48 protein-coding genes and 3 tRNA genes (2 of these 51 cut by a window edge) are annotated in these 57,671 nt (G+C 63.7%); 42 read left to right on the top strand and 9 right to left on the bottom strand.

The window, feature by feature from the left end:
• Positions 1-2,138, top strand: partial view of a FimV/HubP family polar landmark protein gene (locus tag CWE01_RS23755; protein ID WP_100942984.1) — the 3' portion only. Its footprint begins 454 nt before the window's first position; the window shows 2,138 of its 2,592 coding nt (coding positions 455-2,592); its start codon lies beyond the left edge, outside the window; its stop codon occupies positions 2,136-2,138.
• A gap of 59 nt (positions 2,139-2,197) precedes the next feature.
• Here the strand turns inward: CWE01_RS23755 and CWE01_RS23750 are convergent, their stop codons facing one another.
• Complete coding sequence (locus tag CWE01_RS23750) at positions 2,198-2,857, bottom strand: M24 family metallopeptidase (protein WP_100942983.1); 660 nt, start codon at positions 2,855-2,857, stop codon at positions 2,198-2,200.
• A gap of 200 nt (positions 2,858-3,057) precedes the next feature.
• Between CWE01_RS23750 and truA the strand changes: the two genes are divergently transcribed.
• From truA to CWE01_RS23610, 27 genes are all read left to right on the top strand, one after another.
• Complete coding sequence (gene truA / locus CWE01_RS23745; protein WP_100942982.1) at positions 3,058-3,882, top strand: tRNA pseudouridine(38-40) synthase TruA; 825 nt, start codon at positions 3,058-3,060, stop codon at positions 3,880-3,882.
• A 63-nt stretch (positions 3,883-3,945) separates the two neighbouring features.
• Entirely contained in the window at positions 3,946-4,566 is a 621-nt protein-coding gene (locus CWE01_RS23740; protein WP_100942981.1) for a phosphoribosylanthranilate isomerase, read from the top strand.
• A gap of 106 nt (positions 4,567-4,672) precedes the next feature.
• Positions 4,673-5,593 carry an acetyl-CoA carboxylase, carboxyltransferase subunit beta gene (gene accD / locus CWE01_RS23735; protein WP_100942980.1) on the top strand — a complete coding sequence of 307 codons (921 nt, stop codon included), beginning with the start codon at positions 4,673-4,675 and terminating at the stop codon, positions 5,591-5,593.
• On the top strand, positions 5,590-6,897 hold the full coding sequence (folC, locus tag CWE01_RS23730) for a bifunctional tetrahydrofolate synthase/dihydrofolate synthase (protein WP_100942979.1): 1,308 nt from the start codon (positions 5,590-5,592) through the stop codon (positions 6,895-6,897). Before accD ends, folC begins: the two co-directional genes overlap by 4 nt.
• On the top strand, positions 6,881-7,540 hold the full coding sequence (locus CWE01_RS23725; protein WP_100942978.1) for an SPOR domain-containing protein: 660 nt from the start codon (positions 6,881-6,883) through the stop codon (positions 7,538-7,540). Before folC ends, CWE01_RS23725 begins: the two co-directional genes overlap by 17 nt.
• Before the next feature lie 96 nt (positions 7,541-7,636).
• The gene (locus tag CWE01_RS23720) at positions 7,637-8,194 is read left to right on the top strand and encodes a CvpA family protein (RefSeq protein ID WP_100942977.1); all 558 of its coding nucleotides are present in this window, start codon (positions 7,637-7,639) and stop codon (positions 8,192-8,194) included.
• Between the two features lie 41 nt (positions 8,195-8,235).
• Positions 8,236-9,741 carry an amidophosphoribosyltransferase gene (gene purF, locus CWE01_RS23715; protein WP_100942976.1) on the top strand — a complete coding sequence of 502 codons (1,506 nt, stop codon included), beginning with the start codon at positions 8,236-8,238 and terminating at the stop codon, positions 9,739-9,741.
• Between the two features lie 185 nt (positions 9,742-9,926).
• Positions 9,927-11,138, top strand: coding sequence for an O-succinylhomoserine sulfhydrylase (locus CWE01_RS23705; protein ID WP_100942974.1), 1,212 nt, complete (start codon positions 9,927-9,929; stop codon positions 11,136-11,138).
• Between the two features lie 11 nt (positions 11,139-11,149).
• Entirely contained in the window at positions 11,150-11,914 is a 765-nt protein-coding gene (locus CWE01_RS23700; protein WP_218177015.1) for an SDR family oxidoreductase, read from the top strand.
• Positions 11,915-12,046: 132 nt separating this feature from the next.
• A tRNA-Val gene (locus tag CWE01_RS23695) sits at positions 12,047-12,122 on the top strand.
• Positions 12,123-12,178: 56 nt separating this feature from the next.
• Positions 12,179-12,255, top strand: a tRNA-Asp gene (locus CWE01_RS23690).
• 100 nt (positions 12,256-12,355) lie between these two features.
• Positions 12,356-12,432, top strand: a tRNA-Asp gene (locus tag CWE01_RS23685).
• A 414-nt stretch (positions 12,433-12,846) separates the two neighbouring features.
• Positions 12,847-13,863 carry a type VI secretion system protein TssA gene (gene tssA / locus CWE01_RS23680; RefSeq protein WP_100942972.1) on the top strand — a complete coding sequence of 339 codons (1,017 nt, stop codon included), beginning with the start codon at positions 12,847-12,849 and terminating at the stop codon, positions 13,861-13,863.
• A 29-nt stretch (positions 13,864-13,892) separates the two neighbouring features.
• On the top strand, positions 13,893-14,408 hold the full coding sequence (tssB, locus tag CWE01_RS23675) for a type VI secretion system contractile sheath small subunit (protein WP_100942971.1): 516 nt from the start codon (positions 13,893-13,895) through the stop codon (positions 14,406-14,408).
• Between the two features lie 38 nt (positions 14,409-14,446).
• Positions 14,447-15,937 (top strand): type VI secretion system contractile sheath large subunit, encoded by a 1,491-nt coding sequence (gene tssC / locus CWE01_RS23670; RefSeq protein WP_100942970.1) that lies wholly within the window; start codon positions 14,447-14,449, stop codon positions 15,935-15,937.
• Positions 15,938-16,012: 75 nt separating this feature from the next.
• A complete protein-coding gene (locus CWE01_RS23665) occupies positions 16,013-16,489 on the top strand; it encodes a type VI secretion system tube protein Hcp (protein WP_100942969.1) in 477 nt (158 codons plus the stop codon).
• Positions 16,490-16,560: 71 nt separating this feature from the next.
• Positions 16,561-17,055 carry a type VI secretion system baseplate subunit TssE gene (locus CWE01_RS23660; protein ID WP_100942968.1) on the top strand — a complete coding sequence of 165 codons (495 nt, stop codon included), beginning with the start codon at positions 16,561-16,563 and terminating at the stop codon, positions 17,053-17,055.
• The gene (gene tssF, locus CWE01_RS23655; protein ID WP_256346869.1) at positions 17,030-18,913 is read left to right on the top strand and encodes a type VI secretion system baseplate subunit TssF; all 1,884 of its coding nucleotides are present in this window, start codon (positions 17,030-17,032) and stop codon (positions 18,911-18,913) included. The genes CWE01_RS23660 and tssF overlap by 26 nt, the downstream gene beginning before the upstream one ends.
• Entirely contained in the window at positions 18,898-19,899 is a 1,002-nt protein-coding gene (tssG, locus tag CWE01_RS23650; protein WP_100942967.1) for a type VI secretion system baseplate subunit TssG, read from the top strand. The genes tssF and tssG overlap by 16 nt, the downstream gene beginning before the upstream one ends.
• An 81-nt stretch (positions 19,900-19,980) precedes the next feature.
• Positions 19,981-20,370 carry a DUF4280 domain-containing protein gene (locus CWE01_RS23645; RefSeq protein WP_100942966.1) on the top strand — a complete coding sequence of 130 codons (390 nt, stop codon included), beginning with the start codon at positions 19,981-19,983 and terminating at the stop codon, positions 20,368-20,370.
• A 16-nt stretch (positions 20,371-20,386) separates the two neighbouring features.
• A complete protein-coding gene (locus tag CWE01_RS23640; protein WP_100942965.1) occupies positions 20,387-22,318 on the top strand; it encodes a type VI secretion system Vgr family protein in 1,932 nt (643 codons plus the stop codon).
• Positions 22,305-22,805 carry a type VI secretion system lipoprotein TssJ gene (gene tssJ, locus CWE01_RS23635; protein WP_157815265.1) on the top strand — a complete coding sequence of 167 codons (501 nt, stop codon included), beginning with the start codon at positions 22,305-22,307 and terminating at the stop codon, positions 22,803-22,805. The genes CWE01_RS23640 and tssJ overlap by 14 nt, the downstream gene beginning before the upstream one ends.
• On the top strand, positions 22,798-24,135 hold the full coding sequence (tssK, locus tag CWE01_RS23630; RefSeq protein ID WP_100942963.1) for a type VI secretion system baseplate subunit TssK: 1,338 nt from the start codon (positions 22,798-22,800) through the stop codon (positions 24,133-24,135). The genes tssJ and tssK overlap by 8 nt, the downstream gene beginning before the upstream one ends.
• A complete protein-coding gene (gene icmH / locus CWE01_RS23625) occupies positions 24,135-25,316 on the top strand; it encodes a type IVB secretion system protein IcmH/DotU (protein WP_100942962.1) in 1,182 nt (393 codons plus the stop codon). Before tssK ends, icmH begins: the two co-directional genes overlap by 1 nt.
• 58 nt (positions 25,317-25,374) lie before the next feature.
• Entirely contained in the window at positions 25,375-28,638 is a 3,264-nt protein-coding gene (gene tssM / locus CWE01_RS23620) for a type VI secretion system membrane subunit TssM (RefSeq protein WP_177410506.1), read from the top strand.
• A gap of 316 nt (positions 28,639-28,954) precedes the next feature.
• Complete coding sequence (locus CWE01_RS23615) at positions 28,955-29,650, top strand: response regulator transcription factor (RefSeq protein WP_100942960.1); 696 nt, start codon at positions 28,955-28,957, stop codon at positions 29,648-29,650.
• A gap of 105 nt (positions 29,651-29,755) precedes the next feature.
• Complete coding sequence (locus CWE01_RS23610) at positions 29,756-30,646, top strand: DUF2242 domain-containing protein (protein ID WP_100942959.1); 891 nt, start codon at positions 29,756-29,758, stop codon at positions 30,644-30,646.
• A 361-nt stretch (positions 30,647-31,007) separates the two neighbouring features.
• On the opposite strand, the gene CWE01_RS23605 is transcribed toward CWE01_RS23610, so the two are convergent.
• Entirely contained in the window at positions 31,008-32,048 is a 1,041-nt protein-coding gene (locus CWE01_RS23605; protein WP_100942958.1) for an AraC family transcriptional regulator, read from the bottom strand.
• Positions 32,045-33,184, bottom strand: a complete 1,140-nt coding sequence (locus CWE01_RS23600) for a carbon-nitrogen hydrolase family protein (protein WP_100942957.1) — start codon at positions 33,182-33,184, stop codon at positions 32,045-32,047. The genes CWE01_RS23605 and CWE01_RS23600 overlap by 4 nt, the downstream gene beginning before the upstream one ends.
• A gap of 212 nt (positions 33,185-33,396) precedes the next feature.
• On the opposite strand from CWE01_RS23600, the gene CWE01_RS23595 reads away from it, so the two are divergent.
• Positions 33,397-35,433, top strand: a complete 2,037-nt coding sequence (locus tag CWE01_RS23595; RefSeq protein WP_100942956.1) for an NADPH-dependent 2,4-dienoyl-CoA reductase — start codon at positions 33,397-33,399, stop codon at positions 35,431-35,433.
• Positions 35,434-35,644: 211 nt separating this feature from the next.
• Positions 35,645-36,562 (top strand): 1-aminocyclopropane-1-carboxylate deaminase/D-cysteine desulfhydrase, encoded by a 918-nt coding sequence (locus tag CWE01_RS23590; protein WP_100942955.1) that lies wholly within the window; start codon positions 35,645-35,647, stop codon positions 36,560-36,562.
• 10 nt (positions 36,563-36,572) lie between these two features.
• Here CWE01_RS23590 and CWE01_RS23585 read toward each other — a convergent pair whose 3' ends face one another.
• Positions 36,573-37,124 (bottom strand): cytochrome b, encoded by a 552-nt coding sequence (locus tag CWE01_RS23585; RefSeq protein ID WP_100942954.1) that lies wholly within the window; start codon positions 37,122-37,124, stop codon positions 36,573-36,575.
• 189 nt (positions 37,125-37,313) lie between these two features.
• Between CWE01_RS23585 and CWE01_RS23580 the strand changes: the two genes are divergently transcribed.
• Together CWE01_RS23580 and CWE01_RS23575 are read left to right on the top strand one after the other, a co-directional pair.
• Positions 37,314-37,661: a metalloregulator ArsR/SmtB family transcription factor gene (locus tag CWE01_RS23580; protein WP_100942953.1), complete on the top strand. Its 348-nt coding sequence runs from the start codon at positions 37,314-37,316 to the stop codon at positions 37,659-37,661.
• 41 nt (positions 37,662-37,702) lie between these two features.
• Positions 37,703-38,989, top strand: coding sequence for an arsenic transporter (locus tag CWE01_RS23575; protein WP_100942952.1), 1,287 nt, complete (start codon positions 37,703-37,705; stop codon positions 38,987-38,989).
• Between the two features lie 23 nt (positions 38,990-39,012).
• On the opposite strand, the gene CWE01_RS23570 is transcribed toward CWE01_RS23575, so the two are convergent.
• Positions 39,013-39,963 (bottom strand): DUF1853 family protein, encoded by a 951-nt coding sequence (locus CWE01_RS23570; RefSeq protein WP_100942951.1) that lies wholly within the window; start codon positions 39,961-39,963, stop codon positions 39,013-39,015.
• 88 nt (positions 39,964-40,051) lie between these two features.
• Here CWE01_RS23570 and CWE01_RS23565 point away from each other — a divergent pair, with 88 nt between their 5' ends.
• The 10 genes from CWE01_RS23565 (at position 40,052) to CWE01_RS23515 (ending at position 51,180) form a co-directional block, all read left to right on the top strand.
• Positions 40,052-40,942 (top strand): NAD(+) kinase, encoded by an 891-nt coding sequence (locus CWE01_RS23565; protein ID WP_100942950.1) that lies wholly within the window; start codon positions 40,052-40,054, stop codon positions 40,940-40,942.
• Entirely contained in the window at positions 40,939-41,913 is a 975-nt protein-coding gene (locus CWE01_RS23560; protein ID WP_177144819.1) for a metallophosphoesterase, read from the top strand. The genes CWE01_RS23565 and CWE01_RS23560 overlap by 4 nt, the downstream gene beginning before the upstream one ends.
• On the top strand, positions 41,910-42,782 hold the full coding sequence (locus CWE01_RS23555; RefSeq protein WP_100942948.1) for a rhomboid family intramembrane serine protease: 873 nt from the start codon (positions 41,910-41,912) through the stop codon (positions 42,780-42,782). Before CWE01_RS23560 ends, CWE01_RS23555 begins: the two co-directional genes overlap by 4 nt.
• 27 nt (positions 42,783-42,809) lie before the next feature.
• Positions 42,810-43,070, top strand: coding sequence for a YeaC family protein (locus CWE01_RS23550; RefSeq protein ID WP_100942947.1), 261 nt, complete (start codon positions 42,810-42,812; stop codon positions 43,068-43,070).
• On the top strand, positions 43,067-43,897 hold the full coding sequence (locus CWE01_RS23545) for a DUF2797 domain-containing protein (RefSeq protein ID WP_100942946.1): 831 nt from the start codon (positions 43,067-43,069) through the stop codon (positions 43,895-43,897). Before CWE01_RS23550 ends, CWE01_RS23545 begins: the two co-directional genes overlap by 4 nt.
• Positions 43,898-43,909: 12 nt before the next feature.
• Positions 43,910-46,567, top strand: coding sequence for an aminopeptidase N (gene pepN, locus CWE01_RS23540; RefSeq protein ID WP_100942945.1), 2,658 nt, complete (start codon positions 43,910-43,912; stop codon positions 46,565-46,567).
• Between the two features lie 395 nt (positions 46,568-46,962).
• Positions 46,963-48,015 (top strand): YCF48-related protein, encoded by a 1,053-nt coding sequence (locus CWE01_RS23530; protein ID WP_100942943.1) that lies wholly within the window; start codon positions 46,963-46,965, stop codon positions 48,013-48,015.
• Positions 48,016-48,033: 18 nt separating this feature from the next.
• Positions 48,034-50,418, top strand: coding sequence for an RND family transporter (locus tag CWE01_RS23525; protein WP_100942942.1), 2,385 nt, complete (start codon positions 48,034-48,036; stop codon positions 50,416-50,418).
• Between the two features lie 94 nt (positions 50,419-50,512).
• Complete coding sequence (locus CWE01_RS23520; protein WP_100942941.1) at positions 50,513-50,788, top strand: DUF5629 family protein; 276 nt, start codon at positions 50,513-50,515, stop codon at positions 50,786-50,788.
• Positions 50,789-51,000: 212 nt separating this feature from the next.
• Entirely contained in the window at positions 51,001-51,180 is a 180-nt protein-coding gene (locus CWE01_RS23515; protein WP_100942940.1) for a hypothetical protein, read from the top strand.
• Between the two features lie 176 nt (positions 51,181-51,356).
• Here the strand turns inward: CWE01_RS23515 and CWE01_RS23510 are convergent, their stop codons facing one another.
• The 4 genes in view from CWE01_RS23510 to CWE01_RS23495 are tightly spaced (at most 20 nt apart) and all read right to left on the bottom strand, a layout consistent with a single transcriptional unit that may run on beyond the window.
• Positions 51,357-51,965: a glutathione S-transferase gene (locus tag CWE01_RS23510; RefSeq protein ID WP_100942939.1), complete on the bottom strand. Its 609-nt coding sequence runs from the start codon at positions 51,963-51,965 to the stop codon at positions 51,357-51,359.
• Complete coding sequence (locus tag CWE01_RS23505; RefSeq protein ID WP_100942938.1) at positions 51,962-55,603, bottom strand: AAA family ATPase; 3,642 nt, start codon at positions 55,601-55,603, stop codon at positions 51,962-51,964. The genes CWE01_RS23510 and CWE01_RS23505 overlap by 4 nt, the downstream gene beginning before the upstream one ends.
• Positions 55,600-56,844, bottom strand: coding sequence for an exonuclease SbcCD subunit D C-terminal domain-containing protein (locus tag CWE01_RS23500; RefSeq protein ID WP_100942937.1), 1,245 nt, complete (start codon positions 56,842-56,844; stop codon positions 55,600-55,602). The genes CWE01_RS23505 and CWE01_RS23500 overlap by 4 nt, the downstream gene beginning before the upstream one ends.
• A 20-nt stretch (positions 56,845-56,864) precedes the next feature.
• A protein-coding gene (locus tag CWE01_RS23495) for a BatD family protein (RefSeq protein ID WP_100942936.1) crosses the window boundary here: on the bottom strand, positions 56,865-57,671 show its 3' portion. 843 nt of this gene lie beyond the right edge of the window; the window shows 807 of its 1,650 coding nt (coding positions 844-1,650); its start codon lies off the right edge, out of view — the gene reads right to left on this strand; it ends in the stop codon at positions 56,865-56,867.

Below are 57,671 nucleotides of genomic sequence, written 5' to 3'. Positions count from 1 at the left end.
CGACGGCCGCGGCCGCGCCTGTCGCGCCGGTCACCGCGCCGACCAAGGCCAAGCAATACACCACGGGTCCCAAAGACACCTTGTGGGATATCGCCCTGAAGGAGAGCAATGGCGCTTCCGTGCAGCAGACCATGCTGGCGATCCAGGCGTTGAACCCGGGGGCGTTCCTCGACGGCAACATCAACCGCTTGAAGACCGGCCAGGTGCTGCGCCTGCCTGATCGCGTGGAAAGCCGCGCGCTGGCGCAACCCAAGGCCATCGCTGAAGTGGCGGCACAGAATGCCGCCTGGCGTTCGGGGCGGCGCTCGCCCCATGCTGGCAAGCAACAGATCGATGCCACCCGGCACAAAGGGACCGAGGGCGCGCCGACCAAGACTGCTGCCAAGGACAACCTGAGCCTGATCTCCGCCGAGTCCGGCAAGAAGCACGGCAAAGGCGCCGCCAGTGACAGCAAGTCCCTGAACAACAAACTGGCGGTGACCCAGGAAAGCCTGGACACCACCCGTCGCGACAATGCCGAGCTGAAGAGCCGGATGGAAGACCTGCAAAGCCAGCTGGACAAGTTGCAGCGCCTGATTCAACTGAAGAACGACCAGTTGGCCAAGTTGCAGGCTGAAGGTTCGACTGCCGCGCCAGCGGCCGCCCCTGCAGCCGGGCAACCGGCCAATGCCATGTCGGCCCAGTTGGCCGCCAAGCCGGAAGCGGCCCCGGTGGCGCCTGCGCCGATCGTTCCAGCGACAGACGTGGCCAAGCCGGCAGCGGTGGTACCGCCGATCCAGCCTGACGCCGCCGTACCGCAAGAGCGCAAGCTCGACGACCTGCTGGCCAGTCCGATCCTGATGGGGTTGTTGGCCGGTTCCGTGGTGCTGGTGTTCCTCTTGCTCCTGCTGTTCCTGGCGCGTCGTCGCAAGGCCAAGCAGGAAGCGGAAAAGCACTTGCGCATGGCTCGGGCATTAAACGAGGAAAGTGGTTTTTCCGAAGAGGTGGATCTGCCTGAAAGCAGTTTCGAGGGTCTGGAGGTCCCTCCGCCGAGCGTAAAGCTGGCACCCGCTCCGGCCCCGGTCCCGGCCGCTGAGCGTCCTACCGATGTAGTGGACCAGGCTAACCTGCATATCCAGCGCGGTCACCTGAACCAGGCGGCCGGCTTGCTCGAAGAAGCGGTGAAGTACGAACCACAGCGTACCGACGTGCGCCTGAAGCTGATGGAAGTCTACGGTCAGCAGGGCGATCGTGATGCGTTTATCGCCCAGGAGCGGCAGTTGCCTGCCGGTCAGCACGTGGCCGAGGTCGAGCAGCTCAAGAGCCGCTTCCCGTCGATGATCGCGGTTGCTGCGGTAGCGGGTCTCGGTGCGGCTGCGGTGGCGGCTGAGCTGAGCGAGGATTACGTCAAGGAGTTGCTGGCCGACGAGCCTCCAGCGCCCGTGCCGGCTCCGGTGGCAGCTCCGGCCCCGGCCCCGGTGGCAGCGGCGGATGATCTTTTTGATAGCGATTTCGACCTGAGCCTGGACGATCTCGAGGCCGCCTCGCCAGCGGTGGTTCCATCGCCTGCGGTGGATCTGGACGACCTGCAACTGGACGACGACTTGAGTTTCGAGTCGGTCCTGGAGCAGCAGACCCAGGCCAAGCCGGCCCTCGACGACCTGGCGGATTTCGATCTCGACCTGGGTGGGGAGGCGCCGCTGTCGACGTCGGCGGATGACGACTTCCTGCTGAGCCTGACCGAAGACCTGAAGGACTCCGATGCCGAGGTTCCGACCCTGGGCGCGGGCGGTCTGGATGATCTGGATCTGCCGGCGGATTTCGATCTGTCGCTGGCGGATGAACTGGAGGCGCACGCCGGTCCGAATGCGTTCACTGACGAGCTGGACGACGTCAATGCCGAGCTGGATCGCCTGTCCCAGAGCCTGGAGCAGCCACCCCTGGCGACACCCAGCCTGGCGGCTGACGAATTGCCCGAGGACGAGTCGTTCGACTTCCTTTCCGGTACTGACGAGGCGGCCACCAAGCTCGACCTGGCCCAGGCCTACATGGATATGGACGACAGCGATGGGGCGCGGGATATCCTCGCCGAAGTGCTGAACGAAGGCAGTGAAGCTCAGAAGACCGAAGCCCGGGAGATGCTCAAGCGCCTGGCTTGATCGGCGCTTTAAAAAAACGGCAGCCCTTGGGCTGCCGTTTTTGTTTGTGGGGGGAGGGATCAGGCCAGGAGGTCTTCGTAAAAGGCGCCGAATGGCCGCGTCGGATGGGCGATCTGGATTTCCAGGATCCACAGGCCGACATTCGGGCAGGCCTCGAAGTTGCCCAGGTCGCCGGCCCGGTAGATGGCATGGGGGAAATCGCTGACCCGATGGCCCTTGATCTCCAGGTTCAGCACCCAGCCCATGGCCTCGGCCTGTTCTTCGGCATACCGATACAGTTCGGGGCCGGCCACCTGGTGTTCGCGCCAGTGCGCTTCAACCCGCTCGAACAGGGTCTTGGCCGCCGCCGCGCAGGCCATCATCTCGGGATCGTTGCCGGTGGTGAAGGTGGCACCGCTGTCACCTTCCTGGCCCTTCCAGACCACGCCCAGGTCGATCAGGAAAATATCGTTCTCGCCCAGCAGCGGGTCGCCGTCGGAAGGCTGCTTGAAAGTTTTCAGGGTGTTGGCGCCGAAGCGCACTTTGGTCGGATGCCAGATCCGATCCATGCCCAGTTCCTTCATCACTTCCAGTCCCATGGCCAGGGCCTCGGATTCGCGCATGCCGGGCTTGATACGGCGGGCCATTTCCTCGACGGTCCGCCAGGTCATGTCCCGCGCGTGCAGCATGCCTTCCAGGCTATAGGCCTGGCCGACGGCTTCCTTGTGGATCGCGTTCATTCATCAGGTCTCGGTAGAGATGCGGTCGTTATTTACTTTTTTATATAGCGATAGCCGGTCAATCAGAGAATATCCGCCCGAGGGGCGAACTAAAAGTCCCTCGCGCATGGCGTCTCGGCCGGCTGGCCTTATAATGCCCGCCTTTGCGTCAACCAGCAGGCTGTGAGTTCTTGGCAAATATAGATAACCCGGCCGCCGAAATGGCGGCCGACGGCTTTTTCAGGATCGCCCTCGGCGTCGAGTACAAAGGTTCGCGCTATTGCGGCTGGCAGCGTCAGGCGTCCGGCGTGTTGACGGTGCAGCAGACCCTGGAAGAAGCCTTGTCGAAAGTGGCGGATTCGCCGGTGTCGCTGATGTGCGCCGGACGTACCGACGCCGGTGTGCATGCCTGTGGCCAGGTGGTGCACTTCGATACCCAGGCCGAACGCTCGCTGAAGGCCTGGGTCATGGGCGCCAATATCAATCTGCCCCATGACGTCAGCGTCAGTTGGGCGCAGGTGATGCCGGCGCACTTCCATGCGCGCTTCAAGGCGATCGCCCGGCGTTATCGCTACGTGATCTACAACGACCAGATCCGCCCGGCCCACTTGAACCAGGAGATCACCTGGAACCACCGGCCACTGGATGTCGAGCGCATGGCCGAGGCCGCCCGCCACCTGATCGGTACCCATGACTTCAGCGCCTTCCGTGCCGGCCAGTGCCAGGCCAAGTCGCCGATCAAGGAAGTCCATCACCTGCGGGTCACCCGTCACGGCAAGATGATTGTCATCGATATCCGCGCCGGGGCCTTCCTGCACCACATGGTGCGCAATATCGCCGGGGTGCTGATGACCATCGGTGCCGGCGAGCGGCCGGTGGAATGGGCCAGGGAAGTCCTGGAAAGTCGGGTCAGGCGTACCGGCGGCGTCACCGCGCATCCATTCGGCCTGTACCTGGTGCAGGTGGAGTATCGCGACGAGTTTGCCCTGCCGCAGCGTTACATCGGGCCGCACTTTCTCACCGGCTTCTCGGAACTTGACGGCTGACGCCCGGAAAAGCATTTGTTACCATCCGGGACTTTCTCGGAAAAGCACTCGGGGTTTTACGACATGTCCGCCGTTCGCAGCAAAATTTGCGGGATTACCCGCATTGAAGATGCGTTGGCCGCCGTCGATGCCGGGGCCGATGCCATAGGTTTTGTGTTCTACGCCAAAAGCCCGCGGGCAGTGACGTTCCAGCAGGCGCGGGCGATTATCGCCGCCTTGCCGCCGTTCGTGACCACCGTCGGCCTGTTCGTCAATGCCAGCCGTTGCGAACTGGGGGAAATCCTCGATGCGGTGCCGCTGGACCTGTTGCAGTTCCATGGCGATGAAACCCGCGAGCAGTGCGAAGGTTATCACCGTCCGTATATCAAGGCGTTGCGGGTCAAGGCCGGTGACGACATCGCCGCGGCCTGTGACGCTTACCCGAGTGCCAGCGGGATTCTTCTCGATACCTACGTGGAAGGCGTGCCCGGGGGAACCGGCGCGGCGTTCGACTGGTCCCTGATACCAGCGGGCCTGAGCAAGCCGATCATTCTCGCCGGCGGACTGACCGTCGACAACGTGGCCGAGGCCATCGCCCGGGTCAAACCCTATGCCGTGGATGTCAGTGGCGGGGTGGAGCAGGGCAAGGGCATCAAGGATCGTACAAAGATCGAAGCGTTCATACGCGCCGTACGCGGTTGCTGAGCGCCAATGTGACGGCTGGCAGCCTGCCGCCGTCCATGCATACCGCCGCAGAAAACAGGCGGGCCCGGTTGTCCGACGGGCCGAAAACGAATTGGAGAAAGACAGCATGAGCAACTGGTTAGTAGACAAACTGATCCCTTCGATCATGCGTTCCGAGGTGAAGAAAAGCTCGGTGCCTGAAGGTCTGTGGCACAAGTGCCCATCGTGCGATGCGGTGCTCTACCGTCCGGAACTGGAAAAGACCCTGGACGTCTGCCCCAAGTGCAATCACCACATGCGCATTGGCGCCCGCGCCCGCATCGATATCTTCCTCGACGCCGAAGGCCGTGTTGAGCTGGGTGCCGACCTGGAGCCGGTGGACCGTCTGAAATTCCGTGACGGCAAGAAGTACAAGGACCGCCTGACCGCGGCCCAGAAGCAGACCGGCGAAAAAGACGCGCTGGTGTCCATGAGCGGCACCCTGCTGGGCATGCCGGTGGTGGTTTCCGCCTTCGAATTCTCGTTCATGGGCGGCTCCATGGGTGCCATCGTCGGCGAGCGTTTCGTACGTGCCGCCAACTACGCCCTGGAAAACCGTTGCCCGATGATCTGCTTTGCCGCTTCCGGCGGTGCGCGGATGCAGGAAGCGCTGATTTCCCTGATGCAGATGGCCAAGACTTCGGCTGTCCTGGCGCGCTTGCGTGAAGAAGGCCTGCCGTTTATCTCGGTATTGACCGACCCTGTCTACGGCGGTGTTTCCGCCAGCCTGGCCATGCTCGGCGATGTGATCGTCGGCGAACCCAAGGCACTGATCGGCTTCGCCGGCCCGCGCGTGATCGAGCAGACCGTGCGCGAGAAGCTGCCTGAAGGCTTCCAGCGCAGCGAGTTCCTGCTGGAGCACGGCGCGATCGACATGATCATCGCCCGCCAGGAACTGCGTCCACGCCTGGGCAACCTGCTGGCGCAGATGATGGGCCTGCCGACTCCCGAATACATCGCCTTGCCTGTTGAACCTGTCATTGTCCCGCCGGTGCCTGCAAGCCTATGACCGAACGTACCCTGGGCGAGTGGCTCGCCTACCTGGAGCAATTGCACCCATCGGCCATCGACATGGGGCTGGAGCGCTCGCAAGAGGTAGCGAACCGCATGGGGCTGGGCAAGCCGGCGCCTCGGGTAGTCACCGTGACCGGCACCAACGGCAAGGGTTCGACCTGCGCCTTTGTCGCCTCGTTGCTGCAAGCGCAGGGGCTCAAGGTCGGCGTCTATAGTTCGCCGCACCTGCTGCGCTACAACGAGCGTGTGCAGATCAACGGGGTCGAGGCGACGGACGCACAGTTGTGCGAAGCCTTCGCGGCCCTCGAAGCCGGGCGTGGCGAGACCTCCCTGACCTATTTCGAGATGGGCACCCTGGCCGCGCTCTGGCTGTTCGAGCGCGCCGGCCTGGATGTCGTGGTCCTGGAAGTCGGTCTTGGCGGACGCCTGGACACGGTCAACGTGGTGGATGCCGACCTGGCGCTGGTGACCAGCATCGGTGTCGATCATGCCGAATACCTGGGTAACACCCGTGAATCGGTGGCGTTCGAAAAGGCCGGGATCTTCCGTCCGGGCGCACCGGCACTCTGTGGTGACCTGAACCCGCCGCAGCCGCTGCTGGACAAGGCTCGCGAGCTGGGCAGCCCGTTCTTCCTCCGCGGTCGGGACTTCGATCTCGGTCTCACCGAGGCGAACTGGCAGTGGCGTGGCATCGATCGTCAGGGCCAGGTGGTCGAGCTGCGTGATTTGCCGCTGCTTGGCCTGCCCATGGAAAACGCCGCCCTGGCCCTGCAGGCCTATCTGCTGATGGATCTGCCATGGCAGCCTGAGCGCATTGCCCAGGCGCTGCTGGACACCCGTATTGTCGGCCGGCTGGATCGGCGCAAGCTGACCTGGCAAGGCAAGTCCCTCAACCTGATGCTGGACGTCGGGCACAATCCCCATGCCGCCGAATACCTGGCCGAGCGCCTGGCACGCAGCCCCTTGAAAGGGCGGCGCCTGGCGGTGTTCGGGTTGTTGTCGGACAAGGACCTCGACGGTGTGATTGCACCGCTTGAGCGTCATGTCCAGCACTGGGCGGTCACGCCCTTGCAGACGCCGCGCAGTCGCCCGGCCGCTGACCTGCAAGCCGCCCTGGCCGCACGTAATGCTTCGGCAAGTGTCTATGACAGTGTCGCCGCAGCGCTGGAAGGGCAATGTGCCCAGGCTACGGCGGATGACGAGATTCTGTTGTTCGGATCGTTTTTTTGTGTTGCCGAGGCGCTGGAGTGGCTGACCCGGCGCGCCACGGAGGAGGCTGCCAATGGCAATGCTGGATAAAGCGTACAAGCAACGGATGGTCGGTGCCCTGGTGCTGGTGGCCTTGGCGGTGATCTTCCTGCCGATGCTGTTTTCCCGCCAGGACGAGCAGCGCCAGGTTCGGGTCGAGGCGCCGACCGCGCCCCAGGCCTCGGCGCTGCCCCAGGTCAAGGTCGAGCCGGTGCCGGTTCCCGAACCGCAGGCATTGCCCCCGGATTCGGTCCCGGCTGATGAGGAAGTCGAGGAAACGCCGGTGCCTGTCGCACCCGCGCCGGCACCCAAGCCCGTGGCTCCGGTCGCGGCGACCAAGCCCGCAGCCCCTGCGCCTGCCGCGAAACCGGCACCGGCACAGACGCCGGCCCAGGTGGTTGCGGTGGCGCCGGCCAAGCTCGATACCACGCAGAATCGCGTAGACACCAACGGTCTGCCGATCAGCTGGTCGGTGCAACTGGCCAGCCTGTCCAGCCGTGACAGTGCCGAAAGCCTGCAAAAGACCCTGCGCAGCCAGGGTTACAACGCCTACATCCGTTCTTCCGATGGCAAGAACCGGGTCTTTGTCGGCCCGCTGATCGAGCGTGCCGAAGCCGATCGGCTGCGTGACCTGCTGGGTCGCCAGCAGAATCTGAAGGGCTTTGTCGTGCGTTTCCAACCAGAACGCGGTTAAGCCCGCGGCTTTGTATCGAAATGCTCTGACAATCGCCTTACCAGTGGGGCGGCGCTCTGCTAAAATGCGCCGCCTTATCCGTCTGTAGGCTGCACTGTGCCATTTACCTGGGTTGACTGGGCGATTATTGCGGTAATCGTCGTTTCTGCGTTGATCAGCTTGAGCCGTGGTTTCGTCAAGGAAGCCCTGTCCCTGCTCACCTGGATCATTGCCGGCGCGGTCGCCTGGATGTTCGGTGGCTCGTTGTCCGTGTACCTGACCGACTATATCCAGACACCTTCGGCACGCGTGATCGCGGGCTGTGCAATCATGTTCGTCGCCACCCTGCTGGTGGGCGCCATGGTCAACTATCTTATCGGCGAACTGGTTCGCGTCACCGGCCTGTCCGGGACCGACCGCTTTCTGGGCATGGCCTTCGGCGCCGCGCGTGGCGCGTTGCTGGTGGTGGTGGCCGTCGGGCTGTTGAGCCTGGGGCCGGTCCAGCAGGATTCGTGGTGGCAGGGCTCCCAGCTCGTGCCAAAATTTCTATTGGTCGCCGACTGGTCCAAGAACCTCATCCTGGGGTGGAGCAGTCAGTGGCTAGCCAGCGGAATCAGCGTACCCGCTGACCTTCCGTTCAAGGAACATCTCTTGCCGGCCAAAACGCCTCAGTAAGAGCTGTTCAGTTCAGATTCATTAAGTAGGGGTTGCGTCGCATGTGTGGCATCGTCGGTATCGTCGGTAAGTCGAACGTCAATCAGGCGCTGTATGACGCGCTAACCGTGCTCCAGCACCGCGGCCAGGACGCTGCCGGTATCGTGACCAGCCATGACGGCCGGTTATTCCTGCGCAAGGACAACGGCCTGGTCCGCGATGTATTCCATCAGCGGCACATGCAGCGCCTGGTCGGACACATGGGTATCGGCCATGTGCGCTACCCGACCGCCGGCAGTTCGACCTCGGCTGAAGCCCAGCCGTTCTACGTCAACTCGCCGTACGGCATCACCCTGGCCCACAACGGTAACCTGACCAACGTCGAACAGTTGGCCAAGGAAATCTACGAGTCGGATCTGCGCCACGTCAACACCAACTCCGACTCGGAAGTGTTGCTCAACGTGTTCGCCCACGAGCTGGCCCAGCGCGGCAAGCTGCAACCGACCGAAGAAGATGTGTTCGCCGCGGTAACCGACGTGCACAACCGTTGTGTCGGCGGTTACGCGGTGGTGGCGATGGTGACCGGATACGGCATCGTCGGTTTCCGCGATCCCCACGGTATCCGTCCGATCGTGTTCGGCCAGCGTCACACCGACGAAGGCGTCGAGTACATGATCGCTTCCGAGAGCGTGTCCCTGGACGTGCTCGGTTTCACCCTGATCCGCGACCTGGCACCGGGCGAAGCGGTGTACATCACCGAAGACGGCAAGCTGCACACCCGTCAGTGCGCGACCAACCCGTCGCTGACCCCGTGCATCTTCGAACACGTCTACCTGGCGCGTCCGGACTCGATCATCGACGGCGTGTCGGTGTACAAGGCGCGTCTGCGCATGGGCGAGAAGCTGGCGGAGAAGATCCTGCGCGAGCGTCCACAGCACGACATCGACGTGGTCATCCCGATCCCGGACACCAGCCGTACCTCGGCCCTGGAGCTGGCGAACCACCTTGGCGTGAAATTCCGCGAAGGCTTTGTGAAGAACCGCTATATCGGCCGGACTTTCATCATGCCCGGCCAGGCGGCCCGCAAGAAATCCGTGCGCCAGAAGCTCAACGCCATCGAGCTGGAATTCCGCGGCAAGAACGTCATGCTGGTGGATGACTCCATCGTCCGTGGCACCACCTGCAAGCAGATCATCCAGATGGCCCGCGAAGCCGGCGCGAAGAACGTCTACTTCTGCTCGGCGGCCCCGGCGGTGCGTTACCCGAACGTCTACGGCATCGACATGCCGAGCGCCCACGAACTGATCGCCCACAACCGCACGACCCAGGACGTGGCGGATCTGATCGGCGCCGACTGGCTGATCTATCAGGACCTGCCGGACCTGATCGAGGCCGTCGGTGGTGGCAAGATCAAGATCGAAAACTTCGATTGCGCGGTGTTCGACGGCAAGTACGTCACCGGCGACATCGACGAGCACTACCTGGCCAAGATCGAGCAGGCGCGTAACGATGCGTCCAAGGTCAAGACCCAGGCGGTCAGCGCGATCATCGACCTGTACAACAACTGAGTAAAGCCGGCTCTCGGGTTTGGCCGCGGTCCTGAAAACACCGCAACCCTGTAGGAGGCGGGCTTGCCCGCGAAGCTTTTGGCGGTCTCAAGGCCCCCTTCGCGGGCAAGCCCGGCTCCTACAAGGTTTGTGCCCACCCTGCGAGCGGTTTTAATCTTCAAGAGAATCGAACAAGGAGTGGCAGCATGAGTCAGGAATGGGATGCCGGTCGGTTGGACAGCGATCTCGAGGGCGTAGCCTTCGACACCCTGGCCGTCCGTGCCGGTCAGCACCGCACGCCCGAAGGCGAGCATGGCGACCCGATGTTCTTCACCTCCAGCTACGTATTCCGCACCGCGGCCGATGCGGCGGCGCGTTTTGCCGGGGAAGTGCCGGGTAACGTCTACTCGCGCTACACCAACCCCACCGTGCGTTCCTTCGAAGAGCGCATCGCGGCCCTGGAAGGGGCTGAGCAGGCAGTTGCCACCGCCACCGGCATGGCCGCGATCATGGCGGTGGTCATGAGCCTGTGCAGCGCCGGCGACCACGTGCTGGTCTCGCGCAGTGTGTTCGGCTCCACCATCAGTCTGTTCGAAAAGTACTTCAAGCGCTTCGGCGTTGAAGTCGACTATGTGCCCCTGGCCGAGCTGTCGGGCTGGGACGCGGCGATCCGACCGAATACCAAGCTGCTGTTCGTCGAATCGCCGTCCAATCCGCTGGCCGAACTGGTGGATATCGCCGCCTTGGCCGAAATCGCCCACGCCAAGGGTGCGATGCTGGTCGTCGACAACTGCTTCTGCACGCCGGCCCTGCAACAGCCATTGAAGCTGGGCGCGGACATCGTCGTGCATTCGGCGACCAAGTTCATCGACGGCCAGGGCCGTTGCATGGGCGGTGTGGTCGCCGGACGTGGCGAGCAGATGAAGGAAGTCGTCGGTTTCCTGCGCACTGCCGGGCCGACCCTCAGCCCGTTCAACGCCTGGATCTTCCTCAAGGGCCTGGAAACCCTGAACCTGCGCATGCGCGCCCACTGCGCCACCGCCCAGGCCCTGGCCGAATGGCTGGAGCAGCAGGACGGCATCGAGAAGGTCCATTACGCCGGTCTCAAGAGCCACCCGCAACACGAACTGGCCCAGCGTCAGCAGCGCGGCTTCGGTGCGGTGGTGAGCTTCGAGGTCAAGGGCGGCAAAGAGGGCGCCTGGCGCTTTATCGACGCCACCCGACTGATCTCGATCACTGCCAACCTGGGTGACAGCAAGACCACCATCACCCACCCGAGCACCACCTCCCACGGCCGTCTGGCGCCGCAGGAACGTGAGGCTGCGGGGATTCGCGACAGCCTGATCCGTGTCGCCGTCGGCCTTGAAGACGTTGCCGACCTGCAAGCCGACCTGGCCCGCGGGTTGGCGGCCTTGTGATCGAGTGGTCCCTGGACACGGCCGTTGCCAATAACGGCCGTGTCGCCCTGGTGACGGGCGCGGCCCGTGGTATAGGCCTGGGGATTGCGGCCTGGTTGATCAGCGAAGGCTGGCAGGTGGTGCTCACCGATCTCGATCGTGGCCGTGGCGCCAAGGTGGCTCGGGTCCTGGGTGAGAATGCCTGTTTCATCGGCATGGATGTGGCCGATGAAGCCCAGGTGGCCCAGGGCGTTGCCGAGGTCTTGGGGCGTTTTGGCCGGATCGATGCCCTGGTGTGCAACGCGGCGATTGCCGATCCGCACAACATCACCCTCGAAAGCCTCGATCTGGCGCACTGGAACCGTGTGCTGGCGGTCAATCTCGGCGGGCCGATGCTGCTGGCCAAGCACTGTGCGCCTTATCTGCGTGCCCACTGCGGCGCGATCGTCAACCTGGCCTCTACCCGTGCGGCGCAGTCGGAACCCGACAGCGAGGCCTATGCGGCGAGCAAGGGTGGCCTGTTGGCCCTGACCCACGCCCTGGCGATCAGCCTCGGGCCGGAGATCCGGGTCAATGCGGTCAGCCCGGGCTGGATCGATGCGCGCGATCCCTCGGCGCGTCGGGCCGAGCCCTTGAGCGACGCCGACCATGCCCAGCATCCGGCGGGACGGGTAGGTACGGTCGAAGACGTGGCGGCCTTGGTGGCCTGGTTGCTGTCGAGGAATGCGGGGTTTGTCACCGGCCAGGAATTCGTGGTCGACGGTGGCATGAGCCGCAAGATGATCTACCGCGACTAGCCGGGTTCCGGCGGCGGCGGGGCCTTCACCGCCGCGGGCGTGACACGAATCTGTCTTTTTCTGAAAAACTTCAAGCAGGCTATTGACTTAGATCCGCTACCTGCGTAAATTTCGCGGCCTCAACGAAGCAAAGGGTGATTAGCTCAGCTGGGAGAGCATCTGCCTTACAAGCAGAGGGTCGGCGGTTCGATCCCGTCATCACCCACCATCGTTGAGTTTCTCGCAAGAGAATCGGATGTTCCGCAAGGAGCTTCCAACCGACGCGCAGCGGTAGTTCAGTCGGTTAGAATACCGGCCTGTCACGCCGGGGGTCGCGGGTTCGAGTCCCGTCCGCTGCGCCATATTTGTACAGATCGCCTCGTGCGTTCTGCGATTGAAAAGCACCGAAGCTTTTCGATCACGGGTTTCAAGATTTCAAACGGACGCAAGTCCGAGCGATACGCAGCGGTAGTTCAGTCGGTTAGAATACCGGCCTGTCACGCCGGGGGTCGCGGGTTCGAGTCCCGTCCGCTGCGCCATACACCGCTTCAAGGCCCTTGAACTCCTTGAAGCAAAGAAAATGCCCCGGCTTGCCGGGGCTTTTTTTTGCCTGTTTTTTACCCGCGACTGCCTGGGCTTCCTGCGCTGACTTGAAGTCGTCCCTCCTTGACCCTCTTGTTGCGTTTTTAAACGTTCTGCGGATGTTTAAAAAAGTGTCATGAAAGTTTCCTCTTTGCTCTTTCTTTCAATGTTGCAAACTTTCGTTGTTTATCCCCTTTGACACGGAACTTCGCGGTTATCCGATCTAGGACTATTCCTATGTTTTCGGCCCCCCCCTTTGACTAGAGTGAATCCACGCAGTGCCTGGCTTGCCGTGTGCACAAGGCGCCGGGGTTTAACGGCTTTCATTGTGGTTGAACGTGCCTGAAGGGCATTTTTCATGGGGCTGGAATATGTCGATAAAAGAACTGATTCCTTATATTAATACCCTGCCTGACAGACCCTGCGGTTCTAACTTGGAGTACCGCGCGGACTTTATTCAACTGTTACAAGAAATAGACGGCGGTAACGAAGTTCAATACGGCGATCATGTGTATCCCGCGACGCCGGTGGACTGGCAGCGCGTACGCTCGTTGTGCCTGGCGCTGCTGGAAGATGCCCTCGACCTGCGGGTGGCGGTTTGCCTGGCGCGGGCCTTGCTGGAACTGCACGGGCTGCCCGGCTTTGTCGATGGGTTGCGGCTGATCGACAGCCTGCTGCGTGAGCGCTGGGAGGATGTTCACCCGCAGCTCCTGGCCGAAGACGATCACGATCCGCTGATACGGCTCAATACCCTTGCCGAGTTGGCGGTGCCCACCAGTGTGGTCCAGGTGCTCAAGCGTCAGCCGATGGGCAACGCCATGGGCCTTGAGCCGCTGCGTCTGGCCGATCTGGCCTGCATCGCCGAGTCCGCCGAGGAGGAGGACCGGACACAAGGGCTGGCGCGCCTGGGCGCGCTGATCGAGTCCCAGGCCCGTGATGAGCTGGTCGAGAACCTGAGCCTGTTGAGGGCTCTGGTCGAACTGATCGCGCAGATCGGTGCTTGTCTGGAGGAAAAAGTCGCGGCGCCCGGTATTTCGCCGCTGGACGGCCTCGGACGGGCCCTGGACAAGTGGTGCCGGATCGCCGAAGAGCGTTGCGATGTCGTCTTGCCGACGCCAGACGATGACTTGCCACAGGCACTGGCCGCCGATGCGCCAAGTCGCGCTCCAGCCGCCTGGAGCGGTGTCTGCCAGTCCCGTGAGGACGTAGTCCGCGCCCTGGATGCCATTTGCGCCTACTACGCCCACCACGAACCCTCGAGCCCGGTGCCCTTGCTGGCGGCCAGGACGCGCCGGCTCGCCAGCATGAGTTTTCTCGAAGCGATCGCCGAACTGGTGCCAGGCAGCCTTGCCGACCTGCATGCCCTGGGCGGTATCGCCCATGACTGACCTTTCCCTCCCTGCTCAGGTTTATCTGTATGTCCAGTAACAACAGCCAGAAGTTCATTGGGCGCAACCGTGCGCCACGGGTCCAGATCGAATATGACGTCGAGTTGTACGGCGCCGAAAAGACCATCGAGATCCCCTTTGTCAACGGCGTGTTCGCCGACCTCTCGGGGGCCAACCGGGCCAACCTGCCGCCGGTGGCCGAGCGCAAATTCCTGGAAATCGATATCGACAACTTTGACGAGCGCATGGCCGCCATCGAGCCCCAGGTACGCATCAGTGTGCCCAACCAACTGACGGGGGAAGGGCAGATGGCGGTGTCGCTCGCCTTCAAGAGCATGGACGACTTCTCGCCTGGCGCCGTCGCCCGCAATGTCGAGCCGCTGCGCGAACTGCTGGAGGCGCGCAATCAGCTGGCCAACCTGCTGACCTATATGGACGGCAAGAGTGGCGCCGAGCAACTGATGGCCAAGTTGCTGGAAAACCCGGCCCTGATGCAGTCGCTGCTGGCCCACGCCAAGCCGGCGGTTACCGAGTCCGAAGACTGATGCCTTCGATGATCGCTCCCTGAAACAGGTAAATATCCGTGTCCGCCACTTCTCAGAATCAGTCCGGTATCGACCCGACGGTCGAACTCTCACCCAGTGAATTCAACGACCTGCTGCAACGCGAGTTCAAACCGCGCGGCGAGCCGGTGCGCGAAGCCATTGAAAATGCGGTGCAGACCCTGGCCCAGCAGGCGCTGCGCACGACCCACCTGATTGCCCACGACACCCTGGGCACTATCCAGGCGCTGATCGGTGAAATCGACGCGAGGCTGTCCGCCCAGGTCAACGACATCCTCCACCACCCGGACTTCCAGGCTGTCGAATCAGCCTGGCGCGGCCTTGACTACCTGGTGAGCAATACCGAGACCGACGAGAAACTCAAGATCCGTTTCCTCAACGTCGCCAAGGACGAAGTCGCCCGCGAACTGAAGAAGTTCAAGGGCGCGGCCTGGGACCAGAGCCCGCTGTTCAAGAAAATCTACGAGCATGAGTACGGCCAACTGGGCGGTGAGCCGTTCGGTGTACTGATCGCCGATTTCTATTTCGACAACAGTCCACCGGATGTCGAACTGCTGGCGTCACTGGCCAAGATCGCCGCCGCGGCCCATGCACCCCTGATCAGCGCGGCGTCGCCGGCGGTGATGTTGATGGACTCCTGGCGCGAGGTCGCCAACCCCCGCGACCTGAGCAAGTTGTTCCTCACTCCCGAGCACGCCGCCTGGCGCAATCTGCGGCGCTCCGAGGATTCGCGTTATATCGGCCTGACCATGCCGCGTTTCCTCGGGCGTATTCCCTACGGCGCGCGCACCGCGCCGGTGGAGGAGTTCGCCTTCGAGGAGGTCACCGAAGGCCAGGCGCAGAACTACCTGTGGGCCAATGCGGCCTATGCCATGGGGATCAATATCAACCGCTCCTTCAAGGAGTACGGCTGGTGCTCGCGGATTCGCGGCATCGAGTCCGGCGGCGCCATCAGCGGGCTGCCGGTCCACACCTATCCGACCGAGGAGGGCGGCGTCGACATGACCTGTCCGACCGAGGTCGCCATCAGTGACCGGCGCGAAGTGGAGTTGGCCAAGAACGGCTTCATGCCCCTGGTGCATTGCAAGAACAGCTCGCTGGCGGCGTTTATCGGCGCGCAGTCCTTGCATTGTCCCCAGGAATACGACGACCCCGACGCCACCGCCAATGCGCAGTTGGCGGCGCGGTTGCCGTATCTGTTCGCCACCTGCCGTTTTGCCCATTACCTCAAGTGCATCGTGCGCGACAAGATCGGCTCCTTCAGTGAGCGCGAAGACATGGAGATCTGGCTCAACAATTGGATTGTCAAGTACGTCGAGCATAACCCGGCGACCGCCAGCGACGCCGACAAGGCGCGCAAGCCGCTGGCGGGTGCCGAAGTGGTGGTGCAGGAAGTGGAGGGCAGCCCGGGCTTTTACCAGGCCAAGTTCTTCCTGCGTCCCCACTATCAATTGGAAGGCCTGAGCGTATCGCTGCGACTGGTCTCCCAACTGCCCTCGGTCAAAGGCTGAGGGGTTCATGCCCGACCGGGGCCTGGTCCCGGGAAAGGTACTTAACCATTCAAATAAACAGATGTTGGAGTCCACATGATTGTATTGAAATTCAAGACCGAGATTAAGGGGAACTGCCAGGAGAAGGATCACAAGGACTGGATCGTCATCGACACCTGGGGGTTCGGCGGTTTTCGCTCCGTCTCCGTTGGCAATGACCGCGAGCCAAGCGTCGGGAATGTCACCGAGCTCACCTTGACCAAGAGCACCGACATCGCCTCGCCCAACCTGTTTATCGAGTCGGTTACCGGCAAGTCCCTGGACGAGGCGACCTTGCGCATCATCCAGACCAGCGGCAGTTCGACGGGCAAGAACGAACCCTACATCGAGCTCACGCTGGAGGCCCCGATGATCAGCAGCTACAGCGTCAGCGGTAACGGCGATAGCCGCCCGACCGAGACCTTCCAGATCAGCTTCACCAAGATCCGATACAAGTACACGCACTTCATTGACGGTAAAGCTGGCGCGCCTACTGACAAGACTTACAACATGCTGAGCCATACCACCGAGTAATCAAGTGCCGCCGGGTTCCGTACCACGTTGCGGAATCTGGCGGTGCCCGGGGTTTTTTGGGGAAGATTTTCATGAGCACTTCCATGACACCGCTGCTCGAACGTCTGCTGCGTCCCGCCAATCCTGGCGACGAGATGACCCGGCGCCGGACGGGGGCGGGTGCGCAGCAAGAGCTGGAACACCTGTGCCGGGATCTCACGCTGCTGTTCAATGCCACTGGCCTCGGGGCGATCTACCCGCTGGGCAGGCAGCCCCATGTCACCCGCTCGGTGCTCAACTACGGCCTGGGCAACCTGGCTGGGGTGGTGCTGTCGAGCATCGATACGCAGAAGCTCGAGAGCCGCATCCGTGAAATCGTCCTGGATTTCGAACCGCGTATTTTGCGTTACAGCGTCGCGGTGCAACTGCTGCCGGTGACGTCCTGCAGTGCCAGCCTGAATTTTCTGATCGAGGGCGAGATCCGCGGCCTCGATGCGTTGCACGCCTTTCGCCTGGAGTCGGCCTGGAACACCGAGAGTGGTGAGGTGCGGGTGCGGCCCTATGGTCGTCCGTCGGCCCATGGATGAGCGGCTGCTGCGGCATTACGAGCGTGAACTGAGTTTCCTGCGTGAAGCCGGTGCCGAGTTTGCCGAGGACTACCCGAAAATCGCCGCCACCCTGGGGTTGCGCCCCGATGAGGTGACCGACCCGTCGGTGGAGCGTTTGCTGGAAGGGCTGAGTTTTCTCACCGCCCGCGTGCAACTGCAAATGGAAGCCGAGTTCCCGCGTTTCACCGAGAGCCTGCTGGAACTGGTACAGCCGCAGCAGTTGCTGCCGGTGCCGTCCATGGCGGTATTACAGCTTTCCCCGGACTTGCAGGAGGGCTCGCTGGCCTCGGGGTTCACCTTGCCGGCCGATAGCGTGGTGCGTTCGCTGGGCGAGGCGGGCGGGCAAGACCCGCGTTGCGAGTTCCGCAGCTTGCGCCCGGTGACGCTCTGGCCCCTGGCCCTGGAGTCGGCCGATTACCTGCCCAGCGCCGGGCTGCTCAAGGGCTTGCCCGCCAGCGTGCTCAAGCAGGACGGTGGCGCCTTGCGCCTGCGCCTGCGGACCACCGCCGGGCTGTCCTTCGATCAATTGGCGCTGCAGGAGTTGACGCTGTTCCTGCGCGGCGACGGTTCGCTGCCGCTGGCGGTCCAGGAGGCCCTGTTGACCCGGGCTGAAGGTCTGTTCGTGCGTTGTGGCGAAGGCGAGGGTACGTGGAGCACGTGGATCGACCCCGAGCATATCTGCCAACCGTCGCCGCATCCGGCTTCCAGCCAGTATGCCCGGTCGTTGAACAGTGACGCGGTGTGCGCGCAGCTCAAGACCTTTCTCGCCTTCGCCGAGGGTGAGCGCTTTGTCAGCCTGGGTGGCCTGGGACCGGCGTTGCGCAACTGTCCGGCGCATAGCGTGGAGTTGGTGGTGGTGTTCGCACCCCTCTCACAACCCTTGTCGGCGCTGCTCAATGCCAGCCACTTCGGTTTGTTCTGCGTGCCGGTAATCAACCTGTTCAGCAAGCGGGTCGAGCGTATCGTCGTCGACCCTTATCGGCATGACTTGCCATTGGTGGTCGACAAGGCCCGGCCACTCGCCTACGAGATCCACGAGGTGCTGGCGGTCCATGGCTATGCCGCCGGCTCCAAGGAACGCCAGGTCATCCTGCCGTTGTATGCCCCGCAACGGCTGGATGGAGACGAACGTCGCCTGGCGGGTTTCTACCAGATGCAGCGCACGCTCAGCCGCGCTCCACAGCGTTTTGTCGACGGCCAGCGGCGTTATCGCGGCTGTGACGCCAGTCTGGTCGTTGCGCTGGAGGCGGACGCCGAGTTGCAGCGCCTGGCGGTGGACGTGCTGTGTTCCAACCGCGATCTGCCGTTGCGTCTGCCCCTGGGGGCGGGCAACACCGACTTTGTCCTTGACCTGGCTGCTCCGGTGTTGGCGATCCGCTGCGTGGCCGGGCCTTCACGACCGCTACCCGCGCCGTCCCAGGGCGACCGGCAATGGCAGGTGGTGCGGCAGTTGTCGCGCAACTACCTGCCCCTGGCTCACCACGACGGGGCGGCCGGGGCCCGGGCCTTGCGCGAGTTGCTGGCGCATTACCTGCCCGAGGGCGACAGCAGCGGGCACAAGTTGCTGCAAGGCATCGTCTCGTTGCGCGCGCAGGCCGTCACCCGGCGTTTGCCCGGGGCCGGGCCGGTGGCGTTCGGTCGCGGCCTGACCCTGACCCTGGTCCTCGATGACGCCGCCTGCGAAGGCACCGGAACCTATCTGTTCGGCGCCGCGCTGGAGCGTTTTTTTGTTCGTTATGCCGCGCTCAATGCCTTTATGCAGACTGAGTTGCACAGTGTGAGCCGAGGTCATATCAAGACCTGGCGGGCGAGGGCGGGTCAATGCATGATCTGGTAGCGCCACCGCCGGAATTGGTCGCACAGCCTTGGCGTTATGATTTTTTCGCCGCGATGCGTTTGCTCGAACGCACCTACCCTGATGCGCCGCGCTGGGGGACGGCGCAGCGCCTGGGCGACGATCCGTTGCGCCTGGCGCAGCACGTCTCGCTGGCGTTCGAGCCGGCGATGATCGCCCGACTGCGCTTGCGCGAGGGGCGTGCCGCGCTGCTGGCGGTGAACTTCTTCGGCCTGACGGGGGCGAACGGGCCGATGCCCCTGCATTTCAGCGAGGATGTGCTGTCGCGCCAGATCAACCATGGCGACAGTACCCTGGCGCATTTTCTCGATGTGTTTCACCACCGTCTGCTGAGCCTGCTTTATCGGAGCTGGGCGCGGGTGCGGCCGGTGGTCTGGGCCGATCGCCCGGCCGACGACCGTTTTGCCGACTATGTGTCGGCGTTCTCGCCGGGCGAGTCCCGTGCATTGCCCAGCGCCCCGCGCTTCTACGCGCCGCAATTCATCGATCAACGTCGCAGTGCCGCCGGTTTGCTGGCCCTGGTCCGGGATCTGCTGCGCCTGCCGGTCGCGGTGAGCACCCTGGGTCGGCATCGGACCGTTCTGGCATCCGATGAGCGCTTGCAACTGGGCCGGCGGCGCGAGTCGGCGCGGCTGGGCGGGGCCGCGTTGCTGGGGCGTCGGCTGTGGAATGTCCAGCACAGTTTCTGCCTGCACCTGGGGCCGTTGTCCTGGGCGGACTATCAGCGCCTGCTGCCCGGAGGGTGCTACTTCGAACCCTTGGGCCAACTGGTCGAATGTTATGTCGGTCCGACTTTGCAATGGGATCTTGATCTGCGCCTGCAAGCGGCACAGCGGCCAAGCCTGCAATTGGGTGCGCCGCAAGGCCTGGGGCGCGCCTGCTGGTTGGGGCACAAGTGCGCGTCGGCACCGGGGTGGCGCTTCGAACCCGCGCGTTTTCAGCGGCCCGCACCGACCCGCGTCGGCTGATTTAGGAGTTATCCGATACCCCGCAGGGCACCCTTCACTGACACTGCGCGGGCTTTCCACGGATGTCTGTCTGGAGCACGCATGAATCAGCAAGTTGTAATGGGTGCCTTGCTCTCCTGTTCGTTTGGCGCCGCACCGGCCCGCCTGAATGTCCTGCCGCTGGGGCGGGTCACGGTCGAAGGTCAGCCGGCGGCGAACATTCTCGATCATAAACCCATGGTCAATATTCCGGCCTTCGGCCTCTGCCGCAGCCCGGCCAACCCCCAGGTCGCGGCGGCGACGGCCGCCGCCATGGGTGTGCTGACGCCGATGCCCTGCGTGCCTGTCACGCTCACGCCCTGGCAGCCCGGTGCGATGCGAGCACGGATTGCCAGGCTGCCGGCGCTGGACCACTGCTGTACCTGCCAGTGCAACTGGGGTGGTCAGATCAGCGTCAACGCCAGCGCCACCCTCAAGACCACGATTGCCTGAGCGAGCCCTTGTCACCATGTCCGAAAACACCTACCACCGTGTCCAGGTGCCTGGCGTCGATGCCAAGCTGTCGCTGCTCGAACTCAGCGGTCGCGAGGGGTTGAGCCAGCTCGTTGAATACGAGCTGACCTTCTCCAGCAGCGACGACGAGTTGCAGGTCGATGATCTACTGGGGCAACCATTGGCGTTGAGTCTCGGTGTCGTGGGTGAACGGGCACGCTCCATTCACGGCTATATCACCGCCTTCAGTGCCATCGGCCGCGCCAGCGACCGCCAGGCGTGCTACCGGCTTTCGCTCAGACCCTGGCTGTGGTTTCTGACGCAGTCCCGGCGCCAGCGGATTTTCCAGAACCTGACCCTCAAGCAAGTGCTTGATGAGGTCTTCAGCGACTACCCCGCGAGCATCGACTGGCAGGCCGAATGCCCGGAGTCGATGGAGTATTGCGTGCAGTTCGGCGAAAGCGACTTTGCCTTTTTCAGCCGCTTGCTGGAGGACGCGGGACTCTACTATTTCTTCGTTCATCAACCCGACGATCATCTGCTGGTGATCGCCGATTCGATGAGCGCACACAAGCCGGTGCAGCACCTGCGGGAAATGACCTACCGGCCCAACCAGGACAGGGTCCCGGGTAGCATGCTGAGCTGGGAGTCCCACGGCGAACTGCGGCCCGGGGCGTTCAGCCTGGTGGATTTCGATTTCACCAAGGCCAGCAACCGCGAGGCCAGCGTCCTTTCGGCGAGCCATGGGGCGGCGGCGACAGCGCGCCACGGCAACTATCGACAAGAAGATTTTCCGGGGCGATTCAGCCGTCGCGAGTCTGGCGAAACTCTGGCGCGAATCCAGCTTGAAGCGGCGCACGCCCGCCAGCAGTGGCGCCGGGGCGTCAGCCAGTCGCCGTACCTGGCGGCCGGGCAGTGCTTCACGCTGGTCGATCACCCGCGAGCCGAGCAGAACAGCGATTATCTGATCGTGGCCGCGACCTTGCAGTTCGAGGCCTCGACCGAGTTGCGCTGCGAGGTTGAGGCGATCCCGACCACCCAGGTGTTTCGTGCGCCCATACAGACCGCGCGGCCGCTGATCGCCGGACCACAGACGGCCTTTGTGGTCGGCAAGGAAGGCGATCCGATCTGGGTCGATGAGTACGGCCGGATCAAGGTGCAGTTTCACTGGGACAGCAGCGGGCGGCGCAACGAGGCGTGTTCCTGCTGGGTCCGGGTCGCCCAGCCGATGGCCGGCAAGCGCTGGGGCGCGCTGTTCTTGCCGAGGGTCGGGCAGGAGGTGGTGGTGGAATTCCTCGGCGGCGACCCCGACCGGCCCCTGGTCACCGCCGGGCTCTATAACGCCGGCCAGCGGCCACCCTGGGAGCTGCCGGTGCAGGCGGCCCGCAGTGGTCTCAAATCGCAGTCGCTGGGCGAGCCGGATGTCTACAACGAGTTGCGCTTCGACGACAAGAAGGGCCGCGAGCAATTGCTGATCCATGCCGGACGCAACCAGGATCTGACGGTGCGCAACGATGCGTTCGCCAGCATTGGCAACGACTGGCACCTGACGGTCGGTGCCAACCAGTTTCTCAAGGTCGAGGATGACCTTCATGAGTCTGTGGGCGGCCAGCGCAACACTCGGGTCGACGCCGATCAATCGCTGGATATCGGTGGCGACAGCCATTGCAGGATTGCTGGCCAATGGCTGTCAACCGCCGCCGACATGGACTTCAAGGCCAACGGCAAGCTTGTGCTGGAAGCGGGCAAGAGCCTGACCCTCAAGGTCGGTTCCAGCACCCTGGTGCTCAGCGCCGCGGGTGTGGCGATCAACGGCAAGACCGTGACCCTCGATGGCTCCGCCTCGGTCGACATCAATGGCGGTGCCGCGGCTGCCAGCACCTCGGCCAAGGCGGCTGCACCTGCGAAGGCCAAGCCGCCCAAGGAGGCCGATGATGGTCGCGATTAAGCGGATATTTCGACGCGCCCTGTGCCTGCTGCTGGTGCTGGCGTTCCCGGGCTGTACCTGGTTCTGGTCGGACGAACCGCCACCTGAACCGCGTATCGCGTTGTCCCTCGAGGCGGCACTGGACAGCAATCCCGACCTGCATGGGCGGCCGTCGCCGGTGATCGTCAGGCTCCTGCAACTGGCGGACAGCAAGCGTCTGGAGCAGGTCGAGCTGTTCCAGTCCGAAGCCGCGGCCGAACAGGCGCTGGGGCGCGATCTGCTGCGCCAGGAGTCGTTGCTGCTGCGCCCGGGCCAGCAGCAGGAGCAGAACTTTCTTCCCGTGCCCGGCACCCGCTTTATCGCGCTGGTGGTCGAGTACCGCAATATCGACCATGCCCAGTGGTGGGCCTGGGCCGAAATCGACCCGACGCGTCCCTCGCGGCTGACGGCCCAGATCGCTCGCCAGCGCGTGGCGTTGACGTCGGCGCAGGAGAAGGCCGATGAGTAGCCATGACGGCGTTGTCTGGTCCGAAGGCATGTTTCTGTTGCCGCAGCACTTCCAGCAACAGGAGCGCCATCATCGGGCCCGGCTGGCGCAGGTCCTGCGCGCGGTGCAACCCCATGGCTGGGGCTTTGCCGCGCTGAGAATCGATGCCGCGCAGTTGGCGCTGGGCAGCGTGGCCTTGAGCGCCTGCGAAGGGATCATGCCCGATGGCAGCCCCTTCGCCCTGACGGACGAGGAACTGGCCCGGCTGCGTTATCCGGTGGCCGACAGTGAGCGTGACGTGCAATTGGTGTTGGCCCTGGCGCTCAATCGCCCTGGGGCGGCGGACACCGAAAGCGCCCCCGGGGACGACAGCCTGGCCCGTTACCGGATCAGCGAAGTCCTGGTCGCCGACGCCAATAGCGAGGGCGACGAGCCGGCCTGTTTGCAGGTCCGTCGTCTGAACCTGAAGCTGGCGCGGGAGGCGGACGTGGCCGCCTCCCATGTCTTTTTGCGGGTGGCGCGGGTGGTGGAGCGCACGGCCGCCGGTCTGGTGGTGCTCGACCGGCAACAGGTGGCACCGTTGCTGGCCTGGCGTTGTTCGCCGGTGTTGGCGCGTTCCGTCGACGAACTGATCGCCCGCGCCCGCCAGCGCGGTGTGGCCCTGGCCGGTGGGCTGGGCCAGGGCGGGCTCGGCGGGATGACGGAGATCCAGCAGTACGTGATGCTGCAAAGCGTCAATCGCGCCGAAAGCTTGCTGATGCACCTGGCCAGCCAGCCGGCGCTGCACCCCGAACTGCTGTACCGCGAGTTGGTGCGGCTGGCCGGCGAGCTGGCGATTTTCGGCCAGGAACGCAAGCGCCCCAGGGCCTATCCGCCGTACCGCCATGACCGCCTGGGCGAGAGTTTTGTGCCGTTGATCCAGGACCTGTTGCAGGCGTTGAGTGCGGTGGCCAGTGCCGACGTGGTGGCCCTGGCGCTCAAGAGCGGTGCCTTTGGTTTTCGTTTTGCCCAGGTGGCGGATATCAACCTGTACCAATCGGCGCGCTTCATTCTCGCGGTGCGTGCGCAGGTGCCTGACGAGGAGCTGCGCAAAAATTTCCCCAGCCGCTTGAAGATCGGTCCGGCCGAGCGCCTGCATGACCTGGTGAATCTGCAATTGCCGGGGCTGGCGATCCAGGTGCTGCCGACGGCGCCCAGGGAGCTGCCTTACTATCCCGGTTTCAGCTATTTCCAGCTGTCGAACGACCATCCCTTGTGGGCCGATCTGGTGGACACCAGTGGTTTCGGTTTGCATGTGGCCGGTTCGTTTCCGGGGTTGCAATTGGCGTTCTGGGCCATCAGGGAGGCGTGATGGCGTTTGCCCGGAGGGCCTTCGGATCACGCAAACACGCCCGCGAGCGTGTCCGGGCCGGGCCGGCGGCTGCCGACGAAAACCTCTGTGCGCTGGCGGACGACCTGCTGCATGAGGTGGTGGTGTTCCAGCGCCTGAAGCGCCAGCCCGACTTGCCAGCCCTGCGTTTGCGCCTGATCGCCCGGGTGCGGACCTTCCAGCAGCAGGCCCTGGCTTGCGGTATCGAGACACATATCGTGTTGCGCGCCCGTTATGCCCTGTGCACTTTGCTCGATGAAATCATCGCCAGCAGCGAATGGGCCCGGGGCGCCTGGTCACGGCATAGCCTGCTGATGACCTTTCACCAGGAGGCCGAGGGCGGCGAAGGCTTCTTCGCCTATCTGGACGCGGCGCAGCTCAAACCGGTGGAGCATCTGGCGCTGTTAGAACTGATGTACCTGTGCCTGGCGCTGGGCCTGGAGGGGCGTTATCGAATCCAGCGCGAAGGCCGTTCGATCCTGGTCCTCAAGCGTGCCCAGCTCTACGAAACCCTGCGGGTGCACCGCGAGCGTTATCCGCGTGCGTCGCCGAAAACCGCGCCGCCGGGCCGGTGGCCACGGCGGGCGCTGCACTGGAGCTTGGGCGGTCTGCTGGTCTTGTTGATCGGCCTCGCGGTCGCGGCTGCCTACGACTTGCAGGTGCGTTCCGCCCAGCAGGGGCTTGGATTGTCGCGGCTGTCGTCCGTCGGGGCAGTGCCCCCTTCCGTGCAGGCGGCCTTGCCTACCCTGGCTGAGCGTCTGGCCGAGGATATCCAGGCCGGGCGCCTGACGTTGCACGATGAGGCCGGCGTCGTACGACTGTTGCTGGGTACCACGCAGTTGTTTGCCCCTGGCGGCAGCGTGATCGAGCCGGAGAGTCGCGCGACCTTGCAGCGTACCGCCACGGTGCTGGCGGATTGGCCGGGGCGTATCCGGATCGTCGGACACAGTGATGACACTCCGGTCGGCAAGGGCCTGGTCTCCAACCAGCAGCTCTCGCTGCGGCGCGCCCGCGCGGTGTTGTTCGAGATGTTTGGCGCGGCGGCCGACTCCGGGCGTGCCCAGGCCCTGGGGCGTGGCGCCAGTGAGCCACGGGTGCCGAATGACAGCGCGGACAACCGGGCGCGCAATCGTCGGGTGGAGATTGTGCTCGAACCGCTGTGACCGCCATTGCCCTGCCATGGGCGCTTGACCTATTTGCCCTCGCCGGATGACTGCCGCCATGCTCCTGAGATTGCTGAAAAACCTGTTGCGGGCTTTGCCGCTGGTGGTGGGACTTTATCTGTTGACCTGGCTGGTCCGCGATCATGGTCCGCGCTTGTCCGTCGACGGTGTTGCGCCACTGGCGCATGACTGGCAGCAGTGGCTGTTGCTGGTCCCCTTGTACCTGGGAGGGCTGATCTTTTTCGGGTGGGCGCGGCGGCGGCGCAAGCGCCGGGAGTTGCTCGGCGTCGAGGCGGCGCAGTCGGCGTTGCAGGAGCTGAATCCGCCTTGTACCCGGGAACGGCGCTTGCGCGAGCGGCTGGAGCGTTGGCGTCTGGAAAGCCAGGCCAACGCCAGCGGTCCGGTGTTCCTGCTGTTGGGCGCGACGGGCGCCGGCAAGCGCGGTCTGATGGGAGAGAAGGGCCGTCGCGCACGCCCGGGCGACGAGTCGCCGCCCGATGATTTGTACCTGGGGCGTATCGGCGCTTTTTCCGTCATGACGGTGAGCGCTGCGTTGCTGACCCAGGCCGACCCCGGCTGCACGGGGTTATGGCGTTGCCTGCTCGATGAACTGAAACGCTCGCGCCGCCACGGCTTGGGGGTTGCCGGGGCAGTGCTGGTGCTCAATGCGGTGCATCTGCTGCGCCTGGCGCCCGCTGCCCGCGATGCCCAGGCCCTGATCCTGCGGGCGCGCCTGGAAGAACTGGCCGCCGAGTTCGGTCAGGGCCTGCCGGTGCAGGTGATGGTCACCCACTGTGATCGCCTGCCAGGATTCGAAGCGTCGCTGCAGGCGTTGCCGGTCGAGGCGCGAGACCTGGCGCTGGGCTTTGTCCAGGGACGCAACCGGCAGAACCTGGCGGGGTTGGCCGGGCGCCTTGTCGGCCTCTTCGCGACAGTGCAAGACGGACTCCCCGAGCGTTTGCAGAGGGAAGCGCAGACCTCGGCGCGGGTTCAACTCTACGGTTTCCCGCGCTTGTGGCGACAGTTCGGCGAGGTCTTGCAGCCCTATCTGCAAACGGCGTTTTTCGAACAGCCACGGGTTGCGCAGGTCCATCTGCAATCGCTGCGTTGCAGCGGCCACTTGCGGGTCGAACCGGGTATCCGGGCCGCCAGCCAGCGACTGGTCCGCTGCCTGCAACAGAGTCGACGTCACGCACGCTGGCGGGGATTCTTGCCGTCTGTTGCGGGCGGGGGGCGCTGGTTGCCGGCACTCGGCGCGGGGACCTTGGTCATTCTGCTGGCAACGCTGTTCGGCAACAGTTACTGGCAGCAGACCCGGCAGTTGCAGTGGCTGGCCGAGCAACAAGTGTTGCTCGAGCAGGTGCCCGCCAGCGCTACCGGAACGAGTGTGACATCAGCGCTACTCGAACGCCTGGAGCGCTTCAGGAACCTGGCCTATCCACCCTCGGGCGGTGGGTGGGTGCCCGGATTCTGGCTGAGCGAGTATCGCCGCTTGCTGGACCAGACCCGTAGCCTTTACCAGCGGACATTGCTCGATGAGTTGCTGCCCGGCGTTGTGCAAACTTTGCAGCGCTCTGTACCGGATGAGCCGCACAGCGAGCGCCAGGAGCGCTTGCGGTTCTACCTGATGTTGGGCGGTCAGGGCCGCTTCGAATCGGCCGCCTTTGAGGACTGGCTGTCGGCCCGGGTGCGGGGCGATCTCGGTCAGTCGCTGGCCCCGGAGCAACGCGAGCAGTTGCAGGTTCATGTCCATGCATTGATACCGCTGCTGGCGACGGGGCCGGTATTGAGTGTCGATCCGCAGTGGGTCGAGCAGGTGCGTCGAGAACTGCGCCGCGAACCGCAACAGCAGCGTCTGTACGCTCGACTGAGCGCGATGTTGGCCAGTGCTGACGCTGAGGATTTCAGCGTCGTCGCGGTCAGCGGCAGCGAGGGGCTGCTGAGTCTTGCACGCCGTAGTGGCGAGCCCCTGAACCGAGGCGTGCCAGCCCGCTTCAGCCCCAAGGGGCATGAACAACTGCGGGTCCGCCTGCCGTTACTGGTGGCCGAGGTGCTCAAGGAGGAAGAGTGGGTCATGGGTGAGGGGCTGCGACTGGACGCGTTGACCTTGCACGACGAAGTGTCGGCGCTTTATGCACAGGACTATATCCGCTACTGGGAGAGCTTCTTCGCCGACCTGCAACTGGTCGGCCTCGACCAGCCCGAGTCCCTGGCCCTCAGGCTCGAGCGGCTGTCGCGGGCCGACTCGGCGCTGTTCAGCCTGCTGCGCGCGGCCGGGCGTGAAACCCGCCTGGATATCCCCCAGGTCCCCCAGCGTCTGGTCGACAGGGCGCGTCAGCAAGTGTCGTCACTGGCCTCCGGTTTCTCCTCGGATCTGGCCAAGGCACTCCCCGCCACGCTTGCTGCCGAAGAGCACCCGGTCAACCGGCATTTTGTGGCGCTGCAACAGTTGAGCGAAGGCAGCGCCGCCGCGCTCGAGGCATTGCGCGAAGCCCTGGCCCAGGCGGCGGTTTACCTCAAGGCCCGGGAGCAAGCCCTGGCGATGGGGTTGCCTAGCCCGCCGGTGGACGCCCTGGAGCAGTTGAAGCGGCAGATCGACAGCCTGCCGCCGATGCTGCATCCGCTGTTCGCCGATATCGTCAGTGTCGGCCGGCAACACCTGCAGCAGAAGACGGTGGCGACGGTCGGCGCCCACCTGAACCTGCAACTGGGCCCCGAATGCTCGCGGCTGCTCGCCCAGCGCTATCCCTTTGACCGGCAGGCCCGCGAGCAGCTGTCGCTGGCCGACTTCAACCGCTTGTTCGCGCCTGCCGGGCTGCTGCAGGATTTCCGGCGCAGCCACCCGGACGTCACGCTGCTGGAGGGTGCGGTGGCGGCACAGTTCCGGCGTGCGGAGCAGATTCGCCGGGCGTTTTTCCCTGCCGCGTCCGACGTCGCACGGGTCGATTTCGAGCTCAGCCCTGTGTCCATGGACGAACGCATCGCCCAGGTGCGCCTGACCCTGGACGAGCTGCAGCTCAACTATGCCCACGGCCCGATCCGTCCCAGCCTGTTCACCTGGCCGACCCGGGCCCTGGGCAGTCAGTTGAGGATGGTGGTCACCCTGATCGACGGTCGGACCCTGGTGCGCTCGGCCGAAGGGCCCTGGGCCTGGTTCCGCTTTATGGAGCAGGGCCGCCTGGTGCCAGCCCCGAACGGGGAGGGCTATTGGCTGACCCTGGGCTTCGAGGACGTCGAGGTGGTGCTGCAATTGCGCAGCGCCAGCCTTGACCATCCCTTCGGCCGCAAGATCCTCAGCGATTTCCGATGCCCCTCGACGTAGCGACTGTAGGTATTTGGCTTGTCCCGCAAGATGAAGGTCGGTTTCGTAGTTGGCTTGTGGAAATGTCCTATGTCGGATGCGCCGACGACTGTTTAGCATGACCACCCATAGCCCACACCTGCGGCGCCGATCGCCATTGTGGCGCGGCTGGCCAGGTGGGGATCCGGCGCAGGGAGAGGGGCCCTGCGGATCAGGGGATATATCGGTTGGGCAGGATGCCATGGTGAAGGGGTGGCGGTCCGCACAACGATTTTGCGTCGGTCGGACCTGACCACTGCCGAGTCAGTTTTTCATTGGCAGCAGTGCAGGAGAGTTCATGCTCGAGAAAAAGCCTACCCGCCTCATGATTCTGGACGACCACAGCCTGGTCCTGTGCGGCATGGAGATCAAGATCCAGGCCGAGGCCGATCTCCTGTTGCTGGGCAGTTTCAGCCGTGGCTCGGCGCTGATGGCCGCCTTGCGCGAGCAGGAAGTCGACCTGGTGGTGATGGACTATTCGTTGCGTTCGGGCGAAGTCGACGGGCTGAACCTGATTCGTACCTTGAAGATCCGCTTTCCGAAGCTGCGGCTGCTGATCATCTCGTCCCTGTATGTGCCGGCGACGGTGGCCCTGGCGCTGCGCTGCGGGGCCAGCGGCTTTATTGGCAAGGAGTTGAACTCCGACGAGTTCGTCCTGGCGATCCGCCAGGTGGCGGCCGGCAAGGTCTACCTGCACCCGGACATGCTCGAGGCGTTGCAGGTGCACGAGGTGTCGCGGCTCGATATCGCCACGCCGGCTTCGGAGTCCGAGGTCGCCAGCCTCGACGTGCTGGCCAGGACCTCCGAACTGACGGTACGCGAACACGAGGTGCTGCGCTGCTGCCTGGACGGCTTGTCGGTGAGCCATATTGCGCGCAAGTTCTCGCGCAGTATCAAGACCATCAGTACCCAGAAGCAGGCGGCCTTCCGCAAGCTGGGGCTGCGTGGCGATAACGAGTTGTACAAGGTGCGTTATCAGATGGAGGGGCGCTGATAGGCATTTTCCTGAAAATTCGCTGTCACAACCTGTTCAGTGTGCGCTCAGCGATGTCGAACTGATGCACAATACGCCCCGGACCGTTTTTCCTCAGGATTCTCAATGTCGACATCATTCCACTTGCGTGCCGTTGCATTGGCACTGATGCTGGCGGGCGCCGCGGGCTGCTCGTCGACCACCAAGACCGCCGTTTACGAACGGGAAAATTTCGACGACGCCGGCACGTTCTCACGCAATTACGGTGTGAGCGACGCGGCGTCCTGTGAAGCGGCCCGGCGTGCCTTGCTCAGCCAGGGCTATATCATCACCAGCAGCGACCCGAAGCTGATCAGCGGCAACAAGAGCTTCCAGCAGACCGGCGATACCCATATGCAGATCAGCTTCAGCGTGGTCTGTGCGGCGGACGGCACGGCCAACCATCGCTCGACCATGTTCGCCAACGCCCTGCAGGACCGCTATGCCCTGAAGAAGGTCAACAACTCCGCGAGCCTCGGCGTGGGCGTGCTGGGTTCGGTGTCGATGCCGATCGGTTCGACGGATGACTCGATGGTCAAGGTGGCCAGCGAGACCGTGTCCTCGGCGACCTTCTATGACCGTTTCTTCACCCTGGTGGAGCTGTTCCTGCCGCCTGAGGTGAAAAAAGAGAAACATACCGACGAGAAACCCAAGGCCGAACTGGGAATGCCCGAAGTGGTGCCGGCCAAGGCCCAGGCGGACAAACCGGCGGAACCGAAGGCGGCAGACACCAAGCCTGCGGAACCGACGCCGGCAGCGAAGGCCGCGGACCCCGTGCATAGCGCTCCAGCAGCGCCTGTCACTCCGGCGGCTCCTGCCACGTCCGAACCGGTCGCGGCGCCAGCCGAAGCCGCGCCGGTCACGCCGCTCGAGAAGGCTCCGGCCACTCCAACCGCCCCGGCCACCCCTGCCGAGCCGACGCCTGCCCCGACGCCAGCGGCCAGCGAGCCGGCCGCTCCGGCGACCCCGGCCCAGTAAGCCCGACACCAGGTGACGGGTTCGGGTTTGTCGACCTCGATCCCGTGACCTTGTGATAGGGGACGCCAGCTGCAAAATAAAAGTGGGTAAATTCTGACCGTTCTGCTAGTTTTTTATTTCAGGCTCCTCTTCAGGTGCCTGGGCAGACGGGGTGCTTCATTTTTCCTTCACATGGGACCCCTATGCTGGATCCAGCCCGCTCCACGGGAGCGGTGAGCAAGACAGCGGTTTACCCACGAGCGAAAAAGGAGTTTTACGATGGATGACTATCAAGAAGAGCTGTTGGAGTTCAGTGCTTTCGAGTTGGACCCGGTTGAGCCGGCTGAAGACGCGACCGAGCTGTAAGCGGTCGCTTTTCGGCTCAGGCCGAATGCCGCTGACTGCGGCGGAACTCGCCGGGGGTCTGGCCGTTCCAGCGTTTGAAAGCCCGTTGAAAGGCCTCGGCTGAGGCAAACCCGAGCAGGTAGGCGATTTCGCCAAAAGCCAGTTCGGTGTCGCGAATATAGGTCATCGCCAGGTCACGGCGAGTGTCATTGAGAATGGCGCGAAATTGCGTGCCTTCCTCGGCCAGTTTACGACGCAGTGTCCAGGTCGGCAGCTTCAGGCGTGCCGCCACTTCTTCCAGGTCGGGTTCCCGGCCGCCATTGAGCAAAGGACCCAGCAACTGAGTGATACGTTCACGCAGACTGCGGGTGCGCGTCAGTTGTTCCAGTTCCCGTTCGCACAGTTGCAGCAGGTGCCGCCAGGTTGCGGGGCAATGGTTCGGGTTGCGCAGCCCCAGGCTGGCCTGGCCCAGGCGCAGCTGATTGTGCTCGGCGGCAAAATGCACCTGGCAGTCGCCCAGACCCTTGTAGGCCGCGGCATAGCCCGGTTCGGCGAATTCGATGTCGATGCGCTCGGCGTGCAGTGTTTCGCCGCCGACGCTGGACAGCTGTTGCAGCCAGCCGGCAATGATCGAGTCCACCACGAAGCGGTTGTAGGCGTTGTACGGGCTGATGGAGTAGAAACGCAGCCAGGCGCCGTTGGCGTCTTCATGAAAACTCGACTGCCCGCGATAGTTGGAACCGTAAAGCGCCTCGAAGCGGGTCAGGGTTCGCGCCGCTTCGCGCACCGTCGGCGCCTGGGCGGCGGTGACACCGGCAAGGCCCGCCTGGCTGAGCCGGCTGAGGCGGCCCATGCGCAAGCCCAGGGCCGGGTCGCCGGTCAACTGGATCGCCGCGTGCCCCAGGCGCATATAACGCGGAATCGACAGCCGGGCGCCGGGTTCGGCCAGGCGCGCCGGGTCCAGCCCATATTGTTCCAACAGCGCCTCAGCGTCCTGGCCGTGGCTGGTCACCGCATCGGCGAGGCTGTGGACGAAGCTCACGGACAGATCGCCCAGGCGCATCGATACCGGCTTCATGGCAACCACAGATTCAGCAGGCGGGCGCCGCGATCACTGCCGTCCTGCCCGTCGATGGAGCGTCCGTCCTGGCTGATAAAGCTCTGCCCCGAATAACGCTGGTTCCAGAATTGGCCACGCAGGAACACGGTCATGCCGGCCGTGGACTGGCTGCTGGGGACGCGGCTGATCAACGTCAGGCGATGCCAGGCTTCGCCCTCGCCGAGTTCGCCGGGCCGCAGGCTGATCTCCGCCGGCGTGGCCGCGTTCTTGAAGCCGCGCCAGGGTTGTTCCCAGCTGTTCTTGCCGGGCAGCGAGGCGCTCACGGCGATCAGTGATACGCCGAGCTCGTCAAACCGGCGGTAGTTGTCCGGGTACCAGCTATCACTGCCGATCAGCACGCCGAGGCGGCCGGCCGGGGTCTCTACGGCATTCAGCTCCTGGCGTCCGCCGCCCTTGATATAACCGCGTTCGTCGAAGGTCGGGTAGAGCTTGCGCTGGGGCTGGCCGAGGGGGCGCCCATCGGCGGCGAAGACCAGGCTGACGTTGTACAGCGCGCCCTTGCCGATTTTCAGGGTGCCTTGCTCGACGCTGGGGTCCGGCAGGACGATGGAGCCGGCCACCAGGGTGACGCCGAACTCTTTCGCCAGGCCGCCGAACACCGCCTGGTAATCCTGGGCCATGTTTTTGGCCTTCATGCGCAGGCGGGCGTCTTCGAGGAAACTGCGGCCCTTGGCATTGAACAGGGCGCCGAGCAGCTTCAGCGGGTTGCCGAGCATCAGCCAGTTCATTGCCTCCTGCTGGTCGAGGGCCTGGTAGAGGTCGTCCTTTTCCCCGCGCAGCAGCAGCCAGGTGCCGATGTGTTCCGGCAGTACCACAATGGTCTTGTCGTTCAGTAGCCCCAGGCCGCGGGCCTGTTGCAGATAGGCCGCCAGCTTGCGGTGCAGGCGTGCCGGGTTCTGGTAGTCGTTGGGAAACAGCTCCGGTTGCAGGCCCAGCAGGTTGCCGTGGTTGCCCGCCACGCCCTGGTTCACGGACAGGCGGATACGCAGGTCCGAGAGGTAGTGGCCGCTGCTGCGTTGCTGGGTCCACACGGCATAACCGGCGACGGCGGCGAGCAGCAGGACCAATAAGGAGAAGAGCAGGAATTTACGCATGGGAGCGGATAACGAACGACCGTGTGCGGGAGTCGTCGACTAGGGTAGGGCCCGCGGGCGTGCTTGCCAAGAGGCGCTGCACATTTGGATCAATAAGTTGTCAGTTTCGGTCATTGAGCCGGGACCGGGGCGTCTTTAATGTGCCAGTCATACAACTGACGGGGGCCGAAGAGCTTCCCGCATTCCGTGATCTTGCTCGTTGTGGAGTTTCTATGACCGCCGCCCAATACCCGCACCTGCTGGCCCCGCTCGACCTGGGTTTCACCACGTTGCGCAACCGCACCCTGATGGGCTCGATGCACACCGGCCTTGAGGAAAAGCCCGGCGGTTTCGAGCGCATGGCGGCCTACTTTGCCGAGCGCGCCCGTGGCGGCGTCGGTTTGATGGTGACCGGCGGTATCGCGCCAAACGACGAGGGCGGGGTGTATTCCGGCGCGGCCAAGCTGACCACCCAGGCCGAAGCCGACCAGCATCGTATCGTCACCCACGCGGTGCATGAGGCCGGCGGCAAGATCTGTCTGCAGATCCTCCATGCCGGGCGTTATGCCTACAGTCCGAAACAAGTGGCGCCGAGTGCGATCCAGGCCCCGATCAACCCGTTCAAGCCCAAGGAGCTGGATGAGGAAGGCATCGAGAAACAGATCGCCGACTTCGTGACCTGTTCGGCCCTGGCCCAGAATGCCGAGTACGACGGCGTCGAAATCATGGGTTCGGAAGGTTACTTCATCAACCAGTTCCTCGCGGCCCATACCAACCACCGTACCGACCGCTGGGGCGGTAGCTACGAGAACCGCATGCGCCTGCCGGTGGAGATCGTGCGGCGTGTGCGTGAGGCGGTGGGTTCGGACTTCATCATCATCTTCCGCCTGTCGATGCTCGACCTGGTGGAAGGCGGCAGCACCTGGGACGAAATCGTCCTGTTGGCCAAGGCCATCGAACAGGCCGGCGCGACCATCATCAACACCGGTATCGGCTGGCACGAAGCGCGGATTCCGACCATCGCCACCAAGGTGCCGCGCGCGGCGTTCAGCAAGGTCACGGCCAAGTTGCGCGGCTCGGTGGGTATTCCGCTGATCACCACCAACCGGATCAACACCCCGGAAGTGGCCGAGCAGATCCTCGCCGAGGGCGATGCCGACATGGTTTCCATGGCCCGGCCGTTCCTCGCCGACCCGGATTTCGTCAACAAGGCGGCGCAAGGGTGTGCCGACGAAATCAATACCTGCATTGGCTGCAACCAGGCCTGCCTGGACCATACCTTCGGCGGCAAGCTGACGTCCTGCCTGGTCAACCCGCGGGCCTGCCACGAGACCGAGCTGAATTACCTGCCGGTCACCCAGGTGAAGAAAATCGCCGTGGTCGGCGCCGGGCCGGCCGGTCTGTCGGCGGCCACCGTGGCGGCCGAGCGCGGGCACCAGGTGACGCTGTTCGATTCGGCCAGTGAGATCGGTGGCCAGTTCAACGTCGCCAAGCGCGTGCCGGGCAAGGAAGAGTTCTTCGAGACCCTGCGTTACTTCAAGCGCAAGCTGCAGACCACTCATGTCGAGGTTTGCTTGAATACGCGGGTGGATGTGGCGCAACTGGTGGCTGGCGGGTACGACGAGATCATCCTCGCCACGGGCATCGCGCCACGGCTGCCGGCGATTCCCGGGATAGACAACCCCAAGGTCCTGAGCTACCTGGATGTGTTGCTGGAGCGCAAGCCGGTGGGTCACAAGGTGGCGGTGATCGGGGCTGGTGGTATTGGCTTCGACGTCTCGGAATTTTTGGTGCATGAAGGTGTGGCCACCAGCCTGGATCGCGAGGCGTTCTGGAAGGAGTGGGGCATCGACACCCATCTTGAGGCGCGCGGCGGGGTGGCCGGGATCAAGGCCGAGCCCCATGCACCGGCCCGTGAGGTGTTCCTGTTGCAGCGCAAGGCCTCCAAGGTCGGCGATGGCCTGGGCAAGACCACCGGCTGGATTCACCGCACCGGGTTGAAGAACAAGCGGGTGCAGATGCTCAACAGCGTCGAGTACCTGAAGATCGACGAGGCCGGCCTGCACATCAGCATCGGCGATGGCGAGCCGCAGTTGCTGGCGGTGGACAACGTGGTGATCTGCGCCGGGCAGGACCCGTTGCGCGAATTGCAGGACGGGCTGGTGGCGGCCGGGCAGAATGTGCACCTGATCGGTGGCGCGGACGTGGCGGCGGAGCTGGATGCCAAGCGGGCGATCAACCAGGGTTCGCGGTTGGCGGCTGAGTTGTAAGCTTACGAGGCTGAACGCGGTCTTCCCTTGTAGGAGCCAGCTTGCTGGCGATAGCGGCGGATAGTCGATGCAAGGCTTGCAGGCCTCATCGCCAGCAAGCCGGCTCCTACAGGTTTCGTGGTGTGTTCAAGCTCTCCGTTTCGGGGTCTTGAAAACACCACAAGACTTGAACTGTTAAACTGCCGGCCTCCCCCCGCCGGACCTCTGCGCAATGCTCCCCCCTGCCGACTGGCACCCCCACGCCCCCCTCGAACCATTGCACCTGGACTGGCTGAGCCAAGCCGGGGTCGAGGTCGCCGTACTGCGCCTCGACCTGATCGATCCGCTGATCAGCGGCAACAAGTGGTTCAAGCTTACCGAGCATTTGGCGGCGGCCCGGCAAGCAGGCGCCGAAGGCCTGATCAGCCTGGGCGGCGCGCATTCCAATCATCTTCACGCCCTGGCGGCGGCGGGCAAGCGTTTCGGTTTCCCCTCCGTCGGCCTGTTGCGCGGGAATCCTGTGCAAACCCCCACCGTCGTCGATCTCCAGGCCTTCGGCATGGAACTGCACTGGCTCGGCTACGGCGGTTATCGGGCGCGGCATGCGCCGGACTTCTGGGAGCCGTGGCAGCAACGTTATCCACATCTGCACGGCGTGCCGGAGGGCGGTGGCGGCTTGATGGGCGCGCGTGGCTGCGGGGTCTTGCTGGACCAGGTCCACGAGCAATTACCGGCACTCGGCTGGGATGACTATCACGGCTGGTGGCTGGCCGCCGGAACCGGCACCACCCTGGCCGGACTGGTGCTGGCCGAAGCCGGGCGCCGACCGGTGTACGGCGCCCTGGCAGTGCCTGCCGACCATGGCGTGGCGCCTTTGGTCGAGGCGATCCTGGAGGAGGACGGGGCGATAAGCCCGGTTTTTGAACTGATCGACGCCTGCCGTGGCGGTTTTGCCAAGGTCGATCCGGCGTTGCTGGACTTTATCGCGCAAAGCGAGCAGCAGAGTGGCGTGCCGCTGGAGCCGCTGTATACCGGCAAGGCGTTACTGGCGCTTCAGGAGCAAGTGCGTACCGGACGCTTGACGCCAGGCACGCGCCTGGTCTTCGTGCATACCGGCGGCTTGCAGGGCCGCCGGGGTTTTGCCCTGTAAACCCAGCGGCTCAGGTCCTGCGCCTGGGCAGTATGCGCAGCAGGGTGTTGTCCCGCACGAAGTAGTGATGAAACAACCCGGCCAGGGCATGCAGGCCGATCAGCCAGTAGCCGGTGTTGGCCAGCAGCTCATGCCAACCCTTGATCTCCTTGGCGAAACCCAGGTCCTCAGCCGTCAACGCCGGCAGCTCGACGCCGTAGAACAGCACCGAATGCCCTTGCGCACTGACGACCAGCCAACCCAGGACCGGCGTAACGATCATGAACAGGTACAAGGCCCAGTGCATCAGCTTGGAGATCAGCATCTGCCAGACCGGTGGTGCGGGAACGATCTTCGGGGCCACGCCCAGGGCGCGCGCCAGCAAGCGAAGCCAGACCAGCAGGAACACCGTCAGGCCGAACATGTAGTGGGCCTCGACGATCAGCGTGCGGCCGCCACTGCCTTTGGGGAAATATCCGCGCAACTCAATACAGGCGTAGACCACCGCCAGCAGCACCAGCATCAGCCAGTGCAATGCAATCGACAGGCTGCTGTAGCGGCTGTCGGTATTTTTCCAGGGCATACGGTGTTCCTCGGATCATCAGGGCGGAAACCTCCGTTCTTGAGCGACGGAGTCCCTACACTTTAATAGGTTTAGCAGCATTTTGCCCAAGGCAACTCAGCACGTGGCCAGCATTACCCGTAACTGGGATTTGCTTTTATATATGTTTTTTCATATATTCGAAAAAACATATATGTCGGATTGCCCGTGATGTCCTGCTTTACCTCCCCCGTGGAACTCTTCAAATGCCTGGCTGACGAAACCCGTAGCCGGATCGTGCTGCTGGTGGCTCGTGAAGGTGAACTCTGCGTGTGTGAATTGACCGCTGCCCTGGAGTTGAGCCAACCGAAAATCTCCCGGCATCTGGCGCAATTGCGCCAAGGCGGGCTGCTGGCCGATCGGCGTCAGGGGCAGTGGGTGTTTTACCGTCTGCACCCCGAGTTGCCCCAATGGGTCTCGGCCTTGTTACAAGGCACCCTGCAGGCCAGCGAGCAGTGGCTGAGCGTGGATATCCAGCGGTTGCAGACCATGAACGACCGGCCGCTGCGTTGCTGCTGAGCCTTTGCTGTCCCTCTTGCTAACCTTGAAGGTTGTTGTGCATGTTGATTGCCGCGTTGATTTTCCTGCTGACCATTACCCTGGTGATCTGGCAGCCCAGAGGCCTGGGCGTCGGCTGGAGCGCCTGCCTCGGCGCGCTGCTGGCCTTGTTCTGTGGCGTGGTCCATCTCGCTGATATTCCGCTGGTCTGGCAGATCATCTGGAATGCCACCGGCACCTTTATCGCCCTGATCATCATCAGCCTGTTGCTTGATGAAGCCGGCTTCTTTGCCTGGGCGGCGCTGCATGTGGCGCGCTGGGGGCGGGGCAGCGGACGCAAGCTGTTCGCCGCCTTCGTGCTGCTGGGGGCGCTGGTCTCGGCGTTGTTCGCCAACGACGGCGCGGCGCTGATCCTCACGCCGATTGTGATTGCCATGCTCCTGGCCCTGCGCTTTTCCAAGGCGGCGACCCTGGCGTTCGTCATGGCCGCCGGCTTTATCGCCGACACCGCGAGCCTGCCGCTGGTGGTGTCGAACCTGGTGAATATCGTTTCGGCGGACTATTTCAAGATCGGCTTCAATGCCTATGCCTCGGTGATGCTGCCGGTGAACCTGGTCAGCGTGGCGGCGACCCTGCTGGTGTTGCTGTGGTTCTTCCGACGCGACATTCCCCGCGACTACGACCCCCAGCAACTGGAACTGCCCGCCAGCGCGATCCATGACAAGGCGACCTTTATCGCCGGTTGGTGGGTGTTGATCATCCTGCTGGTGGGCTGTTTTGCCCTGGAGCCGTTGGGGATTCCCATCAGCGCGATTTCGGCGGTGTGCGCGGCCTTGCTGTTGGGGATCGCCGCACGGGGTCACAAGATCTCGACCCGCAAGGTGTTGAAAGAAGCACCGTGGCAGATCGTGATTTTCTCCCTGGGCATGTATCTGGTGGTCTACGGCCTGCGCAATGCCGGGCTGACCACTTACCTCGCCGGCTGGCTGGATCACTTCGCGAACTACGGGATCTGGGGCGCGGCGATGGGCACCGGGCTGTTGAGCGCCTTCCTGTCCTCGGTCATGAACAACCTGCCGACGGTGCTGATCGGCGCCTTGTCCATCGATGCCAGCCAGGCCAGTGGCGTGGTGAAGGAGGCGATGATCTACGCCAACGTCATCGGCAGCGACCTGGGGCCGAAAATCACCCCCATTGGCAGCCTGGCGACATTGCTCTGGCTGCATGTGCTGGAGCGCAAGGATATCCGTATCGGCTGGGGGTATTACTTCAAGGTCGGGATTGTCCTGACCCTGCCGGTGCTGCTGGTGACCCTGGCGGCCCTGGCCTTGCGTTTGTCGCTGGTTTGACGGGTGGTGACGTGCTTTGGCGATCAGCCGGTACCCGGCACATTCGGCCAGAGATCGGCCACCAGGAACAAGCGCTCGGCCTCTTCCCAGTCGCCTTGCGCATTCTGGGTCAGGCGCACCAGCAACTGCGCTGGCGCGTGCGGGTCGAGCTCCTCCAGCCACCGGGCCAGGTGCTCCCGCGACCAGGCGTCTGCCTCGGCATAGTGCGCCGGCGCCAGCCAGGCATGGCGGGGCAGGGGTTGCCAGCGGCCCACCGGGCTGCGCTTGATAAAGTCCGGCCAATCGCGCTGATGCAGCCAGTGCCCATGCAGATGTTGCGGATGCGCGCCCCGGGGCGGACGCGCCGTCCCCGGCCACGGATACAGCAGGTAGCCTCCCAGCCACAACTGCGCACTGAACTGGTGGATATCCAGCGCCGCCAAGGCCTCGCGGCTTTCCGGCCGGGCGGAAATCGGCAACTGGTGCTCGCTCAGATGCGCCAGCTTGCGGTCCAGCCGGTCATGGCAACCCGGGCCGAGCCAGCGCGCCGGGTTTTCGCCGCCGCCCTGCTGCGGACCCAGGTACAGCTTGATCGCCAACTCCAGGTGATGCACGCCATCGCGATCACGCAACAGCAAATCCAACTCACCCAGGGTGTGGCCCTCGCGGCGGATCGGCAGGTTGGCGCCGATCAACTCGATCCCCGGCGCCTGCTGCACCGCGAACTGCCACAACCGCTCGTAATACAGCCCCAATCGCCGGGTCGCTCCGCGAAGCAGCCAACCCTGCAACTCGACGGGATCGCGATCCAGCCTGTGCAACCACTGCTCCAACTGGTCCGGCGCCTGTACCCAGTCGCTGCCGGCCAACGGGTGGCGTTGCGGCCACGGGGTGTCTTCCAGCATTGGCGGCGCCAGGATGACCCAGGCCAGGTCGCGCACTTCGGGATGGCGCAACTGTCGGGGCAGGTTGAGCAAGTCGGGGAAGAGGATCATCCTGCGAGCATAGCTGAAAGGGTTTTGTCTCGGGCCGGCTTTCGCCCATAATCTCCCCTTTGCCCGTCCCAGACCCCGCAGGAGCCCCATGGAGCAATTTCGCAATATCGGCATCATTGGCCGCCTGGGCAGTTCGCAGGTGCTGGATACCGTTCGCCGGCTGAAGAAATTCCTCCTGGCGCGGCACCTGCACGTGATCCTCGAGGACACCATCGCCGAGGTCCTGCCGGGCCATGGCCTGCAAACCTCGTCGCGCAAGATGCTCGGCGAAGTCTGTGACATGGTCATCGTCGTCGGCGGCGACGGCAGCCTGCTCGGCGCCGCCCGCGCGCTGGCCCGGCACAATATCCCGGTGCTGGGGATCAACCGTGGCAACCTGGGCTTTCTCACCGATATCCGCCCGGATGACCTGGAAGTCGAAGTGGCCAAGGTCCTCGACGGCCACTACCTGGTGGAAAACCGCTTCCTGCTGCAGGCCGAAGTGCGCCGCCATGCCGAAGCCATCGGCCAGGGCGATGCACTCAACGACGTGGTCCTGCACCCCGGCAAGTCGACGCGGATGATCGAGTTCGAGCTGTACATCGACGGCCAGTTCGTCTGCAGCCAGAAAGCCGACGGCCTGATCGTCGCCACGCCCACCGGTTCCACGGCCTATGCGCTGTCCGCCGGCGGTCCGATCATGCATCCCAAGCTCGATGCCATTGTGATCGTGCCCATGTACCCCCATACCTTGTCCAGCCGCCCCATTGTGGTCGACGGCAACAGCGAGTTGAAAATCGTGGTGTCCAAGGACATGCAGATCTACCCGCAGGTTTCCTGCGACGGGCAGAACCATTTCACCTGTGCCCCCGGCGATACGGTGACCATCAGCAAGAAACCGCAGAAGCTGCGGCTGATTCACCCGCTGGATCACAACTATTACGAAGTCTGCCGCACCAAGCTCGGCTGGGGCAGTCGGCTGGGTGGTGGAGGCGACTGATGCTCGATCCCGCGCGTGGCTACGATCTGATCGGTGATGTGCACGGTTGCGCCCATACCCTCGAACATCTGCTGGACATGCTCGGCTACCAGAAGCTGGGGGGCATCTGGCGTCATCCGTCGCGCATGGCGGTGTTCCTCGGCGATATCATCGACCGCGGCCCGCGCATCCGCGAAGCCCTGCATATCGTCCATGACATGGTCGAGGCCGGGCAGGCGCTGTGCATCATGGGCAACCATGAGTTCAACGCCCTGGGCTGGAGCACGCCGGCAGCGGCAGGCAGCGGCAAGCAGTTCGTCCGCGAGCACACGCCACGGCATGCCCGGCTGCTCAATGAAACCCTGACCCAGTTCGAACAGCACCCGGCGGACTGGCATGACTTCCTCGCCTGGTTCTACGAGCTGCCGCTGTTCATCGATGCCGGACGTTTCCGCGTGGTGCATGCCTGCTGGGATGGCGGCTTGATCGCGCCTTTGCGGGCGCAGCACCCCGATGGCCGGATCGACGAAGCCTTCCTCAAGGATTCGGCGCTGCCCGGCAGTTTTGCCGCGACGGTGTTCGACCGCCTGCTGCGTGGTACCGACATGCGCCTGCCGGACGGTCTGACGCTGACCGGCGGCGACGGCCTGACCCGGGCGTTCTTCCGCACCAAGTTCTGGGAAGACGACCCGCAGACCTACGGCGATATCGTCTTCCAGCCCGATGCCTTGCCTGAGGTGGTGGCGAGCAAAGCGCTGTCCTCCACCGAAAAGAATGCCTTGCTGCGTTATGGCCTCGAAGAACCGATGCTGTTCGTCGGGCACTACTGGCGCAGCGGCAAGCCCGCGCCGATCCGTCCCAACCTGGCCTGCCTGGATTACAGCGCCGTGCTCTACGGCAAACTGGCGGCTTACCGGCTGGACCAGGAAACCTCCCTCGACCCGCAGAAATTCGTCTGGGTCGACGTCGAACGTCCCGAGGCTTTGCGATGAGTGCCACTGCTGTCTTACGCCTGCCGTTGACCACCGATTTGAGTGGCTTCGTCAAACTGCTGGAGCGCATGCAGGTGCCGCACCGGGTCAACGAGGAATCCGGCGAACAGGTACTGTGGGTGCCCGAGTCGATCAGTGCCGATGTGCTGTCGCTGTACCAGCGTTTCCCCGCCGGCGATCCGGATAACCACCTGGAAGTCCCGGACAAGCCGGCGGCCATGACCCGGCCGAACTTTCTCACCCAGATACGCCAGAGCCCGGCCACCGCCAGCATCCTCTTGCTCTGCCTGATCGTCGCCGGCGTGACCCTGCTCGGTGACAACCTCCAGACGATGCACTGGTTGACCTTCCTCGACTTCCGGGTGAACGGCAACTACGTCCAGTTCACGCCCCTGGCCGATGGCCTGGCGGCGGGGCAGTGGTGGCGGTTGGTGACGCCGATGCTGATCCACTTCGGCATCCTGCACATCGCCATGAACGGCATGTGGTACTGGGAGCTGGGCCGGCGCATCGAGTTGCGCCAGGGCAGCATCAACCTGCTGGGGCTGACGTTGCTGTTCAGCCTGGTGTCCAATTATGCGCAGTATTACGCCAGCGGCCCGACCCTGTTCGGCGGCCTGTCCGGGGTGCTCTACGGTTTGCTCGGGTATTGCTGGATCTACCAATGGGTGTCGCCGAACCCGGTCTATCGTTTGCCACGCGGTGTGCTGGTGATGATGCTGGTCTGGCTGCTGTTGTGCCTGTCGGGCCTGGTCTCGATGATCGGCTTCGGCGAAATCGCCAACGGTGCCCATGTCGGTGGACTGCTCATCGGATGTTTCAGCGGTTTGTTGGGCGGCCTCTGGTCTCGTCGTAAACTGGCCATCTAGTCGAATTTTTTCAAGCGTGGAGAGCGCATGTCCTCTTTTATCGAAATGATTGAAAACATCACCCCCGACATCTACGAGAGCCTGAAACTGGCGGTGGAAATCGGCAAATGGTCTGACGGGCGCAAGCTCAGCGCCGAACAGCGCGAGCTGTCGTTGCAGGCGATGATCGCCTGGGAAACCCAGAACCTGCCGGAAGACCAGCGCACCGGCTACATGGGCGCGCAGGAATGCGCCTCGAAGTCGGCGCCGGTGCCGAACATCCTGTTCAAGTCGGATGCCATCCATTGATCGAGCTTGGCCGCGGTGCAATCAGCAAGATGTCGACGCGCCTTGAAGGCGCGGACGTGCAGTACGCCTTTCGCCTGGGTGACAGCGAGGTGCCGGTCAACCCGTTGATCGGCCAGAAGCTGCGCCTGGAATTTCTCGGGGCGATTCATTGCACCCATTGTGGACGCAAGACCAAGACCAGCTTCAGCCAGGGTTATTGCTACCCGTGCATGACCAAGCTGGCCCAGTGCGACACCTGCATCATGAGTCCCGAGCGCTGCCATTACGACGCCGGCACCTGCCGCGAGCCGTCCTGGGGTGAAAAATTCTGCATGACCGACCATGTGGTCTACCTGGCCAATTCGTCGGGGATCAAGGTCGGCATCACCCGCGCCACCCAGTTGCCGACCCGCTGGCTCGACCAGGGCGCCAGCCAGGCGCTGCCGATCGTCCGTGTGGCGACCCGTCAGCAGTCCGGCTTCGTCGAGGACCTGTTTCGCAGCCAGGTGGCCGACAAGACCAACTGGCGCGCCTTGCTCAAGGGCGATGCGCCGGCGGTGGACCTCAAGGCGGTGCGCGAGCAACTGTTCGAGTCCTGTGCCGAGGGCTTTACCGCCTTGCAAACGCGTTTCGGCCTGCAGGCGATCCAGCCGGTGCGCGATATCGAACCGCTGGAAATCCGTTACCCGATCGAGCACTACCCGACCAAGGTGGTCAGCTTCAACCTGGACAAAGACCCGATTGCCGAAGGCACGTTGATGGGGATCAAGGGCCAGTACCTGATCTTTGACACCGGCGTGATCAATATCCGTAAATACACGGCCTACCAGCTCGCCGTGCATCAGTAAAAGGACGCCCTCATGCGCACCGAACAACCGAAGATGATCTATCTGAAGGACTATCAGGCACCGGACTACCTGATCGACGAGACGCACCTGACCTTCGAGTTGTTCGAGGACCATACCCTGGTCCATGCGCAGCTGGTGATGCGCCGCAACCCGGCTGCCGGTGCGGGCCTGCCGCCGCTGGTGCTGGATGGCCAGTTGCTGGAACTGCTCTCGGTGCAACTCGACGACCGCTTGTTGTCGAGCAACGACTACCAGATCGACGACAGCCACCTGACCCTGCACCCGGGCAGCGAGCGCTTCAGCATCGACACCAGCGTGAAGATCCACCCGGAAACCAACACCGCCCTGGAAGGCCTGTACAAGTCCGGTGCGATGTTCTGCACCCAGTGCGAGGCCGAAGGCTTCCGCAAGATCACCTATTACCTCGACCGCCCGGACGTGATGAGCAAGTTCACCACCACGGTGATCGCCGAGCAGCATCGTTATCCGGTGCTGTTGTCCAACGGCAACCCGGTGGGCAACGGTCCCCAGGACGACGGCCGGCACTGGGCGACCTGGGAAGACCCGTTCATGAAACCGGCCTACCTGTTCGCCCTGGTGGCGGGTGACCTGTGGTGTGTCGAAGACAGCTTCGCGACCATGAGCGGCCGTGACGTCGCGCTGCGCATCTATGTCGAGCCGGAAAATATCGACAAGTGCCAGCACGCCATGAACAGCCTGAAGAAGTCCATGCGCTGGGACGAGGAAGTCTATGGTCGCGAGTACGACCTGGACATCTTCATGATCGTCGCGGTCAATGACTTCAACATGGGCGCCATGGAGAACAAGGGCCTCAATATCTTCAACTCCAGCGCCGTGCTGGCCCGTGCCGAAACCGCCACCGACGCCGCGCACCAGCGGGTCGAGGCCATCGTCGCCCACGAATACTTCCACAACTGGTCGGGCAACCGCGTGACCTGCCGCGACTGGTTCCAGCTGTCGCTCAAGGAAGGCTTCACGGTGTTCCGCGATGCCGGCTTCTCCGCCGACATGAACTCGCGCACCGTCAAGCGGATCCAGGACGTGGCCTACCTGCGGACCCACCAGTTCGCCGAAGATGCCGGCCCCATGGCCCACGCCGTGCGCCCGGACAGCTTTATCGAGATTTCCAACTTCTACACCCTGACCGTCTACGAGAAGGGCTCGGAAGTGGTCGGCATGATCCACACCCTGCTCGGTGCCGAAGGTTTCCGTAAAGGCAGCGACCTGTACTTCCAGCGCCATGACGGCCAGGCCGTGACCTGCGACGATTTCGTCAAGGCCATGGAAGATGCCAATGGCGTCGACTTCACTCAGTTCAAACGCTGGTACAGCCAGGCCGGTACGCCGCGTCTTGCCGTCAGCGAAAGCTACGATGCGAGCGCCAGGACCTACAGCCTGACCTTCCGCCAGAGCTGCCCGCAGACCCCGGACAAGCAGGAAAAACTGCCGTTCGTGATTCCGGTGGAGATCGGCCTGCTGGATGCCCAGGGTGCTGAAATCGCCTTGCAACTGAGCGGTGAAGCGGCCGCCGGCGCTACCAGCCGCGTGCTCTCGGTGACCGAAGCCGAACAGACCTTCACCTTCGTCGGTCTCGACGCCAAGCCGTTGCCGTCCTTGCTGCGGGGCTTCTCGGCACCGGTGAAGCTGAGCTTCCCGTATGACCGCGACCAGTTGATGTTCCTGATGCAGCACGACAGCGACGGCTTCAACCGTTGGGACGCCGGCCAGCAATTGTCGGTGCAGGTGTTGCAGGAACTGATCGGCCAGCATCAGAAGGGCGAAGCGCTGGTGCTCGATCCGCGTCTGGTCACGGCCTTGCGCAGTGTGTTGGGCAACGAGCAACTTGATCAGGCGATGGTTGCTGAAATGCTCTCGCTGCCGGGCGAGGCCTACCTCACCGAGATCAGCGAAGTGGCGGATGTCGAGGCGATCCATACCGCTCGCGAATTCGTTCGCCGGCAGTTGGCCGAGCAGTTGTTCGACGGTTTGTGGCAGCGTTACCAGGCCAACCGTGCGCTGTCGAAAGTCACGCCTTATGTGGCCGAGAACGAGCACTTTGCCCGGCGTGCCCTGCAGAACATCGCGCTGTCGTACCTGATGCTCAGTGGCAAGCCTGAAGTGCTGGCGGCGACCCTGGAGCAGTTCGAAAGCGCCGACAACATGACCGAGCGCCTGACCGCCCTGGCGGTGCTGGTGAACTCGCCGTTCGAAGCCGAGAAGGCGCTGGCGCTGGCCAGTTTCGCCGAGCACTTCAAGGACAATCCGCTGGTCATGGACCAGTGGTTCAGCGTCCAGGCCGGCAGCACGTTGCCCGGCGGCTTGCAGCGGGTCAAGGCGTTGATGGAGCACCCGGCGTTCACCATCAAGAACCCGAACAAGGTGCGGGCGCTGATCGGTGCCTTTGCCGGGCAGAACCTGATCAACTTCCATGCGGCGGACGGTTCGGGTTATCGCTTCCTGGCGGATATCGTGATCCAGCTCAATGCGCTGAACCCGCAGATTGCTTCCCGGCAGTTGGCACCGCTGACCCGCTGGCGCAAGTATGACGACGCCCGCCAGGCGCTGATGAAGGCCGAGCTGGAGCGCATTCGCGGTTCCGGTGAGTTGTCGGCCGACGTGTACGAGGTTGTCAGCAAAAGCCTGGCCTGACTTGGCAGGATCGCGGGCCTCCTTGTGGCGAGGGGGCTTGCCCCCGTTGGAGCGCGAAGCGCTCCCAAAACCGGCGGCCACGATGGGTCAGTTAAACCGAGTGCTCTGGTTTTACGACTGCTTCGCAGCCGAGCGTGGGCAAGCCCGCTCGCCACATGGCCTTTGTTCATCACCTCACCTGATGTCCCATCATTCAGGCTCCCCCTCAACGCCCCAGGTTAACAAAAGATAACGTGGCGTCGATTGTCAGACGATTCCAAAGCCCGATAGGATAGCTCCAGCTTTAGAAGGGGCTCTAGATTGCCGGTTTCAGACGAACCGGCCGTCATGAAAACGCCCTAGAAGGCGCCCTGATAGGTTGGATGACCTGACAATAATAATGGGGAGAAAGGTCTATGAATGAGCCTGTGAGGCCTACGGGTTCTGGCTGTCCGCCGACATGGCGCGGTACGGCATTGCTGGTGGCGGCGCTTTCGCTGTCGGGACTGGCGGCACTGCCGGCCAGCGCATACGCGGCAGCGTCCACCACTGCCGACACCGTCTACTCCATCGAATCCTCCAAGGCCATCAAGAGCCTGCTGCTCGACGTGGTGCATGCCGGCAAGCGGCTGGTGGCCGTCGGCGATCGCGGGCATATCCTCTTCTCCGACGACCAGGGCGGCCACTGGACCCAGGCCAGGGTCCCGACCCGGCAGATGCTCACCGCGGTCTATTTCGTCGACGACCAGCACGGCTGGGCCGTCGGTCACGATGCACAGATCCTCGCCAGCACGGACGGCGGCGCCACCTGGACCCGCCAGTTCGAAGACCTCAAGCGCGAAGCGCCATTGCTCGACCTCTGGTTCAAGGACGCCAGCACCGGCTTTGCCGTGGGCGCCTACGGAGCCCTGCTGGAAACCACCGACGGCGGCCAGCACTGGGAAAACGTCAGCGAGCGCATCGACAACCCCGACCAGTTCCACCTCAACGCCATCGCTGCGGTCAAGGATGCCGGGCTGTTCGTCGTCGGCGAGCAGGGCAGCATGTTCCGCTCCGCCGACTGGGGCCAGACCTGGGAACACGTCGACGGCCCTTACCAGGGCTCGCTGTTCGGCGTGATCGGCACCGCCCAGCCCTCCACGTTGCTGGCCTACGGCTTGCGCGGCAACCTCTACCGCTCCACTGACTTCGGCAGCAGCTGGGAACCGGTGGAACTCAAGGCCGCCCGTGGCGCCCTGGAGTTCGGCCTGTCCGGCGCGACCTTGCTGGATGACGGTTCGCTGGTGATCGTCGGCAACGGCGGCAGCGTGATCCGCAGCACCGATGACGGCGTGACCTTCAGTGTGTTCAACCGTCCCGACCGGATTTCCCTGTCGGCGGTGACGGCGGCCGGCAACGGCAACCTGATCCTCGTCGGCCAGGGCGGCGCCCACACCACCACGCCCACGGGCGCTGAGCTGGGCCAATAACAAGAAAGGCGGGAATGTATGAGCAGTCAGCAAAGTCATCATCAAGACAAGGCGACGTTTCTCGAGCGCCTGATTTTCAACAACCGCCCGGCAGTGATCGTTATCTGCCTGCTGGTCAGCCTCTTCCTGTTCTGGCAGGCCACGCTGATCCGGCCGTCCACCAGCTTCGAGAAAATGATTCCGCTCAAGCATCCGTTCATTGAAAAGATGATGGAGCACCGCAACGACCTCGCCAACCTGGGCAACACCGTGCGGATTTCGGTGGAGGCCAAGGACGGCGATATCTTCACCAAGGAGTACATGGAGACCCTGCGTCAGGTCAACGACGAGGTGTTCTACATTCCCGGTGTCGATCGCTCGGGTCTCAAGTCCCTGTGGAGCCCCAGTGTGCGCTGGACCGAGGTGACGGAGGAGGGCTTTGCCGGTGGCGAAGTGATCCCGCAGAGCTACAACGGCTCGGCCGACAGCCTCGAAAAACTGCGCAACAACGTGCTCAAGTCCGGCCAGGTCGGGCGCCTGGTGGCCAACGACTTCAAGTCGAGCATCGTCGATATCCCGTTGCTGGAGTCCTACCCGGACCCGCAGGACCAGGGCAAGTTGCTGGCGCTGGACTACCAGAAATTCTCCCACCAGCTCGAAGAGAAGATCCGCGACAAGTTCGAAGCGCAGAACCCCAATGTGAAGGTGCATATCGTCGGCTTCGCCAAGAAGGTCGGTGACCTGATCGATGGCCTGGTCATGGTGGTGCTGTTCTTTGGCGTCGCCTTCGTCATCACCCTGGTGCTGCTGTACTGGTTCACCAGGTGCATCCGCAGCACCATTGCCGTACTGATCACTACCCTGGTGGCGGTGGTCTGGCAACTGGGGCTGATGCACGCGTTCGGCTTCGGCCTGGACCCGTACTCGATGCTGGTGCCGTTCCTGATCTTCGCCATCGGGATCTCCCATGGCGTGCAGAAGATCAACGGCATCGCCTTGCAGTCCAGCGACGCCGACAATGCCCTGACGGCGGCGCGCCGGACCTTCCGGCAACTGTTCCTGCCGGGGATGATCGCGATCCTCGCCGACGCCGTGGGTTTTATCACCCTGCTGATCATCGACATCGGCGTGATCCGCGAACTGGCCATTGGCGCCTCCATCGGCGTGGCGGTGATCGTGTTCACCAACCTGATCCTGCTGCCGGTGGCCATCTCCTATGTCGGCATCAGCAAGCGGGCGGTCGAGCGCAGCAAGAAGGACGCGACCCGCGAGCACCCGTTCTGGCGCCTGCTGGCAAACTTTGCCAGCCCCAGGGTCGCGCCGGTGTCCATCGTCCTGGCCTTGCTGGCCCTGGGCGGCGGCCTCTGGTACGGACAGAACCTGAAGATCGGCGACCTCGACCAGGGTGCGCCGGAGCTGCGTCCCGACTCGCGCTACAACAAGGACAACCGCTTTATCATCAACAACTACTCCACCAGCTCCGACGTGCTGGTGGTGATGGTCAAGACCCCGCCCGAAGGCTGTTCGCACTATGAGGCCATGGCGCCCATCGACGAACTGATGTGGAAGATGCAGAACACCGAGGGCGTGCAGTCGGCGATTTCCCTGGTGACCGTGTCCAAGCAGATGATCAAGGGCATGAACGAGGGCAACCTGAAATGGGAAACCCTGTCGCGCAACCCCGATGTGCTGAACAACTCCATCTCCCGGGCCGATGGCCTGTACAACAACAATTGTTCGCTGGCGCCGGTGCTGGTGTTCCTCAACGACCACAAGGCCGCGACCCTCGACCGTGCCGTGCATGCGGTGCAGGACTTTGCCAGGGAGAACAACAAGGACGGCCTGGAATTCCTCCTTGCCGCCGGTAACGCCGGGATCGAGGCGGCCACCAATGAAGTGATCAAGGAGTCGGAACTGACCATCCTGATCCTGGTGTATATCTGCGTGGCGACCATGTGCATGATCACCTTCCGTTCCTGGGCGGCAACCTTGTGCATCGTCCTGCCGCTGGTGCTGACCTCGGTGCTGGGTAACGCGCTGATGGCGTTCATGGGTATCGGCGTGAAGGTCGCGACCTTGCCGGTGGTGGCGCTGGGTGTGGGGATTGGCGTGGACTACGGGATTTACATCTACAGTCGCCTGGAAAGCTTCCTGCGTGCGGGGCTGCCGTTGCAGGAGGCCTATTACCAGACGCTGAAATCCACTGGCAAGGCGGTGCTGTTCACCGGTCTGTGCCTGGCGATCGGGGTCTGCACCTGGATCTTCTCGGCGATCAAGTTCCAGGCCGACATGGGCCTGATGCTGACCTTCATGCTGCTCTGGAACATGTTCGGCGCGCTGTGGCTGTTGCCGGCGCTGGCACGGTTCCTGATCAAGCCCGAGAAGCTGGCGGGGAAGGTGGGCGGGTCGTTGTTTTCCCATTGAGGGGGCGGATGGCCGGGTGATCGTGATAAACGATCACCCGCCCCCAGGGCAATATCGCCTATCATGAGCACTTCCCCAAACACGATAGAACACCATGACCGTTGCAACCGACACCCTGCTCAACGCCCTCGAAACCTGCAACATGCTTGAAGTCGACGGCCTCCACGCCTTCGATTTCACCCTCGACGACAGCCGCCTGCTGATCGAATGCATGGATGGCCGGGCCGAAAAGCGCTGGAGTTTCACCCGCGCCCAACTCGAAGCAGCAATCTTCGACGAAGCCCTGCAAAGCTGGACCCTGAGCGACGACTCCAGCGAGCACCGCCTGGTCTGCATGAGCGCCTTCACCGGGCGTGACGAAGAAGAGTAAGGCGTTTGCTGCATCGGTTCACCTCGTCGTTCGAGGTGCGCGCGCTGCGACAATAGACCGCAGACCCTGATGAATCAGGCACTTGCGCTTCTATTAATGACGCTGATATCCGCTACTGCTGCAATGAATTTCAACGATGTCCACCCTCGGATGTACTTTTGACTCACGGCCTGAAAGGGCAAGCAAGCCAACTGACATCGAGGGTTACCATCATGAACTTCAATCTTTTCTCCATCATCGCCGCTTCCGCTGTTTCCGCCACCGTGGCCCTGCCTGCCAGCGCCAGCGTGGAAATCAACAGCCCTAAAAGCCACACCCAGAGCTACACCCAGAAATACCTGCAACAGAGCGCCAACTTCTACGCCGCCCTGGATCACAAAACCCAGCACTGAGCACTCAAGCCTGGACACATACCTTGTGGGAGTTGGACCGCCGCGAAGAGGCCCTTGAGGCCACCAAAAGCTTCGCTGGCAAGCACCGCTCCCACACCACTCCCACAAGGTATGTGTCCAGGTTCAAGTCAGGTTATGCGTTTCAGATTGGATGCTTTCAAGTGAGCAAGCTCACATCAGGGCTTGGCCATGACCGAGTTGAACAGTTCCGAAGTCAGGAACCGCTCCAGCCAGGCCTTTAGACGTTTGTACGGCGCTTGCGCAAACCACACCTGATCCACATGGGCAAATTGACGCACGAAAGGTGCGACTGCAATGTCCGCCAGGCTCAGGTGTTCGGCCAACAGATGGCCGTTACGCGCAAGCAGACCGTCCAGTTTCAAGAGAAATTGCCCGCCCTGTTCCCGATAGTGCTCCATGGGAAACTCCGGGTAGCGTACCGCGTACTTGTAGCGGTCCAGCCACCGTTTGAAAACCGTGTCGTTCTCCTCGATCAGCAGCGCAGCGGCCTGTGCCGCCCCAGGATCTCGGCTGAGCAGCCAATCCTGCGGATCATGCTGGGCCAGCGCCCAATGCATGATCTCCAGGCTCTGTTCGATCACCTGCCCATCGGCACACGCCAGCACCGGCACCGTGCCCTTGCTCGACAACGCCAGCATCTGCGCCGGCTTGTCCTTGAGGCTGACCTCCTCGATCTTCACCGCCACCCCCGAATACCGTAGCGCCATGCGTGCGCGCATGGCGTAAGGGCAGCGGCGGAACGAATACAGCGTGGCCGGCGTCATTTCACCTCCAGGGTGCTCAGCCCGTTGCCTTGGCGGCGGACCTGAATCTGCACCGGTATCCGCTCATGCATTTCCTGTACGTGGGAAATCACCGCGACCTTGCGACCCTGGGCCTGCAAACCGTCCAGCGCATCCATCGCCAGTTGCAGGGATTCCGGGTCGAGACTGCCGAAGCCTTCGTCGATAAACAGCGATTCGATCTTCAGCGTGCTCGAGGCCATCGATGCCAGGCCCAGTGCCAGGGCCAGCGAGACCAGGAAGGTCTCGCCGCCGGACAACGAATGCACCGAGCGCAGCTCGTCGCCCATCTCCGTGTCCATCACCAGCAACCCGAGCATGCTGCCGCCGCGCTTGAGGCGATAACGCCGCACCAGCTGGCGCAATTGCGCGTTGGCGTGGTGCACCAGCAGGTCGAGGTTGTAGGCCTGGGCCAGTTTGCGGAAGCGGTCGCCGGTGGCCGAGCCGATCAGTGCATCCAGGCGCGCCCAGCGCTGATACTCGCTGTTGGCCTCGGCGATCCGCTGTTGCAGTTCCTGGTTGGCGTCCTGGCGGCGCTGGTCTTCGGTCTGTTGCGCGCGCAGCTCCGCACAGTGGTGTTCACTGGCAATCAGCTGGGTTTGCAGATCGCCCAGGGCGGCATCCAGTGTCGGCGCGTCGAGGTTGCCATTGTGCTGGGCCTGATGCTGCTGAAGGTGTTTCTCCCGCTCCTGCACCAATACCCTGGCCTGCTCGACGGCTTTTTCGCTGACCTGTAATTGCTGGCGCAACTGGCTGACATGTTCATCGTCGCAGGCCAGCAGTTGCTCAAGTCCGGCGTCGTCCAGCTCCGGGTGCAGACCTCGCCAGTGCGCGACCTGCTGCGCCAGTTCCAGGCTTTCCTGTTCCAGGGCCTGTTGGCGTTCCTGGCGGGCCTTGAGGTCGGCGCCAAGCTGGATCAGTTGGCTGCCGAGCGCCTGCAACTGCTGGTTGGCCGAAGCATCGGCTTGCCGCGCATGCTCCACCGCCTGGTCCATCTGCTGTTGCCAGGCTTCGACGCTGGCGTGTTCGCCGATCAGGCCGACCAGCTTGAGCTGGCTGGCCTGCTGCTGTTCAAGGAGGGTGGCGCAACGTTGTCTCAGCTCTGCGTATTGCTGTTCGCGGGTCTGCTGGCGGACCTGCTCCAGTTCGATTTTTTCCTGGCGCTCGCGCTGTTCCTGTTGCTCTTCGCGCTGCTGTTCCAACTGGCCGAGGCGCTGCGCCACTTGTTGGTCGAGCTGCATGAAGGTCGCCGCCGGATCATTGCGCAGGCCTTGCAGGGTCTCGTCCGGCAACAGGCTGGCGAAGGCGCCCAGTTCCTGTTCCAGTCGTTCCTGATCGGTGCCCATCTGGCGTTGCTGATCGAGCAACTGCTGGTGCGCGGCCTGGCTGGCGTCGGTGGCCGCGTGCAGTTGTTGCTGGAGCCGCGCGGCATCCTGTTGCAGGGTGAGCAGGGCGGTTTGCCGTTGCTCGTCCTGGCCGATGTTCTGCTGCAACTGGTGCAACTGCTGGTTGAGCCAGGCCTCGCGGCGAGCGTCATCCTGTTCCAGTAGCGCGCTGTGCAGCGGATGGGCTTGCAGGCTCGGCGCCAGTTCCTCGTGCTGCCGGGCCAACTGTTCCTGCTGGTTGAGCAGTTCTTTCTGCTGGGCAATCAGCCCGCCGACCTTTTCCCGAAGCTGGTTGAGCTTTTCCGTCAGCGTGTCGACCGCCTGCCGTGCCGCGGCTTCTTCGTTCTCATCGTGACGACCGAGGCTTTGCAACAGCGCCTCGGGTTGATGGTAGGGATGTTCATGGCTGCCACACACCGGGCAGGGCTGGTCGTCCTGCAACTGCCCGCGCAGCTCTTCGACGCTGGCGCTGCGGGCCAGGCGCTGACGCTCGAGCAACTGCCGGGTAATCGTCAGGGCCTGTTCGGCGACCTTGAGTTCATCCCGTGCCTGCAGGCCTTCGCGGTTGAGTTCGTCACGTTGCTGCTGGGCGCTCTGTTGCCGCTCCTGCAACTGCTGTGCGCGTTGGTCCAGCTCGCGCTGGCGATTCCACAGCCGTTGCAGTTCTTCGAAGGCACGCAGTTGCTTGCGATTGTCCTGCAGCAGGCTGCCGAGAATCTGGATCTGTTCGCCGACGGCGGCTGGCTCTGCCCCGGCCTCGCTGTACAGCACTTCAAGGGCGCCATGCTGCTCCGCAAGCTGTTGGTCGGTGTGAACCACCCGTGCCTGCAACTGCACCAGCTCGCGTTGGCCCTGGTTCAGTCGATTGCCGATCAGCATCAGTTGCTGCAAGCGATCGCGATAGGCATTCCAGGCCTCGCTCAACGGGGCGAGGGCGGCGCTGTGCTGCAACTGTCCGGCGATCTGCTCCAGGCGCGTGGCGACCTGCTGCTGTTGCTCCAGCAGTGAGGCGAGCTGCGCGCGACCTTCGGTGCTGGCCTGTCCGGCGACCTGTTTCTGCCGTTCGGCATCGCCCAGGTCCTTGCCCAGGTGGGTCAGCGTGGTCTGTTCATCAAAGGCCTGGCGCAGTCGCGGGGCGCTTTCGCTTTGTCGGGCCAGGGCCTCGGTCAACTGGGCGTGGGCATTCGAGCGGCTCTGTTCAAGCTGCTGCTGACGGGCCTGCAAGTCGGCTTGCTGGTCAATATGCTGCTGGATCTGTACGGCCAGTGGCGCAAGCTGTTCGTTCAACTGGAGCTGACGGGCGAACTGATGCCGCTGCGGCGCCAGTTGTTCCAGGCGGGCGAGTTGCTGACGCTCGGCGCCACGGGCCTGCCAATCCTGTTCGGCCCCGTGCAGTTGCTCGACGGCGGCCTGGTGTTGCTCCTGCCATTGCAGCAACTCCTTGAGCCAGGTGTGCTGTAGCTCAAGCTGCTTGAGTTGGGCTTGCTGGGTCTTGAGTTGCTGTTGGGCCTCGCTGAACTGTCCATCCAGTTCGGCGCGTGCTTCTGGTGCCATGGGCGCGACGCCACCGGCCTGGTCCAGCAACAGCTTGTGGGCTTCGCGGGCCTGCTTGGACTTGTCGAAGGCGCGCCGGCCAAGGCGGGTGTAGAGCGCGGTGTCGGTGAGCTTTTCCAGCAGTTCGCTGCGCTCGTTGTCGTCGGCCTTGAGGAAGGCGCTGAACTCGCTCTGGGCCAGCAACACGGCGCGGGTGAACTGTTCGAAGTTCAGGCCCAGGCGGCTTTCGAGCAGGGTCTTGTATTCGCCTTTCTGGCTGGCCAGCAGTTGATCGCTGTCGAGGTCACGCAGGCTCTGGCGGCTGGCCTGCAACTTGCCGCCGGCCTTGTCCCGGGCGCGGTTGGCTTCCCAGCGGGCGCGGTAGCGGCGGCCGTCGATACCGACAAAATCCACTTCGGCATAACCGGCACCGGTACCGCGGCGCAGCAGGGTGCGCGGGTCGCCGGTGCCGATCTCGCCGTCGGCGTCCGGCACCTTGGCATCGCGCGAGGCGTTGTTCAGTCGGGGGACGGCGCCGAACAAGGCCAGGCACAAGGCATCGAGCAGGGTGCTTTTACCGGCGCCGGTGGGGCCGGTAATGGCAAACAGGCCGGCACTGGCCAGGGGCTCGGCGGTGAAATCCAGCTCGAAGGGGCCGGCCAGGGAGGCCAGGTTTTTCAGGCGGATGGCGAGGATCTTCATAGCTGTTCGCCCTCCAGCTGGACTTCCTGCAACAGCAGGGCGAAATCGTTGAGGGTCGCTTCATCCACCGGATTGCCATAGCTGTCCTGCCAGGCACGACTGAACAGTTCCTGCGGGCTGAGCTGGTCGAGATTGATCAGTCGCTCGTTATCCGTTTCGCCTTCACCCCCGTTTGAGCCGGCGTACTCGGCGGCGATCCGCACCAGGCGTACGGCCTTGCCTTGCAGGGCGGTTTCCACTTGCTGGCGCAGGTCCGGCTGCGGTTCATCCAGGCGTACCCGCACCTCCAGCCAGGGTTGGCGTTGCAGATCGGCCAGCAGGTCGACATCCGGCAGTTGCGCCAGCTGTTCGAGGATCTCGGCAAATGGCGCCGGGCCCAGGCGTTGCAGGTTCACGGCACGGGGGATCAGGCGGCTGTCGACGCTGACCAGGGTTTCGCCCTCGAGGACGATATCGAGGATCTGGTGCTGATAGGCGATTTCCGAGAACGACAGTGGAATCGGCGAGCCGCAGTAGCGGATACGTTCTTCGCCGTTGACCTTCTGCGGTTTGTGCAGATGGCCGAGGGCGACATAGCTGACACTGGCGTCGAACAGGCTCGCGGGCAGGGCTTCGGCACTGCCGATGATCAGGCTGCGTTCCGAATCTTCGGAGACCGAGCCGCCGGCCATATGCGCGTGGCTGATGGCGACCAGGGCCTGGCCCGGCTGGCGCTTGGCGTTGGCTGCGGCGATCAGTCGGCGATGCACCTCGCCGATACCCTTCAGGTAGTCGTCACCGAGCTGCGTGCCAGTGACTTCGGCAGGACGCAGAAAGGGCAGCGCCAGGCACCAGGCGGCGACTTCGCCATCCTTGGCGGGCAACGGCAGCAGCAGTCGATCGCTGTCCAGCTCGCCATCGTCGAGCCACAGCACCCGGCCCACGGCGTAGGTGCGCAGACGGCGCATCAGCGGCGCGGGCAGTTCGATACGGGAACCGGAGTCGTGGTTGCCGGCAATCATCACGATGGTCAGCAGCGGCTGTTGTTCGTGGGCGCTGACGATAAAGTCGTAGAGGCGTTCCTGGGCTTTGACCGGCGGGTTGACGGTGTCGAAGATATCGCCGGCGATCAGCAGCACATCGGGCTGCTGTTGCCCGAGTTGGGCCAGCAGCCAGGTGAGGAAACAAGCGTGTTCGAAATCCCGCTCCTGGCCATGAAGGTTCTGGCCGAGGTGCCAGTCGGAGGTGTGAAACAGGCGCAAGGCAAACTCCAACTTATCGATTATTTGGGGTAGAGCGGCGGCAGGCTGCTGTCGCTTACCGGGTCCTGGACGCGCTCGGCGACCGGGATCGCGCGGATCGCGCGCCACAGTTCCTCACCTTGCCAGTACTGGCCGCTTTCGCTGTAGAGCGCGCCATTGAGGCCGTCCAGCGCATCGGACAGGGTGACAAAACGCGCGGCCATGTCGGCCAGGGTTTCCGGCTGTTGCCGGGCCCAGGCATCCAGGGCCTGGCGGGTGGCCTGGGGATCGTTGGCCAGGCAGGTACGTTTGAGGTCGTCGAGCAGCGTCCGTGGGCTCGGGCCGGTCTGGGCGGCGCGGTGCACCGCCGGTTGCGAGCGGGCTCGCCACCACAGGGCGAAGCCGAGCAGGGTGGTGCAGGCGAGGATCAGCGTGCTGAGCTTCCAGGCCCATAGCAGCGGCGGCTGGGGCGGCGCGTTGTTGGCCGCGCTGCTCACCGGCGTGTCCACCGCCATGCCCGGGTTGTTCGCCACCTGCAGGGTCCGCGCCGGCAGCGTGCTGCGCTCCATATGCTCTTCATGGGTGTTCCACCAGACCACTTCCACCGCTGGCAGGTCAAAGCTGCCGCTGTGGGTCGGGACCAGCGCCTCACGTTCCTCACGGGTGCCGATCAGGCCGCGTTCGGTGTTCTGGTTGCTCAGCTGCGCCTGGTCCGGGTAGCGCCGCAAGCCATTGATCGTGGTTGCCGGCAGCGGCGGCAGTTGCCCGCTGGAGAGCCCTTCGGCCTTGAGGGTCAGGCTGCGGGTCAGGGAGTCGCCGACCTGGCTGTGGTCCGGTTCCGGGCTCCA

Source organism: Pseudomonas sp. QS1027, assembly GCF_002814235.1.
In the GTDB taxonomy this organism is placed as follows: domain Bacteria; phylum Pseudomonadota; class Gammaproteobacteria; order Pseudomonadales; family Pseudomonadaceae; genus Aquipseudomonas.
This window is presented reverse-complemented; position numbering and strand designations above follow the sequence as displayed.

Coding starts and splice junctions, on each gene's coding strand:
- tssB (WP_100942971.1), top strand. CDS start 13,893: ATGTCCAGTAACAACAGCCAGAAGTTCATTGGGCGCAACCGTGCGCCA.
- folC (WP_100942979.1), top strand. CDS start 5,590: ATGACCGAACGTACCCTGGGCGAGTGGCTCGCCTACCTGGAGCAATTG.
- truA (WP_100942982.1), top strand. CDS start 3,058: ATGGCGGCCGACGGCTTTTTCAGGATCGCCCTCGGCGTCGAGTACAAA.
- tssM (WP_177410506.1), top strand. CDS start 25,375: ATGCTCCTGAGATTGCTGAAAAACCTGTTGCGGGCTTTGCCGCTGGTG.
- purF (WP_100942976.1), top strand. CDS start 8,236: ATGTGTGGCATCGTCGGTATCGTCGGTAAGTCGAACGTCAATCAGGCG.
- tssG (WP_100942967.1), top strand. CDS start 18,898: ATGCATGATCTGGTAGCGCCACCGCCGGAATTGGTCGCACAGCCTTGG.
- CWE01_RS23595 (WP_100942956.1), top strand. CDS start 33,397: ATGACCGCCGCCCAATACCCGCACCTGCTGGCCCCGCTCGACCTGGGT.
- CWE01_RS23525 (WP_100942942.1), top strand. CDS start 48,034: ATGAGCAGTCAGCAAAGTCATCATCAAGACAAGGCGACGTTTCTCGAG.
- CWE01_RS23610 (WP_100942959.1), top strand. CDS start 29,756: ATGTCGACATCATTCCACTTGCGTGCCGTTGCATTGGCACTGATGCTG.
- CWE01_RS23520 (WP_100942941.1), top strand. CDS start 50,513: ATGACCGTTGCAACCGACACCCTGCTCAACGCCCTCGAAACCTGCAAC.
- CWE01_RS23575 (WP_100942952.1), top strand. CDS start 37,703: ATGTTGATTGCCGCGTTGATTTTCCTGCTGACCATTACCCTGGTGATC.
- tssK (WP_100942963.1), top strand. CDS start 22,798: ATGAGTAGCCATGACGGCGTTGTCTGGTCCGAAGGCATGTTTCTGTTG.
- CWE01_RS23615 (WP_100942960.1), top strand. CDS start 28,955: ATGCTCGAGAAAAAGCCTACCCGCCTCATGATTCTGGACGACCACAGC.
- tssF (WP_256346869.1), top strand. CDS start 17,030: ATGGTCGTCCGTCGGCCCATGGATGAGCGGCTGCTGCGGCATTACGAG.
- CWE01_RS23705 (WP_100942974.1), top strand. CDS start 9,927: ATGAGTCAGGAATGGGATGCCGGTCGGTTGGACAGCGATCTCGAGGGC.
- tssA (WP_100942972.1), top strand. CDS start 12,847: ATGTCGATAAAAGAACTGATTCCTTATATTAATACCCTGCCTGACAGA.
- CWE01_RS23645 (WP_100942966.1), top strand. CDS start 19,981: ATGAATCAGCAAGTTGTAATGGGTGCCTTGCTCTCCTGTTCGTTTGGC.
- CWE01_RS23640 (WP_100942965.1), top strand. CDS start 20,387: ATGTCCGAAAACACCTACCACCGTGTCCAGGTGCCTGGCGTCGATGCC.
- CWE01_RS23590 (WP_100942955.1), top strand. CDS start 35,645: ATGCTCCCCCCTGCCGACTGGCACCCCCACGCCCCCCTCGAACCATTG.
- CWE01_RS23600 (WP_100942957.1), bottom strand. CDS start 33,184: ATGCGTAAATTCCTGCTCTTCTCCTTATTGGTCCTGCTGCTCGCCGCC.
- CWE01_RS23505 (WP_100942938.1), bottom strand. CDS start 55,603: ATGAAGATCCTCGCCATCCGCCTGAAAAACCTGGCCTCCCTGGCCGGC.
- CWE01_RS23665 (WP_100942969.1), top strand. CDS start 16,013: ATGATTGTATTGAAATTCAAGACCGAGATTAAGGGGAACTGCCAGGAG.
- CWE01_RS23565 (WP_100942950.1), top strand. CDS start 40,052: ATGGAGCAATTTCGCAATATCGGCATCATTGGCCGCCTGGGCAGTTCG.
- CWE01_RS23750 (WP_100942983.1), bottom strand. CDS start 2,857: ATGAACGCGATCCACAAGGAAGCCGTCGGCCAGGCCTATAGCCTGGAA.
- CWE01_RS23510 (WP_100942939.1), bottom strand. CDS start 51,965: ATGACGCCGGCCACGCTGTATTCGTTCCGCCGCTGCCCTTACGCCATG.
- pepN (WP_100942945.1), top strand. CDS start 43,910: ATGCGCACCGAACAACCGAAGATGATCTATCTGAAGGACTATCAGGCA.
- CWE01_RS23555 (WP_100942948.1), top strand. CDS start 41,910: ATGAGTGCCACTGCTGTCTTACGCCTGCCGTTGACCACCGATTTGAGT.
- CWE01_RS23725 (WP_100942978.1), top strand. CDS start 6,881: ATGGCAATGCTGGATAAAGCGTACAAGCAACGGATGGTCGGTGCCCTG.
- CWE01_RS23580 (WP_100942953.1), top strand. CDS start 37,314: ATGTCCTGCTTTACCTCCCCCGTGGAACTCTTCAAATGCCTGGCTGAC.
- CWE01_RS23740 (WP_100942981.1), top strand. CDS start 3,946: ATGTCCGCCGTTCGCAGCAAAATTTGCGGGATTACCCGCATTGAAGAT.
- icmH (WP_100942962.1), top strand. CDS start 24,135: ATGGCGTTTGCCCGGAGGGCCTTCGGATCACGCAAACACGCCCGCGAG.
- CWE01_RS23515 (WP_100942940.1), top strand. CDS start 51,001: ATGAACTTCAATCTTTTCTCCATCATCGCCGCTTCCGCTGTTTCCGCC.
- CWE01_RS23605 (WP_100942958.1), bottom strand. CDS start 32,048: ATGAAGCCGGTATCGATGCGCCTGGGCGATCTGTCCGTGAGCTTCGTC.
- CWE01_RS23530 (WP_100942943.1), top strand. CDS start 46,963: ATGAATGAGCCTGTGAGGCCTACGGGTTCTGGCTGTCCGCCGACATGG.
- CWE01_RS23660 (WP_100942968.1), top strand. CDS start 16,561: ATGAGCACTTCCATGACACCGCTGCTCGAACGTCTGCTGCGTCCCGCC.
- tssJ (WP_157815265.1), top strand. CDS start 22,305: ATGGTCGCGATTAAGCGGATATTTCGACGCGCCCTGTGCCTGCTGCTG.
- CWE01_RS23570 (WP_100942951.1), bottom strand. CDS start 39,963: ATGATCCTCTTCCCCGACTTGCTCAACCTGCCCCGACAGTTGCGCCAT.
- accD (WP_100942980.1), top strand. CDS start 4,673: ATGAGCAACTGGTTAGTAGACAAACTGATCCCTTCGATCATGCGTTCC.
- CWE01_RS23585 (WP_100942954.1), bottom strand. CDS start 37,124: ATGCCCTGGAAAAATACCGACAGCCGCTACAGCAGCCTGTCGATTGCA.
- CWE01_RS23550 (WP_100942947.1), top strand. CDS start 42,810: ATGTCCTCTTTTATCGAAATGATTGAAAACATCACCCCCGACATCTAC.